This window comes from Methylobacterium sp. J-078 (genome assembly GCF_022829285.1).
Classification (GTDB): Bacteria; Pseudomonadota; Alphaproteobacteria; order Rhizobiales; family Beijerinckiaceae; genus Methylobacterium.
Window position 1 is genome coordinate 55884 of record NZ_JAKSYI010000121.1, and the last position, 57671, is coordinate 113554.

Consider the following 57671-nt stretch of genomic DNA (forward strand, 5'->3'; position numbering starts at 1 on the left):
GGTCGTCAAGGTGGTGCTCGACGAGGAGGCCGACCGCATCGAAGTCGTGGTGCCGGACGACCAGCTGTCGCTCGCCATCGGCCGTCGCGGCCAGAACGTGCGCCTCGCGAGCCAACTCACCGGTTGGGACATCGACATCCTGACCGAAGCCGAGGAATCGGAGCGCCGCCAGAAGGAATTCGCCGAGCGCACCGCCGTATTCATGGAAGCCCTCGACGTGGACGAGACCGTGGGCCAGCTCCTCGCGGCCGAAGGCTTCCGCAACGTCGAGGAGATCGCCTACGTCGAGCCCGGCGAACTCGCCAACATCCAGGGCCTCGACGAGGAAAGCGGCACCGAGATCCAGGCCCGCGCGCAGGACCATCTGGCCCGCGTCGAGTCGGAGTTCGATGCCAAGCGTCAGGAGCTCGGCGTTCAGGACGAACTGCGCGAGATCGACGGCATCACCACCCCGATGCTGGTGGCGCTGGGCGAGAACGACGTGAAGACGATCGAGGATCTGGCCGGCTGCGCCACCGACGACCTCGTTGGCTACACCGAGGGGCGTGGCCCCGAGGCCAAGCGCCACGCGGGCTACCTCGACGGCTTCGAGGTCTCCCGCGCCGAGGCCGAGGCGATGGTCATGGCCGCGCGCGTCCACGCGGGCTGGATCGAGGCGCCAGCCGAAGCGGACGCCGAGGCGGAGACCAGCGAGGACGAGGCGGCCACCGCCTGAGCGATCACGAATCGTTTCGCCCCGCGATCCTTCGATCGCGGGGTTGTGCATGTCCCACCTGAAAGTTTCCGCGCGGCATGACGCCCGAGACCGCAGACCTGGGCCAAGGCCCCCCGGAGCAAGACGCGGCCGAGCCGGACCAGAGCACCCTGCTCGATCCGGGCCTCGGGCGCGGGCGTTCCAATGCGCTGCGGACATGCCTCGTCACGCGCGTGGCCCAGGCGCCGGCCGGCCTGATCCGCTTCGTGCTCGGGCCCGACGGCGCGGTGGTGCCCGATCTGCGGGCACGCCTGCCGGGCCGCGGCGCCTGGCTCACGCCCACCCGCGCGGCGGTGAACGAGGCGATCAAGCGTCGCGCCTTCCAGCGCGCCTTCAAGACCAAGGACGCCGCCGCCCCGAGCGACCTCGCGGATCGGGTCGCCGAAGGCCTGCGGGCGGACCTGCGCCAATCGCTGTCGCTGGCCAACAAGGCCGGCTGCGTGGTGGCGGGGTTTGCCAAGGTCGAGTCGGCCATCGGCGACAAGGCCGGGGTCGCGGCGGTGATCGAGGCCTCCGACGGCAGCCCCGACGGGCGCCGGAAGATCGTCGCGGCATTGCACCGGCGGCATGGCAGTGCCATATCGTGCATTCCCGTCATCGATGACCTGTCCAACACCGAATTGGACATGGCCTTGGGCCGGGATCATGTGATACATGCGGCTCTCGTCGCAGGAGTCGGAAGTTCCGGCTGCCTTGCGCGTTGGCGTCGGCTCCGCTCCTTCGAGGGTTTGGCGACGACGGCCGAGGAGGCCGGTTTCGCCCGTGATGGGCAGGCCGCTTCCGATCTGCACGACGACTGAGATGACGGATTTACCCGGCGCACAGCAGTCTGCCGGTTCACGGGACGATGGAAACCCTCAGGGTTTGGACTGAATGAGCGATACGAACAATCCGGGCGACAAGACGCAGGCGAGACCCCCTTCGAAGCCGCTGTCCTTGAAGCGCCCGATCGAGCAGGGAACGGTGCGTCAGAGCTTCTCCCATGGCCGCTCCAAGCAGGTCGTGGTCGAGACGGTGAAGCGCCGTGTCATCGGTGCGGCACCGGCTGCGCCGGCGCGCGAGACGACGCCCGTGGCTCCCGCCACGCGCGTTGCGCCACCCCCGCCGCCCGCCGCCCCGCGTCAGGCCCAGCGCTCCGCCAACGGTGTCGTGCTGCGCACGCTGAGCGAGCAGGAGAGCAACGCCCGCGCAGCGGCTCTGGCCGACGCCAAGCGTCGCGAGGCCGAGGCCCAGAAGCGCGCCGAGGCGGAGGCCGCCGCGGAGCGCGAGCGCCTCGCCGCCGAGCAGCGCGAGCGTGAGGCCGCCGAGGCCCGGAAGCGCGAGGAGGAAGCCCGCCGCCGCAAGGAGGAGGAGGATCGCCTCGCCGCCGAGGCGGCACGCCGTGCCGCCGAGGTTGCCGCTCAGGAAGCCGCTCAATCCGCGAATGCGCCGGCTGCAGCGCCGACCGTGTCGAAGACCGCCCCGATGCCGGCGGCCCCGACCATTGTGCGCGCAGCGCCCCCCGCCCCCGCTGCCGCCGCTCCGGCTGCCGAACCCGCGGCACCGGCCGCCAGGCCGGCTGCGACTGCCCGTCCGGTGGCCCCCGCGCGTCCGGCAACCCCGGCGGCCCGTCCGCCTCTGACCGCCCGCCCGACGCCGGCCGAGCCGCGCAAGACGATCACGGCCGACGTGCGCAAGCCGCGCGACCTGAACTTCATGGCCCGCCCCGCCCCGGCGCCGGAGCCCGAGCCCACCGCACCGACGGCGGCCACGGCCGCACGTCCGGCCGGTGGCGCGGCGCCGGCCCGCACGGCCGGTCGGCCGCAGGCCGCCGAGGAGGAGAGCGAGCAGAAGCGAGTGATCCGCCGCCCCGGCATGCCGCTCAAGATCATCACGCCGCCCAAGACCCCGAAGCAGCCGGGCGGCGACCGCAATCGTGGCCGCCTCACCATCGCCACCGCCACCTCGGGCGAGGACGAGCGCACGCGCTCCGTCGCCTCCTTCCGTCGCCGGCAGCAGCGCATGAGCGGCAACCGGCAGGTTGAGCAGAAGGAGAAGCTCTCCCGCGAGGTGACGATCCCCGAGACGATCACGATCCAGGAACTCGCCAACCGCATGTCGGAGCGGGCCGTGGACGTGATCCGCCTGCTGATGAAGCAGGGCGAGATCCACAAGATCACCGATGTGATCGACTCGGATTCGGCCCAGCTCATCGCCGAGGAACTCGGCCACACCGTGCGCCGCGTCGCGGAATCGGACGTGGAAGAGGGCCTGTTCAACGACGAGCCGGACCTGGAGGAGGATCTCGATCCCCGTCCCCCCGTCGTCACGATCATGGGCCACGTCGACCACGGCAAGACCTCGCTCCTCGACGCGATCCGCAAGGCGAACGTGGTCTCCGGCGAGGCCGGCGGCATCACCCAGCACATCGGTGCCTACCAGGTGGCGACGCCGTCCGGCGAGATGGTGACCTTCATCGACACCCCCGGCCACGCGGCCTTCACCTCCATGCGTGCCCGTGGCGCCAAGGTGACGGACGTCGTCGTGCTCGTGGTGGCGGCCGATGACGGCGTCATGCCCCAGACGGTGGAGGCGATCTCCCACGCCAAAGCGGCCGGCGTGCCGCTCATCGTGGCGATCAACAAGATCGACAAGCCCGACGCGAACCCGCAGCGGGTCCGCACGGAGCTGCTCCAGCACGACATCCAGGTGGAGTCGATGGGCGGCGAGACCCTCGAGTTCGAGGTCTCGGCCAAGACTGGAGACGGTCTGCCGGACCTCCTCGAGGGCCTGCAGCTCCAGGCCGAGATCCTGAACCTGCGCGCCAACGAAGCGCGTGACGGCGAGGGCACGGTCATCGAGGCCAAGCTCGATCGCGGTCGCGGTCCCGTCGCCACCGTGCTCGTGCAGCGCGGCACCCTGTTCACCGGCGACATCGTTGTTGCTGGCGCCGAGTGGGGCCGCGTGCGCGCCCTCATCGACGACAAGGGCGAGAACGTCCCCTATGCGGGTCCGTCGGTCCCCGTCGAGGTGCTCGGCTTCAACGGTACGCCGGATGCGGGCGACCGCGTCGCCGTCGTCCCGAACGAGGCCCGTGCCCGCGAGGTCACGGAGTATCGTGCCCGCCAGAAACGTGAGCGCCTCGCTGCCCGCACGGGTGGTGCGAACCGCTCGCTGGTCGACATGATGCGCGACCTCAAGGAAGGCGCCGGCCGCAAGGAACTCGCGCTCGTCGTCAAGGGCGACGTGCAGGGTTCGGTCGAGGCCATCAACGGTGCTCTCGAGAAGCTTGGCAACGACGAGGTTTCGGCGCGCATCCTGCTCGCGGGCGTCGGTGGCATCACCGAGTCGGACATCACCCTGGCGGAGGCCTCCAAGGCCGTCGTCATCGGCTTCAACGTGCGGGCCCACAAGGAAGCGCGCGAATCGGCCGAGCGGAACGGTGTCGAGATCCGCTACTACAACATCATCTACGACCTCGTGGATGACATTAAGTCGACCCTGTCGGGCATGCTGTCGCCGACGCTCCGCGAGGAGCGCCTCGGCGAGGCTCAGATCCTGCAGATCTTCGACGTGTCGAAGGTCGGCAAGATCGCCGGTTGCCGCATCCTCGACGGTGTGGTTCAGCGCGGCGCCCATGTCCGCCTGATCCGCGACAGCGTGGTCATCCATGAGGGCAAGCTCGCCCAGCTGAAGCGCCTGAAGGACGACGCGAAGGAAGTCACCGCCGGTTACGAGTGCGGTATGTCCTTCGAGAACTTCCAGGACATGCGGGCCGGCGACACCATCGAGTGCTACCGGGTCGAGGAGATCCGCCGCACGCTCTGAGCGTTCGGCATCGACAGATGGAGGAACGGGGTCGCGACGCAGGTCGCGGCCCCGTTCCGCGTTTCGGCCCTGCCTTAACCGCGTCACCGAGTTTGTCTGGGGGAAGCGGCCTCCCCGCCTCGCTCCCTGATCCGCGCGCCCCCTATATGGACAGGGCGACGGCCGGCACGGCGGCCCGGTCGAGGGGGCATGATGCTGAATTCCTACGCCCTGCGACGGGCGCTGTCGGACAAGAAGTACAAGAAGATCATCGTGGAGCGGCTGACCGAGCCGCTGCACCTCAACCTCATTTCGGCGGGCGTCGCGCTGTTCGGCAGCTACCGGGCCAAGGTGGCCTTCGACCTGATGGTTCGGCAGCAATACGCGTTCCCCGTGCTGTTCGCCGCCGACGAGGCGAAGAAGCTCGGCCTCAAGCGAATCCAGGTCCTTGAATTCGGTGTCGCGACCGGCGCCGGGCTGTTGAACCTGTGCGATTGCGCCGCGCGCACCGAGGCCGAGACCGGGGTCGCCATCGAGGTGGTGGGGTTCGACACGGGCAGCGGCATGCCCCCGGCGGTCGATTACCGCGACATGCCCGAGTATTTCCAGGAGGGTGACTACCCGATGGATTTCGAGGCCCTGCGTCGCTCCCTGCCCGAGCGCTGCCGGCTCCTCATCGGCGACGTCGCCGAGACGATTCCCGCCTATCTGGCGAGCGTGACCGCCGATGCGCCGGTGGGCTTCATCTCGGTGGACGTGGATTACTACTCCTCGGCGGTGAACACCCTGAAGGTGCTGGACGGTCGCCCGGAGCAGTACCTGCCCCTCCTGCCGGTCTATCTCGACGATGTCGGAATGGACGGGGCCAACCCGTGGAACGGCGAGCTGCTGGCGGCGGCCGAGTTCAATGCGCGCCAGCCCATGCGCAAGATCGCGCCCTTCAACCTCCTGCGCTCGAAGCGGGTGTTCAAGAACGCCCAGTGGATCGACCGCATGTTCACGGCGCATATCCACGATCACCCGGCGCGGACGCCGGCAACCGCGAAACGTGCGCAACAGGCCTATATCCCGAACGAGTATTTGCGCTAAGAGGGGCGCCTTCGGCGTCCGTTTCGTTTCGACCCGCTCGGGCTTCGCCCGAGTGGCGGCGCGTCGACGTTCCGTTTCAGAAACGCTCTTTCGAGCGTCACCAGGCGGGCCGGTGTCGAAACCGCTTCGACGACAAGACGATCAGAATTTGATGGCCCAGAAACAGACCCCGACCGGACCCTCGCAGCGCCAGCAGCGCGTCGCCGAGCTGATCCGCCACGCGATCGCCGAGGTGCTCCAGCGCGGGGACATCCAGGACGCGGTGCTGAGTGCTCACGTCATCACGGTGCCGGAAGTGCGGATGTCGCCGGACCTCAAGCTCGCCACGGCCTACATCATGCCGCTCGGTGGCCTCAACGAGGCGCCGGTCATCGCCGCCCTGGAGCGCAACAAGAAGGCGCTCCGGCAGGAGGTCGCCCGCCGGGTGAATCTCAAGTTCGCGCCGGACCTGCGCTTCCTGCGCGACGAGACCTTCGACGAGGCGGACCGGATCGACGCCCTGCTGCGGACTGATAAGGTGCGGCGCGACCTCGAATCGCGGACGCCCGGCAACGAGCAGGATCCGGACCGGGCGGCCGATGCCCCGGACCCCGACGCGGCCTGACGCGAAACCACGACACCCAAACCCTGGTTCTCTGGCCCGAGGCGGCGGACGAACCCGATTCGAAACGTCCGGATGGGACGGATGACGGCGCAGCGCGTGCCGCCCGGCCCCCGCGATCATTGACCGAGGATTCCATGATCAACGAACCGATCGTCGAGCGCACCGAAGGCGCCATTCCGCCGAATGCGACTGACCGGCCCGCGGCCGCCGAGGGCCGCCGCCCGCCGCGCGGCGGCCCGCGCCCCGACCGGCCCAAGCGCCGCGACGTCAACGGCTGGGTGATCCTCGACAAGGGCGTGGGCATGACCTCGACCCATGCGGTCGCGGTGGTGAAGCGCGCCTTCAACGCCAAGAAGGCCGGCCATGCCGGCACCCTCGATCCGCTGGCCTCCGGCATCCTGCCGATCGCGCTGGGCGAGGCGACCAAGACCGTCCCCTTCGTCATGGACGGCCGCAAGGCCTATGTCTTCACCGTGACCTGGGGCATCGAGACGGACACCGACGACGCCGAGGGCCGCCCCGTGGCGACGAGCGAGGCGCGTCCGGACCGGGCGGCCGTCGAGGCCGCGCTGCCGACCTTCGTCGGCGCCATCGAGCAGGTGCCGCCACGCTACTCCGCGATCAAGATCGCGGGCGAGCGTGCCTACGATCTCGCCCGTGACGGCGAGGAGGTCGTGCTCGTTGCGCGCCCCGTGCAGATCGACCATCTCGCCGTGGTGGAGCACAGCCCCGAGCGCACGGTGATCGAGGCCGCCTGCGGCAAGGGCACCTATGTTCGGGCGCTTGCCCGCGACCTCGGCCGCCTGCTCGGCTGCTTCGGCCACGTCTCGGCCCTGCGGCGAACCCGGGTCGGGCCCTTCACGGAGGCCGATGCCTGCCACGTGGCCGCCCTGGAGGAAGCAGGGCCGGACGGCAATGGCGGCGCCCTGCATCCGGTGGAGACCGCCCTCGATGCGGTCGCCTCGGTGCCGGTCTCACGCGACATGGCCCTGCGCCTGATGCGCGGCCAGCCGGTGATCCTGCGCGGGCGCGACGCTCCCGTGGAGGGCAAGGCCTTCGCCACCTGCGGCGGCATCCTGGTGGCGGTCGGCGACGTGGAGCGGGGCGAACTCGTGCCCCACCGGGTGTTCCACCTCGGCGGCACGTCGAACCGCTCGGCCTGAGCGGGCTGGACGGAGCACGAAGAACGCCGGCCCGGTATGACGGGCCGGCGCTGGCAAGGGTCGCCTATTCGCGGATCGGCAATCCGGCCTCGATCACCCGCGCCCAGAGCGAGGCGCCGTACGGGGCGGCGGCGTCGTTGAAATCGTATTCCGGGTGGTGCAGGCCGGCGCTGTCGCCGTTCCCGAGGAAGATGTAGGCGCCGGGGCGGTGGGCGAGCATGTAGGAGAAATCCTCGGCCGCCATCATGGGGGCCACCGCCCGGTCGACCGCCGCCTCGCCGACGAGGCCCGCCGCAACGTCCGCGATGAAGTCCGTCTCGGCCGAGTGGTTCTCGGTGACGGGGTAGCCGCTGTTGAAGTCGATGGTGCCGGTCGCGCCGAAGCCGCGCGGGACGTGGGTGACGATTTCGACGATCCGCTCTTGAATCAGGGTCCGCATCGGCTTCGAGAGCGCCCGCATGGTGCCCCGCAAGGTCACGCATTGCGGCAGCACGTTGAAGGCCTCTCCCGCCTCCAGGGCGCAGACCGAGACCACCGCGCTCTCGAGGGGATCGACGTTGCGCGACACCACCGATTGCAGGGCTGTGATCACGTGGCTCGCCACAAGCACACTGTCGATGGCGTGGTGCGGCTGGGCCGCGTGCCCGCCCTTGCCCGCGATGGTGATGGTGAAGCGGTCGGTGGAGGCCATGATCGGGCCCGGCCGGATCGCGAAAGTCCCGAGGGCCTGACCCGGGATGTTGTGCATGCCGTAGACGGTCTCGACGCCGAAGCGCTCCATCATCCCGTCGCGGACCATGGCTTCGCCACCGCCACCGCCCTCCTCCGCGGGCTGGAAGATCAGCACGGCCGTGCCGTCGAAGTCGCGGGTCTCGGTGAGGTACTTTGCGGCGCCGAGCAGCATCGCGGTGTGCCCGTCGTGCCCGCAGGCGTGCATCTTCCCCGGCACGGTGGAGCGATAGGGCAGATCGCGCACCTCCTCGATTGGCAGGGCATCCATGTCGGCGCGCAGGCCGATGGCCCGGTTGGAGCCGTAGACGCGGCCTCGGATCACCCCGACCACGCCGGTGCGGCCGATGCCGGTGGCGACCGCGTCGCAGCCGAAGTCCCGCAGCTTGTCGGCCACGAATCCAGCCGTGCGGTGGACGTCGTATTGCAGCTCGGGATGCGCGTGGAGATCGTGGCGCCAAGCGGCGATCTCGTCCGCGAAGGCGGCGATCCGGTCGAGGACGGGCATGGGAAGCGACTTTCGAGAGGCGACGGCTCTCAGGGTGGGACGCGCCGGGGTTGCGACGGCGCACGCGCAGCAAACAAGAGGCCAGAGGCGCGGTCAACGCGCCCGATGCCGACGAAGCGCTGCTTCGTGGCGTCGAATCCGGTACGCCGGTGTCGCGGCGCGCTCGGAGACGCAGGATTTCGGGTCAGGAATCGGAATGGGGACCGGCGGCGAGATCGTCGAGGATCGGGCAATCGGGTCGGGCATCGCCGCCGCAATGGGCGGCGAGGTTTTCCAGGGTGCGAGCCATGCCCTCGAGCGCCTCGATGCGCCGGCGCAGGTCGGACACGTGTGACAGCGCCAGGGCGCGCACCTGCGCACTCGCCCGCGCGCGGTCGTGCCAGAGCGCGAGGAGCGCCCGGATGTCCTCCACGGAAAATCCGAGGTCGCGGGCACGCCGCACGAAGCGCAGGGCGTGCAGATCGGATTCCGCGTAGAGCCGGTAGCCGCTCGCCGTGCGGGCGGCCGGGGCGATGAGGCCGGTCTCCTCGTAGTAGCGGATCATCTTGGCCGAGACGCCGGTGCCGCGAGCGGCTTCGCCGATGGTGACGGCGTCCGCGCTCACGATGCCGCCCCGGCCGCTCGGCGCAACCGCAGGGCGTTGGCGAGCACGAAGACGCTCGACAGGGCCATTGCGCCGGCCGCCAGGACCGGCGAGAGCAGCGGCCCCCCGAAAGTGTGGAGCAGGCCTGCGGCGACGGGAATCAGCGCGACGTTGTAGGCGAAGGCCCAGAACAGGTTCTGGCGGATGTTGCGCATGACCGCGTGCGAGAGCGCGATGGCGGTGACGATGCCCGCCAGCGCCCCGGACATCAGCACCACGTCGGCGCTCTCCACCGCGATGTCGGTGCCGGTGCCGATGGCGAGGCCGACATCGGCCTCCGCGAGGGCGGGCGCGTCGTTGATGCCGTCGCCCACGAAGGCGACGGGACCGTGCCGCGCCCGCAGGGCCTGGACGGCCGCGACCTTGCCGCCGGGCAGGATCTCGGCCGCGACCTCCACGATGCCGAGGCGGCGTGCGACCCCCTCGGCGGCCCCGCGCGCGTCCCCGGTGATCATCGCCACGATGAGGCCGCGCGCCCGCAGGGCCGCCACGGCCTCGGGCGCGCCGGTCTTGATCGGATCGGCCACCGCCAGAAGGGCGGCGAGGCGCCCGTCGATCGCGACGTAGAGAGGGGTGCGGCCCTCGGCCTCCAGCCGTCCGGCCGCGTCACGCAGGGCGTCCGCCGGGATGCCGAGTCGATCGAGAAAGCGCCGGGCCCCGACGACGACGCGATGCCCGTCGACCGTGCCGGTGATGCCGAAGCCCGGCTCCGCCGCAAACTCGTCGACGGTCCCGAGCGCCAGTCTCCGCGCCTCTGCCGCTGCCACGATACTCCGGGCGATCGGGTGTTCGGAGCGCGATTCGAGGCTGGCGGCGAGGCGAAGGGTCGCGTCGGCGTCGTGGCCGGGTGCCGGGATCAGGTCGGTGAGGGTCGGCCGCCCCTCCGTGAGCGTCCCCGTCTTGTCGAGGGCGACGACCCGGACGTCGCGCAGGCGCTGCAGAGCGGCGCCGTTGCGAAAGAGCACGCCCAACTGCGCCGCCCGGCCGGTGCCGACCATGATGGAGGTCGGCGTCGCCAGCCCCATGGCGCAGGGGCAGGCGATGATGAGCACCGCGATGGCGTTGACCAGAGCGAGGCCGAGGCTCGGGCTCGGGCCGAGGGCGAGCCAACTCAGGAAGGTCAGGAGGGCGGCCCCGATCACGGCGGGCACGAACCAGCCCGTCACCCGGTCGACCAGGGCCTGAATCGGAAGCTTCGCGCCCTGCGCGGCCTCGACCATGCGGACGATGCGCGCCAGCACGGTCTCGGACCCGATGGTGGTCACCCGCAGGTCGAAACTGCCGTGGGTGTTCAGGGTCCCGCCCACAACGGCATCGTCCACCGCCTTGGCCACCGGCATCGGCTCGCCCGTGACCATGCTCTCGTCCACGTAGCTCGCGCCCGCCACCAGGATCCCGTCGGCGGCGATCCGCTCGCCGGGCCGGACCCGGACCACGTCGCCCACCGCGAGGCGACCCTGCAGCACCTCGACTTCGACGCCGTCGCGGATCACGCGCGCGGTGGCGGGGGCGAGGCCGACGAGGCGGGCGATGGCGTCGCTTGTGCGGCCCTTGGCTCCGGCCTCCAGGGTGCGCCCGAGCAGAATCAGGGTGACGATGAGGACAGCGGCTTCGAAGTAGAGGTGCGCCGTGCCAGCGGGCAGCACGGCCGGCGCCAGCACCGAAACCAGGGAGTACAGGTAGGCGGCACCGGCACCGAGCGCCACCAGAGCATTCATGTCCGGATGCCCGCGCAGCAGGTTCGGCAAACCCTGGTGGAAGAAGCGCGCACCGGGCCAAGCGAGCACCAATGTGGCGAGAGCGGCCTGAAGAAGCCCGACGCCCGTGCCCCCGAGGGCGCCATGCACCGCATGGGCGAAGGCCGGCACGAGGTGACCGCCCATGTCGAGGACGACGACCGGGGCGGAGAGAGCGGCGGCACGCATCAGGTCACGGCGCAGGCGCGCGGCCTCCTCCGCCTGCCGGTCGGCACGCGCGTCGCCCGGGAGTTCGGCGGCGGCAAGCGGCTCGTAGCCGGCCCGGCTCACGGCGGCCTCGAGGTCCGCCCGAGAAACCAGTCCCTCCGGATAACGGATCTCGGCGCGTCCCGTGGCGAGGTTGACCGACGCGTTCGTGACACCGGACACGGCTGCGAGGGCGCGCTCGACCCGGCCGACGCAGGAGGCGCAGGACAGGCCCCCCACCGCGATCACCTCCACGGCCTCCGGCACGGTGTAGCCCGCGCGCGCGATGGCCTCGACGGCCGCGGCACCCGGTCCGGTCAGGCGCAGGTCGGCCCGGCCTGTCGCAAGGTTGACGGAAACCTCCGAAGCGCCGGGCAGGCCCTGGAGGACACGCTCCACACGGCCGACGCAGGACGCGCAGGAGAGACCCTGGACCGGAAGGCTGAGCCGGCGGCCTGAGATGGGCGTTTCGGAATCGAGGGTCGAGCGCTTGTCCATGTGCCCCATGTGGGGCTTCCCATCGTGGGAAGGTCAAGGGGCAGGCGCATCGATGGCCCGAGCGAGGCGGTTCCTGCGCCATACCTCGGGGCGCCGCCTCCCGGGGTGGGGGACCGCAACGGGTTCACCGCCGATGGTTCACCCGTGCATTCGCCTCGACACCCGGCGCCAATTTCAACCCATCGGCGGCGATCCGGCACCCGAGCGTATGGCTGACCCAGCGCAGCCCGGTTGCCGCCCCGGCGCGCGGGGCCGCGCCATGAGGGCTGCTAGCGGCGGCCCCAGATGCCGGCGCGCTCGGAGCGCGCCTGCTCCTCGGCGGCCAGGAGATCGGCGGGCGCGTCCTCGGCGGCGCGCCCGCCGCCCGCCGTGAGGATCAGGGAGGCGAGGTCGTCGCCGTCGATCTGGCACCGGAGCTGCTCGGCCTTCGCCTCCGCTCCGGCGGGGGGCGCGCAGGCGACCTCGCGGCGGCGCAGGTAGCGGGCGAGCTGGCGGGCGAGGGCCCCGCCCTCCCCGTCGACGCCCAGAAGCCGGACCGTGCGGCCCCGGAACGCCAGGGTTCCGGTGTCGATCACCTCGGGCACGCCGCGCACGCTCGCGGCGGGGGCGGGATTGGTTGCGACCTCCCGGGCCGGCGCGGGTTCGGCTCGCGCGGCGGAGGGACGCTTGCGGCCTTTGGCGAGTTGCACGGTCGCACGCTGCACGAAATCGCGAAAAATGCTGGCCGGGATGTCGCCGCCCCCGACGCGGTTCATGGAGGAGTTGTCGTCGTTGCCGACCCAGACGCCGACGATGAGGTCCGGCGTCATGCCGATGAACCAGGCGTCGCGGTAATCCTGGGTCGTCCCGGTCTTGCCGCCCACCGGCAGACCGGCGACCCGCGCGCCCTTGCCGGTGCCGCCATCGACCACGGCCTGGAGGGAATCGAGCATCATGGCCCGGCTCTCGGTGGGAATCGCGGTGCCGGCCTTCGCCTCGGCGCGCAGGTACAACGGCTGGGGCTGGGCGCCCCGAATGGTGTGGACGCTGTGCGTGTCCACCGGCGCGGCACCGGCGAGCACCCCCGCATAGGCGCGGGTCATCTCCAGCAGGGTCACTTCCGCCGAGCCCAGCGCCAGGCTCGGCACGTTGGGCAATTCGGAGGTCACGCCCATCCGGTGCGCGGTGGCGATGACGGCCGGGATGCCGACCTCGTCGGCGAGTTGCGCCGCCACCGTGTTGATGGATTGCGCGAAGGCGCTGCGCAGGGGCACCGCGCCCTTGAAGCGGCCGGTCGAATTCTGCGGCTCCCAATCGCCGATCTGGATCGGCCGGTCGACCAGCACCGTATCGGGATTGAAGCCGTTCTCGTAAGCCGTGAGGTAGACGAAGAGCTTGAAGAGCGAGCCGGCCTGGCGCTTGGCCTGGGTGGCGCGGTTGAACTGGCTGTCCTCGTAGTCGCGCCCGCCCACCATGGCGAGGATCGCGCCTTCCTTGTTGAGCACCACCAGGGCGCCCTGGCTCGCCTTCTTCTTCGCGCCCTCGGCATCGAGGCGGCGGGCGACCACGCCTTCGGCGAGGCTCTGCAGGTCGAGGTTGAGGGTGGTGCGCACCGTGACGTCGCCGGGCGCGTCCGCGAGCTTCTTGGCCTCCGCCGAGACCATGTCGAGGAAGTAGTTCGTGCCCGGCGGCGTCTCGGGCGGGGTACGCAGCGTGATCGTCTGCGCGCGGGCCTGGTCGGCCTCGGCGGCGGTGATGGCGCCGGTCTCGACCATGGTCTGGAGCACCACGTCGGCGCGCTCCTTGGCGCCGCCGAAGTTGCGCGTCGGCGCCAATTGCGAGGGCGCGCGCACGAGGCCGGCCAGCATCGCGGCCTCGGGCAGGGTCAGTGCCTTGGCGCCCTTGCCGAAGTAGCGCCGAGCCGCCGCATCGATGCCGTAGGCTCCGGCGCCGAAATAGGCGGTGTTGAGGTAGCCCAGCAGAATCTCGTCCTTCGACATCGTCGCCTCGACGCGCAGGGCCAGGAACGCTTCCTGGATCTTGCGGCGCAGGGTCTTCTCCTGGGTCAGGGAGGTGAGGCGGACATATTGCTGCGTGATCGTCGAGCCGCCCTCGCGCACGCCGCCGCCGACGGCGTTGCGATACATGGCACGCAGGAGCCCGCGCGGGTCGACGCCCCAGTGCGAGCGGAAGCGCCGGTCCTCGATCGCGATGACGGCTTGCGCGAGGTGCGCCGGCATCTCGGCCGCCGTGAGCTTCTGACCCTGAAACGCACCACGCGTGGCGAAGACCCGGCCGTCATCGGCCTCGACGGTGAGCGCGCGCTGGCCCGCCTCCGGCACCACGCCGCCGAGGGGCGGCAGGGTGGCGAAACTGTAGAGAACGAGCGCGGCGAGGAAGGCGAGCGGCAGCAGCACGAGCGCGAGGGACGCGGCGAGCCAGGGCCGGCGGCGCAGGCGCCCGGCGAGGGAGGCCGCGGGCGGGAGATCGGAAGCGGGTATCGCCCGGGGCGCGGCACCGGGCTTGTTCGGCCTCGAGCGAACCCGGCCGGCGAGCCCCCTCCAGGCGGGTCCGGCGGCTCGCGCCGCATCGGCGGCCCGGCGACCGGCCCCGCGCGCGGCGCGGCCCGCCAGGACTCCGAGCTGGCGGCCCAACACCTTGGCCGCCGCCGCAGCCTCGCGGGCGGCGGCACGCGTCTCGTCGGTCTCGCGGCTCGACGGATCGGGCCTGACGGGTTCGGGCTTGGCGGATTCAGGCTTGGCTGGCTCCGGCCTCGCGTGGCTCGGGCGGTCCGGATCGAGGGGGTTCATCGGGAGCCATGGTGACGGGAGCGGGCGCCGCAGGGGACCGCGCCGCGCAATGGTTCGCCGGTTCTAGACCATCTCTCGGCGCCAAAGCTACGCCGTTCCGGTCCGCCCCGAGGGCCGTGGCCGGCCTCCGGCGCCACGAACGCGACGGGGCCGACCAGCACGGCAACGGATTCGCGGAAGGCCACCGGACCCCCGCTGCGGGCCAGAACGGCGCTCATCGCTTCGAGGCGTCGGAGGGCGCAGGTTGGTTTGCTGGGCGAGGAGGAAGATCCGGCGGAGATGGGCCTGGGACGGGCTCGGAAGACACGCCGCCCCGTGCGCCCGCCGCATGGGACATCCGCCGGTTGTCGGGCGGGCGGGAACAATGGGGGCCGTCTCCCCTTGTTGAATCCGAGGCGGGCAATTCGAGTTTCGCGGGATGAACCTGCGCAGCTCTTCGTGCAGGCGGATCACCGGGCGATGCTTGAGGAAAAGCGGGACGTGGGTCGGCAGACCGCGCGCGATGACACGCGCCCTTCCGAGCCCGGCGCGGCGGGGATGCAGCCGGCGGCGCGCAAGCCGGACGACACTGATCAGCCGCACCGGCCCGAAGCGGCGGATGAGGACGAAAATCAGGACGCGGGTGGCGCGGACGAGGCCGCCGCCGAGGCAAAGAAACCGAACATCCTGCGTCGGCACCCGGTCTGGGCCCTGGGAATCACGCTGGCCGTGGTGGCGATCGCCGCGGGCGCCTATTTCTACTGGCTGACGGCGCTTCACCCCTACGAATCGACCGACGACGCCTTCGTGGATGCGCGCCAGTTTCCCATCGCGCCGAAGGTCGCCGGCTACATCGTCGCTGTCCCTGTGACGGACAACGAGCACGTGGAGGCCGGCGCCGTCCTGTTCCAGATCGACCGGCGCGATTACGAGGTGGCCCTGGCCCAGGCGAAGGCGCAGGTCGCCTCCGCCGAGGCTTCGATCCGCAACTACGACGCCCAGATCGAGGGCCAGAAGGCGCAGATCGAGGCCGCGCAATCCGAGGTGAAGCAGGCGGAGGCCTCGCTGAAATTCGCCCGCGAGGACGCGGCGCGCTACCGGGACCTCGCCGAGAAGGGCGCCGGCACCATCCAGCGCTCGCAATCCTCGACCTCGACCCTCGACCAGCAGCAGGCGGGCTACGATCGGTCCCGGGCGAACCTCGCCGCCGCGCGGACGCAGGTGAATGCCCTGACGGCCCAGAAGGCGGGCGCGGAGGCCAATCTCGCCATGGGGATCGCCCAGGTCGCGCAGGCCGAACTCAACCTCGGCTACACCACCGTGACGGCGGCGCAACCCGGCCGCCTCGTCCAGCTCTCGGGCGCCAAGGGCCAGTTCGCCCAGGCCGGACAGACGCTCTCGACCTTCGTGCCCGACGACATCTGGGTGATCGCGAACTACAAGGAGACGCAGATCACCGATATGCGCCCGGGCCAGCATGCCGACATCCGGATCGACGCCTATCCGGAGCGCAAGATCGCCGGGCACGTGGATTCCGTACAGCCCGGCTCCGGGACGGCCTTCAGCCTGCTGCCGGCCCAGAACGCCACCGGCAATTACGTGAAGGTGGTCCAGCGCATCCCGGTGAAGATCGTCGTCGACCAATGGCCGACCGATGTCGCCATCGGCCCCGGCATGTCGATCGTGCCCCGGGTTCACGTCCGATGAAGGGAAGTGCGCGATGAGCGCCGGAACGGCGCAGGCGGGCGGCGATTCCGGCGCCTCCGCCAAGGCGCCGGGCGGCCACAACCCCTGGGCCATCGCCCTGGTGGTCTCGCTGGCGACCTTCATGGAGGTGCTCGACACCACGATCGCCAACGTGGCCCTGCGCTACATCTCCGGCGGCCTCGCGGTGGGGCCCGACGAGGCCGCCTGGGTGGTGACGAGCTACCTTGTCGCCAACGCCATCGTGCTCACCGCATCGAGCTTCCTCGCCAAGCGGTTCGGCCGCAAGGCGTTCTTCATGTGGAGCATCGGGCTCTTCACCGTCGCATCGGTGCTGTGCGGCTTCGCCTGGAACCTCGAATCGCTGCTGCTCTTCCGCGTGCTCCAGGGCCTCGGCGGCGGCGGCATGGCGCCGCTGGCCCAGTCGATCCTGGCCGATTCGTTTCCCCCGGCGAAGCGGGGCCAGGCCTTCGCCCTCTACGGCCTTGCCGTGGTGGTGGCCCCCGTGGTCGGGCCGACGCTGGGCGGCTGGCTCTCCGACAACGTCTCCTGGCACTGGTGCTTCCTGATCAACGGCCCGATCGGCCTGATCGCCCTCGGTCTGATGCACGTGCTGCTGGAGGACCCGCCGGGGGCGGTCGCGGAGCGTCGGCGCCTGCGGCGCGCGGGCGTGCGCTTCGACCTGATCGGCTTCCTCCTCGTCGCCACCTTCCTCGGCGCGCTCGAGGTCGTCCTCGACGAGGGGCAGCGCAAGGACTGGTTCGGCTCGAACTTCATCGTCGTGTTCGCGGTGATCTGCGCCGTCGCCTTCGTGGCGATGATCCCCTGGGAGCTGACGCGGAAGAACCCGGTGGTGGATCTGCGCCTTCTCGGAAGCCGCCAGTTCGGCGCCTGCTTCCTCGTGATGATGGCCACCGGCGCGATCTTGATCGCGACGACCCAGTTCGTGCCGCAACTGGTACAGGAATATTTCGGTTACACCGCCACGCTCGCCGGCCTCGTCCTCGCGCCGGGCGGCCTCGTCACGGTCTTCATGATGCTGGTGATCGGCCGCGTCTCAGGGAAGGTGCAGCCGAAATATCTCATCGCTCTGGGGGCCGCGATCGTCTCGGCGGCGATGTACGACCTGACGCGGCTCTACGGCGACACCAGTTTCTGGTTTTTTGCCTGGTCGCGCATCTACATCGGCATCGGCCTGCCGATGATCTTCATCTCGATCACCGCCGCCTCGTACGAGGGAATCGACAAGTCCCAGACCGACCAGGCCTCGGCCCTGATCAACGTGGCCCGAAACGTCGGCGGCTCGATGGGCGTGTGCCTCGCCCAGAACGTGCTCGCCTACCGGCAGCAGTTCCACCAGAGCCGGCTCGGGGAGAGCATCTCCAGCGCCAACCCGAACTACCAGGAGACCCTGCGGGCGGCGACGCAGTATTTCCAGACCCATGGGGCGTCCGGCGTCGACGCACGGAGTCAGGCCATCGCCTGGATCGGCCAGCAACTCCAGACCCAGGTGGCGTACTGGGGCTACATCGACGTGTTCTGGTCGCTCTGCCTCGTCTCGGGGGCGGCGGTGCCGCTCGCGATGATCCTCAGCAAGGTCAAGCTCGGCGGCGGGGCGCCGGCCGGGCACTGAACCGAGCCGGGCCCGGACTCACTCGGCCGGCGCGGTCGCCTCGGTGACCTGGACGCGCCCGGCCTGGACCGGGACGGGGGCCGCGTCGGCCTCGATCTCCGTGAGGGTCACCTCGGATTTCAGCTCCGGGGCCGCCAGGGCGGCGACGCCCTCGTAGCGGTCGAGGCGGCGGTCGATCATGCCGCCGATCTTTTCGCGGACCTCGGCGACGGTGAGGCTGCGGCGGCCCTTGCCGGCCTTCTCGGTGAACAGGCTGCGGTTCGCTTTCGCCGCGGCCTTGAAGACCTGCTTGGCGACCTGGCCCGGTTTCTCGGCGGTGAGCGCGAGGAAGCGTCCGGCGCTGGCGGTGCCGAGGAAATGCGCGAAGTAGAGCTCGGCGGTGGAGAGGTCGCGGCCGATGCGCTGCTCGATCCGGCCCTTGTCGCGGTTGATGAGTTCGCCCGCCATCAAGGCGGCGACGTAGGGGTCCTGGCGCAGGCGCAGCACACGCGTGCGGGTGGCCTCGTCGGAAATCGTGATGGCGCTGCCGCGCCCCTTCACGGCCGCAGCCTCCTCGGCGAGGCCGTGGCGGGCGCCGTAGCTGCGGATGAGTTCGAGCCAGGTGCCCGAGAGGAACTGGAACAGCCCCTCGGCGGACGACGTCCCGGCCTTCACGGTGGTCGAGAAACTCGATTCCTTGTCGGCAAGCGCCATCATGTAGACCGGGTCGACCCCGGTCTCGGCGGCCGCGCGCAGAATCGTGTCCACGATCTCGCGCGGGACAGCCATGTCGCCGAAGCGCAGGCGTTCGGTGCCGGACGCGTCCCGGCTGGGGGCGAGATTGGCCAGGTCGCTCTCGATCAAGTCGAGGGTCGCGGGTTCCTGCTCGACGACGGGAACCCCACGCCAGTCGGCTGCGTTCGAGGTGTCAGCGTTTTCGAACTGTCCGCGCTGCAGACCCTGCGCCGTGAGGGCACGTTCATCGATCCGATCGTGAGCGGCGGCCGCGGGTGCGAGCGCGTTCTGCGGAAGGGCCGTGCCGAGGAGCAAGCCCGCGAGGAGCGTCGCGAGGGTCCGGCGGCCCAGGGCGGCGAGGTTCCGGCGCATCTTGCGCTCAGTCCGCGGCAGCCACGCCACGGTGTCGTCTGCGTGGAAGGTCTCGTTGGGCACGAGACGGCTCACGTCGTCGGCGCAGAGCGCCGGCTCCGGGAAAACCCCCATCATTGGTCCTTGTTCGTACCGCTGCCTTCAGGGGCGCGGCTTCGTTGTCGTTCAGCGAGGGGACGTCTCGCCGGTCGCTGTGACCACAATGGGACAGCTCCGTGATTCAACGATGGCACGCTTAACGCCCGGTTAAGGCATTGTATTTACGGAATTTTAATCCTCCGTTCGGACGCCGTTCAGCCTAACCGCGTCAAAAAGGCGTCCTGGCCAGGGTTGGAACGCAGCCCCGGTAGCCCAGTTAGTGAGGGCTGAACGGTACGGCCCCCGGGTTGGGAAAGGCTTCCGTTCAATCCGAAGAAGGAAGCCGTTTTCCAATGAGCATGCAGACCGGTCGCCGCGTCGGCGTTGCGTTCGTTGGCATGGGTGGCGCTGTCGCCACCACCGCCATCGCAGGCATCGAGATGATCAAATCCGGATCGAACCGCCTCGATGGCCTGCCCCTCGCGGGCGTTCCCGTCGCCGGGATGGCCGATTACAAGGACCTCGTTTTCGGCGGATGGGATCTCAACGACGATGACCTCGCTTCGGCCGCCACCGGCCACGGCGTCCTTACCGCGCAGGACATCGAGAACGGCGCCCAGGTCCTGAAGGGCATCAAGCCCTGGCCGGCCGTGGGCAGCGCCAAGTTCTGCAAGAACATCGAGGGCGCCAACCGCATCGTCGCCAAGGACCACCGCGAGGCGGTCTCCGTGATTGCCAACGACCTCCGCCGCTTCAAGGCCGAGAGCAACCTCGACGAGGTCGTGGTGATCAACCTCGCCTCCACCGAACGCTGGCCGAACCTCTCCGACCCGACCCTGAACTCGACGGCCGCCTTCGAGAAGGGTCTCGACAGCAGCGACGAGTCGATCAGCCCGGCGATGCTCTACGCCTACGCGGCGATCAAGAGCGGCGTGCCCTACGCCAACTTCACCCCCAGCGTCGCCGCCGACGTGCCGGCCCTGCTCGAACTCGCCAAGGAGATGAACGTCCCCGTGGCCGGCAAGGACGGCAAGACCGGCCAGACCATGATGAAGACGGTCCTGGCCCCGGCGCTCAAGGCCCGCGCCCTGCACGTGGACGGCTGGTTCTCCACCAACATCCTCGGCAACCGCGACGGTCTGGCGCTCAACGACAAGGACTCGCTCCAGTCGAAGCTCAACACCAAGGGCACGGTGCTCGACTCGATCCTCGGCTACCCGGTCGAGGACCACCTCGTGCATATCCACTATTACCGCCCCCGCGGTGACGACAAGGAAGCCTGGGACAACATCGACGTCAGCGGCTTCATGGGCCAGCGCATGCAGATCAAGGTCAACTTCCTCTGCAAGGACTCGATCCTGGCCGCGCCCCTCGTCATCGAGATCGCCCGCGTCCTCGAGCTTGCCAAGCAGCGCGGCGACGGAGGTGTCCAGGAGCAGCTCTCGAGCTTCTTCAAGGCCCCGATGGTGAAGAACGGCCACGGCCCCGAGCACGATTTCGGCAAGCAGCAGACCATGCTGCTCGAGTGGCTCGGCGCGCACTGATGTCGACGCAGACGGAGGGCGCCGGTCCCGCGGCCCCGCTGGCGCTTCGCGCCCTCCTCGTCGAGGTCAACGACCTCAAGCGCGTGCATTCCGCAAGGCGCACCGGCTCCATCGCCGAGCGCCTGTTCGCGCAAGGCTGGGGCGCCCTCATGGGGGGCGCCGCGCCGGAGGCCGTCGCCATCGACATCACCGCCAAGGCGCTCGCCGCCGCCCGCCTCTGCGACCTCGACGCCGCCTTCCTCGGCGCCGCCGGGCTCGACGAGCGGGCGACGGCCGACATCCTGGTCTCCGGCTTCGACGCCGTCACCGACAGCGTCGAAGCCGGCCTGCGGGACAGCCTCCGGGCGGCCCTGCGCGCGCCGGCGAGCTTCGCGCAGGGTCCCCTGCCGGGCTTCGTCGCCGCCCTGGCGCACCAGCCGAGGGCCGGCGTGACCTGTCCCGGCAAGCCCCGAATCCTGCTGGAGCCGCCTGAGAACCATGCCGAGCACTGCCTGATGGTGGCGGTCTACGGCGTCGTTCTGAGCCCGTTCTACCGGGCCGACCCGACCCTGGTCTTCCTCGCCGCCATGGCGCACCACTTTCACAACGCCGCGATGCCGGATGCCGGATTCACCGGCGAGATGCTGCTCGGTGACCATCTCCTGCCGATCATGGCCCGCACCACGCAATGGGCCCTCGACGAACTCGATCCGGCCCTGCGCGAGACGGTCGAGCGGGCGCGCGCCGTTCTCCCCGACGATGCCACGGCGGAGGGCCGCGCCTTCCACGCCGCGGACTGCATCGACCGGGTGCTGCAGATCGCCCAGCATCTGCGGGCCGCGAGCCTGACCATGGGCACCGTCCTCGACGAGATGGAGCTCGTCCATGCGGGTCCTGTGAAAGGCTTCCACGACCGCGTTCTGAAGGACATGCAGATCCCGTGATGTCTCCTCGCGACCGAGCGGACACCCCGTCATGATCCCCTTCGATCTTCGCTCGCCGGAGACCGGCGGCTTCCTGAAGGCTGACACCGCGCACTCGCTGCGCGACGGGAAGAGCGGCGCTCGTTGGCCCGTGATCGACGGCATTCCCTACCTCCGGACCAACCGCGACGACCTCGTCGCGCGGACCCTGGAACTGCTCGATGCCGGCGAGGCCGCTCTCGCGCTGGAGGGACTGCTCGCGGATCAGGACGATTGGTGGACCGGCCCCCCCGCTGATCCCCTCGACCTGCACGAACTCGTGCGCGAGCGGGACCGGCGCACCTTGCGCGACGCGGTGCGGCTCCTCGGCTGGGGCCGGGTCGGCGACTACTTCCTCCATCGCTGGACCGACCCGACCTTCCTCGCCGGTCTCACCCTCCTCGAGGCACACTGGAACGATCCCGTCTGCGTGTTCGAGTTCGCCTGCGGGATCGGTCACTACCTGCGCGAGTTCCAGACGCGCGGTATCAAGGTCGCGGGCGCCGACGTGGTCTTCGCCAAGCTCTGGGTGGCGCGGCACTGGGTGGTCGGTAAGCAGGCCCAACTCGTCTGCTTCGATGCGAATTCACCCGATTGGCCGATCCCGGGCGCGCCGGTCGATCTCGTCGTCTGCAACGACGCCTTCTACTTCCTCGACCGCAAGGCCGAGGTCCTCGAATGCCTGCGCCAGAACGCCGGTGACGACGGCTGGCTTGCCGTCAGCCACATCCACAACAGCGACCGCCCGGGCTTCTCGGCCGGACGCGCCGTCTCGGCGGCAGAGCTCGACGAACTCTTGCCCGACGGCCTCGTCTACGACGACGACGACCTGACACGGGCCATGGTGGAGCGGCGCGCGCCGTCCCCCCGCAAGCCCCAGGACCTGACGGGCTGTGAGGCCTTCTCGGTGGTGGCGGGCCCCGGCATGCGCCCGGCCCCCCGGCCGGTCATCGATGGCATCACCGTGCCGCGCCCCGGCCGGACCCTCCGCCTCAACCCTCTCTACGTCGCCGAAGGGGCGGATCGCTACGCCATCCGCTGGCCGTCCGAGCGCTACGAGGCCGAGTACGCGGCCCGGGCCACCTATCCGATCACCTTCACCGGGCCGGACAGCCTCGACTGGCGGGGCGACCTCGACGCGCCGGAGGCCGACCGGGTCCGCGACCGGACCTATGTCGATCTGCCGGAGCGCTGGTGATGGCGTCGTCGGAGATGAGCCCCGTCGCCTGGGGCATCGTCGGCTACGGCTGGGTCGCCCGCGACTACATGGCGCCGGGCATCCGCGCGGCTGGGCACCGGCTCGTCGCCGTCGCCGATCCGGGCGAGGCCTCGCGCATGGCGGCCGAATCCGAAGGTGCACGCGCCTACGCCCGGCTCGAAGACCTCGTGAAGGACCCCGAGGTGGAGGCGGTCTACGTCGCCACGCCGAACCACCTCCACCGGGAGGCGGTCGAGGCCCTGGCCGGCTCCGGCAAGGCCATCCTGTGCGAGAAGCCGATGGCGGCCTCCCTCGACGATGCCGAGGCGATGGTCGCGGTCCTGCGCGGCAGTGAGACCTTCTACGGCACCGCCTTCGACCAGCGCCACCACCCGGCCCACCGGGCCATGCGGGACGCGATCCGCGCGGGCCAGCTCGGCACCGTCACGGCGATCCGCATCGTCTATGCCTGCTGGCTGCCGCGCGCCTGGACCTCGTTCAGTGGCCAGGACAACTGGCGCATCGACCCGGCCAAGGCCGGCGGCGGCGCCCTGATGGATCTCGCCCCCCACGGCCTCGACCTCGTCGACTTCCTCCTCGACGAATCGATCCACGACCTCGCCGCCCTGACCCAGGCCCGCGCACAGGACTACGCCGTCGACGACGGCGCCCTCCTGATTGGGCGCACGCCATCCGGCGTTCTCGCCAATCTGCATGTCGCCTACAATTGCCCGGACGCCCTGCCCCGCCGCCGCCTCGAAGTGACCGGCACCAAGGGCCTGCTCACCGCCATCGACACGATGGGTCAGGTGGCGGGCGGCACCCTGTCGTTCACAGACGGGTCAACCGGCGTGTCCGAAAGTCTACCCTTCGACGCGGAGGCCTCGCCCTTCCTCGAACAGGTGAAGGCCTTTGGCTCGGCCCTGCGCCGGCCCGAGGAGCGCGAGGCCTACAGCGCCACCCGCGACCTCCACACCATGCGCTTGCTGGCCCGCGCCTACGCCGCGTTGCCCTGAGGAACGGAACACCACGACCGTGAACGAGCAGGACCAGGACGACCGCGCCCGCCACAGCCGGATCAAGGCGCCGCGCGCCTACAGCTACGGCGCCCCCCGCCGGATCGAGGGCTTGCCGGCCGCTCTGCCCGAGCCGGTGCGCGCCTATCTCGACATCCTGCCGGAGGGGCGCATCGTCGGCTTCCCCCTGGCGCCGCTGGACCGCACCGGCATCCCGGTCTGGTTCGTGTCGCTGTTCCTCGACGATCCGTTCTTCGTCGGCGCCATGCCGAGCGGGATCGGCTACGGCGCCACCGACGACGAGGCGATCATCGGCGCGGTGGCGGAGATCGCCGAGAACCTGATGCCGTCGCTGGCCGTCATGCCGCGCAAGAAGGAGCGCGCCAGCTACGACGACCTCGTGCGGGTCTACGGCGCCGGCGCGGTGGCCGACCCCCTCACCCTGTGCCTGCCGGCCGGCAGCCCGGTGGGACGCGCCACTACCCTCGAATGGACGCCCACGATCCGCGCCCGCACCGGTGAGACGGTGCTGATGCCGCTGGACATCGCCGCCACCGACTATTTCGAGCTGTCGGAAGGCTACAAGCCCTTCACCAACCTCATCACCAACGGCCTCGGCGCTGGGCCGGACGTGGACTTCGCGCTGGGCCACGGCCTGCTCGAACTCCTGCAGCGCGACGGCAACGGCCTGCTGTTCCGCGCCCTCGACCAGGGCGTGATGCTCGACCTCTCGGAGGGTCTCGGCCCCGAGACGCGCGGCATGCTCGACCGGCTGGACGCCCTCGGGATCAAGGCCCTGCCGAAATTCGCCACGGACCAGTTCGGCCTGACCAACCTCTACGTCGTCGGCTACGACCGCAATCTCGCCGACACGCCCGTGCCGATCGCGCTCTCGGCCTGCGGCGAGGCCTGCGATCCGGACCGTGAGCGGGCCCTGCGCAAGGCGCTCCTCGAGTTCCAGGCCGCCCGCGTGCGCAAGGCCTTCGGCCACGGGCCGCTCGCCTTCGCCGAGCGTGTCACGCCGCCCGGCTACGTCAAGGCGTTCATCGACAAGGCGCTGCCGAGCCTCGATCTGGAAGAGAGCCGCGCCCTCAAGGCGATGCTCGAATGGATCGTCCATCCGCCGGAGGGCATCGCCGACACGCTTCGCGACACCGTCTATTCCGAGCGCTCGACCAAGCGCTTCCAGGACTTGTCGACGACGGAAGCGCCGGACGGGCACGCGCGAGGTCGCATCGCCCGCGAGCGCCTGGAGGACGCCGGGTTCGACGTGCTCTACGTTGATTGCTCGCCGCCGGGCGGCGCGGTCGGCGTGGTCAAGGCGATCGTGCCGGGGCTCGAGGTCGAGACCATGAGCTATCACCGCATCGGTGAGCGAAACACGCAGAAGCTCATCGAGCGCGACCACCCGCTGATCCGCTTCGGCGAGGCCACTGACACCCTGAAGCCCGTGCGCCTGACACCCGAGGCAATCGAGCGCTTCGGGGGCCAGCCCCTGTTCGACACCGCGCTCGCCGACCACATCGTCGGCTCGCACTACCCGCTCTATCGCGAGCCGGAATCGCACCACGCGCCGTTCCGTCTGGCGCAGCAGGGACGCGCCGCATGAGCCTGCGCTTCGCCTACAACACCAACGGCACCGCCCATCACCGCCTGGACGACGCGATCGACCTGATCGCAGAGGCCGGCTACCAGGGCGTCGCGCTGACCCTCGACATCCACCACCTCGATCCCTTCGCCGAGACCTGGCTGCAGGAGGCGCAGCGGGTGTCGAGCCGCCTGCAGCGCCTCGGCCTCGGCTCGGTCATCGAGACCGGCGCGCGCTTCCTCCTCGACCCGAAGGCCAAGCACGAGCCGACCCTGGTGAGCGGTGATGCCGCTGGCCGAGCCCGCCGCATCGGCTTCCTCAAGCGGGCGATCGACATTGCGGCGATCCTGCATTCCGAGGCGGTTTCGTTCTGGGCCGGCGTGCCGAAACCCGGCATCGACGTCGAGGACGCCAAGGGCTGGCTGCATGAGGGCCTGCGCGAGGTCGTCGCCTACGCCGCCGAGCAGAAGGTGGTCGCCTGCCTGGAGCCCGAGCCCGGCATGCTGATCGAGACGCTGGACGACTACGCCGCCCTCCACATTCCCGGCTTGCGGCTCGCCCTCGACACCGGCCATTGCCTCGTCACCGGCGAGCGCGATCCGGCCGCGGCGGTCGGCGAGTTCGCGGATCGAATCGGCACCGTGGCCCTGGAGGACATGGCGCGGGGCACCCACGTGCACCTGCCCTTCGGCGAGGGCGACATGGACGTGCCCGCGGTCCTCGATGCCCTCGACGGGATCGGCTTCGAGAAACTCATCTGCGTCGAACTCTCCCGCGAGAGCCACCGCGCCGACCTGATGGTCCCGGCCTCGCTGCGATACCTGCGCGACTGCCGCAACCCGAACCCGGGAGCCTCCGCGTGAGGATCTGCTTCGTCTCGCGCCGCTACTTCCCGGCCATCTCCGGTATGAGCGTCTACGCACAGAACCTGCTGCGCGAACTGGTCGAGGCCGGCCACGACGTCACGATGATCTCGCAGTACCGGGGCGACGCCTTCGGCACCCGGGTCTACGGCGGCGGCCCGCCGCCCGCCGTGCCCGGCGTCACCGTCATCGGCCTGGAACAGGTCGGCGAGCAGGAGAACGGCGATTTCGAGCGCGACATCGACACGATGGTGGCGACGATCCAGGCCGAGCACGCGAAGAAGCCGTTCGACATCCTGCACGCCCAGTACGGCTATCCCACCGGCTGGGCGACCCTCCTGGCCTCGCGGGCCATCGGCGTGCCGAACGTGGTCTCGATCCAGGGCGGCGACGGCCACTGGGTCGGCTCCTGCTGCGAGACGCACCGGGTCGCCATGTGCGAGGTGCTGGCCCATGCCAACGCCCTGCTGATCGGCGGCGCCTCCTTCGTCGAGGAGGTCTGCGACCGGCTCGGCTCGGACCCTACGCGCTTCACCATCGTGCCCGGCGCCGTCGACACCGCACGCTTCACGCCCGGCCCCGGAGACCATCCTGGCCCGGTGCGGCTGTTCTATCACGGCCGCGTCGACCGCCGAAAAGGCGTACTCGACTTCATCGACGCCCTCGCGCTGCTGCGCACCCGCGCGATTCCGTTCGCGGCGACGATCTCCGGGATCGGGCCGGACGTGGATTCATCGAAGGCCCGCGCCGCCGAACTGAATTTCTCGGACGACGAGGTTCGCTTCACGGGATACGCCGATTACGACACCGTCCCCGACCTCTACCGGGCGGCGGACGTCTTCGTATCCCCGACCTACGCGGAAGGGTTCTCCAACACGATCCTGGAGGCGATGGCGGCCGGCCTCGCGGTGGTCTCGACCCACGCGGTCGGCGTCTCCGACTGCCTGCGCGACGGCGAGAACGGCCTCCTGGTGCAGCCGGGCGACGTGCCGGCCCTGGCCGACGCCCTCGCCCGGGTGATCGAGGATGCGCCCCTGCAGCGTCGCCTCGCCGAAGACGGCCTGGCGGAATGCCGGCGGGTCTATTCCTGGCGCGCGGTCGGCCGACAGATCATGGACGTCTACGCCGACGTGGCCCCTGCCCGGCCCGCCACCGACTTCCCGACGGTGCTGCCGCACGATCCGTCCTGCCGCTTCCGCGCCGAACCGCACCTGCTGTGAGCCGATGCCCACCGCGCTCGCCCTGTCGCCCCATCTCGACGATGCCGCCTTCTCCTGCGGCGGTCTCCTCCACGCCCTCGGACGGGCGGGTTGGGAGGTGGCGACCGTGACGGTGTTCACCGGATCGGTGGCGAACCCGACCGGCTTCGCCCTCGCCTGCCAGACCGACAAGGGGCTCGGGCCGGAAGTCGACTACATGGATCTGCGCCGGGCCGAGGATGCGGCGGCGATCCGCGCCCTGGGGCTGGCGGCGCCGCGCCACTGGCCCTTCCGCGAGGCGCCCCATCGCGGCTACGCCTCGGCCCCTGAGCTGTTCGAGGACGTCCGGGAGGAGGACGAAATCGTGCCCGACCTGATCCGTGCGATCCGGGCGGTCCTCTCCGAGACGGCCCCCGACCTGATCCTCGCCCCCCAGGCCATCGGCGGCCATGTCGATCACGTTCAGGTGGTGCGCGCCCTCGATGCGGCCGAGCCAACCGCGCCGATCCTGTGGTGGCGCGACTTTCCCTACACCGTGCGCGACCAGAGCCCGAAGGAGCCCCTACGCGCGCGCTTCGCCGCGCTGCCGGAGGCGGAGGTCCGGTTCGGCGCCGAGGGCCAGGAGGCGAAGGCCGAGGCCTGCGCCGCCTACGCGACGCAGCTCGGCTTCCAGTTCGGCGGCCGCGAGGGCCTCGCCCGGCGCCTGGAGCAGGAGGGCGGCCGCGAGCGCTTCCGCCGGCAAGGCGCGCTTCCCGAGAGCCTCGGGCGTCTCGTCGCCGATGCCGGCTGAGGCGCCGCCCGCCGAACCGAAGAGCCTGCGCGACCCGAGCGCCCTGGCCGCGCGAAAGGCCCTGCTGGACAGCCCACACATCGCCCCCATCCGTGCCCTCGCCCGGCAGATCGCCGTGGCGCACGGGGCCGAGGTGCCCGACCCCGACCCCCTCGACGGCGGCGTCGAGACCCGGCTGTTGCTCCTCCTGGAGACGCCGGGGCCGAGCATTCGCGGCACGGGCCTCGTCTCGCGCGACAACCCCACGGGGACCGCCGCCAACCTGTTCCGCTTCCTCGCCGAGGCGGGCATCGCCCGTCGCGACAGCCTGATCTGGAACACGATCCCGTGGGTGATCCACGCGCCCGGTGCGCTGAACCGTGCCCCGCGCCGGTCCGAGGTAACGCAGGCTTTGCCCTGCCTCGCACCACTCCTCGCCTGCTTGCCACAGTTGCGTGTCATCGTGCTCTCCGGGCGGGTCGCCGGTCTGGCGCGGAGTGAGTTGGAAACCCTGAGGCCGGACCTAACCGTGATCCCGATTCCGCACCCGAGCCCGACTTATGTCTGCACCGCGCCGAGCGTCGCGGAGTGCATCCGGGCGGGCCTCGCCCAGGCGCAGGCCTGCATCGCCGGTGGGCATCGAGCCTCCCTCGCTGGCAATTGCCGCCCGATGCCCCTAAATGCGGGCGACGGGCCGTGGTCCGGCACAAGCTCGGGTTGACCCATGCCGCCGTCGCGGCCGTGCGCGGGGAGCCCAGCGGAGGCGGACGCCGACACGATGAACTTTGCGGGACAGCAGAAGCAGATCGAGACGGCCGAGGCGCTCGCGCCCGAGGCATCCCCGATCGACGCGGCGGAGGCCGAGGCGGCACCGAAATCCGGCCTGCGCGGCCGCTACGCCTGGCTCGGCACCATCGCGAGCCTCGCCATCCTGGCCGGCTCGCTGTTCGTCCTGTGGAAGCTCGTCGAGACCGTCACCTGGGCGGAGATGCACGCCGCCTTCACCGGTGCCTCGGCCGAACAGCTCACCTTCGCCTTCCTGTTCGTGGGGCTGAGCTACCTCTTCCTCACTTGCTACGACGCCCTCGCGCTCCGACAACTCAAGCTGAAGGTGCCCTACCGAACGACGGCTCTGGCCTCGTTCACGAGTTACGCGGTCAGCTTCACGCTCGGCTTCCCGCTCCTTACCGCCGGGACGATCCGCTACTGGATCTACTCCGGCAAGGGACTGGGGCCGGCGAAGATCGCGGCCCTCACGGTGATCGCCGGATTCACCTTCTGGCTCGGGATGGGCGTCGTCCTCGGGCTCAGCCTCGTCGTCGAGGCGGGCCAGCTCGCGGCCCTCACCTTCACCAGCATCGCGTTGAACCAGGGCGTCGGCTTCGGCGCGCTCCTCGCCGTGGTGGCGTACCTGCTCTGGGTCTCCCTGAAGCGCCGCCACGTGCGGGTAAAGAGCTGGCGCCTCGAGCTTCCCGGCGCCTCGGTGTCCCTGAGCCAGATGGTGGTGGGCATCGGCGACGTCTGCGCGGCGGCCGCCACGCTCTACGTGCTTCTGCCGGCGGGCACCTCCATCGGCTTCACGACCTTCGTGGCGATCTACGTCCTGGCCGCCATGCTGGGCATCGCGTCGAACGCACCGGGCGGCATCGGGGTGTTCGAGGCCACGATCCTGCTCGCTCTCTCGAGTCTGCCCCGTGATCAGGTGCTCGGATCGCTGCTGCTGTTCCGGGTCTGCTACTATCTCGTACCCTTTGTCATCGCCCTGGCCATGTTGACGGTCTACGAGATCGTCAAGCGCAGCCGAGGCGCGAAGGCCTGAGGCGCGCGGCTGAGCCAGGAGGGTCCGCATGGGACGGGGCGCGCGCCGATCATCCTGGACCGCCGCCGCCATCGTGGCCTCGGGCCTCGGGGTGTTCGCAGCCGGACGGGGCACCCTCGACGGGCCGATGATCGGTGCCTCCGTGGTGGTCTTCTGCCTCGGGGGCGTCATCGGCGGTCTCGGGCGTTCCCGCATCGTGCGCGCACCGGAAAACCCCGGAGCGAGCCGGCACTCGATCGCCGAAGCGCTCCTGGCCAACATTCCCGACCCCGTCATCCTGGTCGACCGCCGCGCGGTGGTCATCGAGGTCAACCCCGCCGCCCGAGCCCTGCTGCCGGCCCTGAAGCTGCGCCACCCGCTCTCCTTCGCCCTGCGCACGCCCGACGTCCTCGACGGGATCGAGGAGGTTCTGCGCACCGGCGCGTCGCTCAAGACGCTCTATTCCACGCGTGTCCCCACCGAGCGGGCCTTCGAGGTGCAGATCGGCGCCCTGCCGATGCCGGACGGAGTCGTGGGCGGTCAGCCCAACGTCGTGCTGTTCCTGCGCGACCTCACCTCGGCACGGCGCCTGGAGGCGATGCGGGTCGATTTCGTCGCCAATGCCAGCCACGAACTGCGCACGCCGCTGGCCTCGCTCCTCGGCTTCATCGAGACGCTGCAGGGCCCCGCCCGCAACGATCCGCCGGCGCGGGAGCGCTTCCTCGGGATCATGAAGGCCCAGGCGCAGCGGATGGCGCGTCTCGTCGACGACCTCCTGTCACTGTCGCGGATCGAGTTGCGCGAGCACGTCGCGCCGACCCGTCCCGTCGACCTGACCCGGATCGCGCGCCAGATGGTGGACACGCAGGGGCCGCTGGCCCGCGACCGCGGCGTGGTCCTCAGCGTCGCGGCGGACGGCGCCTTCCCCATCCTCGGCGAGCGCGACGAGTTGCTGCGGGTGGTCGAGAACCTGATCGAGAACGCCGTGAAGTACGGCGGCAGCGGGGGCCGCGTCGAGGTCGCCCTCCGGCGACAGACCGATACGGCCAGCGGGCGCACCAGCGTCGAACTCGCCGTGCGGGACCATGGTCCGGGCATCGCCGCCGAGCACATTCCCCGCCTGACCGAACGCTTCTACCGGGTCGACGTCGCCTCGAGCCGCGACCAGGGCGGGACCGGCCTCGGCCTCGCCATCGTCAAGCATATCGTCAACCGGCACCGGGGCCGCCTGATCATCGAGAGCGCCCCCGACGCGGGCACCACCGTGCGGGCGATCTTCCCGGAATTCGAAGCCGCCGGATCACCGGACATCCTGGCCGAGCCGGCCTGAAGCCGGATCGCTACCGGAACGGCGGTTCGTCGAAGCTGCGCAGTTTGCGCGAATGCAGGCCGTGGCGCTCGGCCCGCAAGTTGTCGAGGGCGGCGAGCCCGATCAGCAGATGCTCCGCAACCGCGCGCTCGTAGAACGCGTTGGCCGCACCCGGCAGCTTGATCTCGCCGTGCAGCGGCTTGTCGGAGACGCAGAGCAGGGTGCCGTAGGGAACCCGAAGGCGGTAACCCTGGGCCGCGATGGTGCCGCTCTCCATGTCGACGCCGATGGCGCGGGAGAGGTTGATGCGCCGACGCTCCTGGCTGAAGCGGAGCTCCCAATTGCGATCGTCGTAGGTGACGACGGTTCCGGTCCGGAGGCGGCGCTTCAGGGCCTCGCTCTTCTCGCCGGTGATGCTGGCCGCCGCCGCCTGGAGGGCGAGCTGGACCTCGGCGAGCGCCGGCACGGGCACGTCGGGCGGCACGAGCTCGTCGAGGATGCGGTCGCGACGCAGGTAGCCGTGCGCGAGGACGTAGTCGCCGATGGTCTGCGACTGGCGCAGGCCGCCGCAATGGCCGACCATGAGCCAGCAATGCGGGCGCAGGACCGCGAGATGGTCGGTGATCGTCTTCGCGTTGGAAGGACCGACGCCGATATTGACCAGGGTGGTGCCCTGCTGGCTGCCGTCGGAGCCGCGCGCCACAAGGTGGTAGGCCGGCATCTGGTACTTGTGCCAGGGCGAGGCCGCGATGAGCGCCGCCGGATCGACGGAGGCGGCCTCCGCCCGCGAGACCGAGATGCCGCCGGGCAGGATCATCCGTTCGAAGCCTTCGTCGCCGCGTGCGAGGCGCTCCAGGCCGTGTCGGATGAAGCCGTCGACGTAGCGATGGTAGTTCGTCAGCAGGATCCAGGGCTGCACGTCGCGCCAGTCGCTGCCCGTGTAATGCACGAGGCGCCGCAGCGAATAGTCGGTCCGGATCGCGTCGAACAGTGCCAGCGGGCGGGGCACATCGGGCAGCTCCTGCCAGAGCCCGTCCGCGATCTCGTCGCCCACCACGGAGAGCAGCGGCACGGGGAAGTAGGTGGCGAGGTCGCGGGGCGTGACCCCGCTGCGGCCGAGATCCGCGCCGGGCTCGATCACGTAGGGATAGGGGATCTCCTGGGCGCTGAGGCCGACCTCGAGGGTGGCGCCGTAGTCGCGGACCAGGGGGCGCAACTGTTCGAGGAGGTAGCCGCGGAACTGCGCCGGCTGGGTCACGGTGGTGGCGTAGCTGCCCGGCGCCTGGAACTTGGCCGTCGCCCGCGCGACACGCGGGATCGGCCCCGTCGGCTGGTAGGTGACCCGCAACTCCGGATAGCGGAACTGCAGCCGCTCCGTGGAATCGGGGGGCGCCCCGCCATCGAGGTAGCGGGCCAGGGCCGATTGCAGGGCCTCGATCGCGCCCGCGTGCAGCGCGGCGAGGCGGTCCACGGCCGTCTCGGGGTCGGAGACGGATTCCATCGGTCGCAGCTCGTCGCGGATCACGGTACCTCCCGGCCAAACCTCGGTCACGGGGTCTTACACCGCCCAGCGGCCGGACGCGAACGCACGTTCCCGCTCCCGATGCAGGTATGCGACGATGGACCGGAAGGTTGTATGTCACGCGGTTTTTGGCGAATTCGCCTCGTTAACTTATGCTATGCAACCTGGACATCACCTTTCCCGGTAGTCCGGTCCCCGTGACCGGGCGGAGGGGAGTAACGGGGACAGGCATGTCGGGGGAACGGTGCGTTGATGTTGACACTCGTCGGTTGCTTCAGGGCCGACAATGATCGATGGCTCGCCCTACCGGCAGCGCTGATCTGCGCCCTGGCGGCGGGCGCGACGATCGCCCTCCTCTCCCATGCGCAGAAGACGTCCGGTGCCTGGCGCGGGGGCTGGCTCGTCATCGCGGCCTTCGCGGGCGGGACCGGCATCTGGGCCACGCATTTCCTGGCGATGCTGGCCTGCGATCAGGAATACCCCGTCGGCTACGCTACCGCACCGACGGCGCTTTCCCTGGTCTTCGCGGTCCTGCTGAGCGGCCTCGGTCTCGCGACGGCGATCGCGCGACCCGGACGCATCGCTCCCCTCCTCGGCGGCGGCATCCTCGGCCTGGGCATCGCGGCGATGCACTATACCGGGATGGCGGCCTACCAGTTCCAAGGCCACACGGCGTGGCACGCGGGCCCGGTCGTGCTCTCCGTCGTGTTCAGCACGGTCATGGCCGGAGCCGCCCTCCGGGTGGGCCTCGCCGGCAACCGCGTCCGCCACCGCATTCTCGGGCCGGCCTTGCTGGTCGTCGCCATCTGCGGGCACCACGTCCTGGGCCTCACGGCCCTGACGCTGGAGTCCGATCCCCGCGTGGTCGTTCCGGCCGAGGCCGTGCCGCCGACCTGGCTCGCCGTCCCCGTGGTCCTGGCGAGCCTGACGATCCTGCTGATGGCCTGCACCGCCATGGTGATCGACATCCGCGATCGCCAGCGGGCGGTCTATCGGGAACGCCTCCGAAGCCTCGCCAACGCTGCCGTGGAGGGTCTGGTGATCTGCCACGGCGGGAGGATCGTCAGTGCCAACGAGAGCTTCGCGCGTCTGACCGGAACCGACGCGCGAAGCCTCGCCGGGGTGGAGGTGTCGCGCTTCCTGCCCGATTTCGCCACGGGCGACGTGCTGGCCGGTGCTCATGAGGACGGGGTCGAGGGCCTCTTGCGGCGTTCGGACGGGACCGAACTGCCCGTCGAGTTGATCGCGCGACCGGTGGCCTACGGCCGCGCGCCGCACCTCGCGATCGCGGTGCGTGACCTGACGGCCCGACGGCGCGCGGAGCGCCAGATCCGGTACCTGGCCGGCCACGACGCCCTGACGGGCCTGTTCAATCGGCAGAACTTCCACGCCTGCCTGGATCACGAGATCCGGCGGGCGACCGCGTCGGGCACGCGATTGGCCCTCCTGGCCATCAACCTCGACGGTTTCAAGCAAGTCAACGACCTGTTCGGCCACGCCAACGGGGACGCGACCCTCGCGCGGGTGGCGAGGGTGATCGGCGACCAGCTCGGGACGGACCAGATCGCTGCCCGGATCGGGGGCGACGAGTTCGCGGTCCTGACCCCATGCGCCCACGGCGTCGCGGCCGGTCGCCTCGCAGAGGAGATCCGCGCGGCCCTCTACGCCGCCGATGGCCTCGCCGGGGGCGAACCCCTGCCGGAGATCTCCATCGGCATCGCGCTGTTTCCGGACGATGCGACCGACCGAAACGATCTCCTGAACGCAGCCGACACCGCGCTGCAACTCGCCAAGACCGTGGGGCGTGGCAGCTACCGGTTCTTCGAAGCGGCGATGGGCAAGGAGGTCCGCGAGCGGCGCGTGCTGGAGAAGGCCCTGCGCCGGGCCCTCGCGCAGGGCGAACTACGCCTCGTCTACCAGCCGCAGATCGCGATCCGAACCGGGGCGGTCACCGGCTTCGAAGTGCTGATGCGTTGGCAGCATCCCGAGCACGGCTTCGTCTCGCCGGCCCTGTTCATCCCCATCGCGGAGGAGAGCGGGCTGATCCAAGAGATCGGCGCCTGGGCCCTGACCGAAGCCTGCCGCGAGGCGGCGGGATGGGACGTTCCCCTCACCGTGGCGGTCAATGTCTCCGGTGTCCAGATTCACGACCCCGCCTTCGCGCCGAGCGTCCGGGCGATCCTGTCCGAGACCGGCCTCGACCCGGCCCGCCTGGAACTCGAGATCACCGAGACGGCCCTGATCCGCGATCCGGACCGTGCCTCCACCAATCTGCGCGAACTGAAGGCGCTGGGCCTGCGCATCGCCATGGACGATTTCGGGACCGGGTACTCCTCCCTCTCCAACCTGCGCCTGTTTCCCTTCGACCAGATCAAGATCGACGGCTCCTTCGTCGCGGCGGTGGATTCCAACCCCCAGGCGGCAGCCATCGTGCGCTCGGTGCTCGGCCTCGGCGCCGGCCTCGGCCTGCCGGTCATCGCCGAGGGCGTCGAGACCGCCGCGGAACTTGCCTTCCTGACTGCCGAGAACTGCCACGCCGCGCAGGGCTACTTCATCGGCCGGCCCGGCCCCATCGCCGCCTTCGCCTGCCATACCCACCGCTCACCCGCAACGGCCCATGCGGGGGTCGGTTAAAGCCCGCCTTGCTCCCGGCACCGGCTTGTTCGAAACGGAGCCGCGCACGCGGGTCCGGCGCGCCAAGAAGGGAAGTTCGGGATGAGCGACGCGACGGGACACCGGCCGGGCGAGGCGGCGATCGCCCTGCCCGAGACCTACGATGCCGGGCTCTACTTCATCGGCCGCATCCGCACGCCCTGGGCGACGCGCGGCGAATGCCCGAAGAACGGTCTCAAGACCGATGCGGTCTGCACCGTGATCATTGATGCGCCGTTCTCCGACGCGCTCCAGAACGTCGAGGGCGCGAGCCACCTCATCGTGCTCTACTGGATGGACGAGGCCGCCCGCGACCTCGCGCTCCAGCGCCCCCGCCATGCGGAGGGCAGCCGGGGCACGTTCTCCCTGCGTTCGCCGGTGCGCCCGAACCCCATCGCCCTGTCGGTGGTCGAGCTTCTGGAACGGGACGGATCGAGCCTGCGGGTGCGCGGCCTCGATTGCCGCGACGGAACCCCGCTCCTCGACATCAAGCCCTACTTCGCGACGACGGATTCGCGTCCCGGTGCCACGGTGGAGCGCGCCGGAACGGCACCGCGCTGACGCGATCCCCCCGGCGCGACCTCGGCAATCAGCCGGCGGGTGCCGGCTCCTCGGCGCCGTGAACCTGCCCGTCCGCGCCGTGGACCTTGCGCGGCGTGCCCTTCGGCGGCGCCTTGATCCGGTACCAGCCGACATAGAGCGCCGGCAGGAAGAACAGCGTCAGGAAGGTGGCGGCAAGGATGCCGCCGATCATGGCGTAGGCCATCGGCCCCCAGAACACCTCGCGGGCGATGGGGATCAGGCCGAGGCTCGCCGCGGCCGCCGTGAGCAGGATCGGTCGCATGCGGTGGCAGGTGGCGTCCACCACCGCGTCCCAGGGGGGAAGCCCGTCGCGCTCGTACTCGTCGATCTGGGTCACCAGGATCACCGAGTTGCGCACGATGATGCCGATCAGCGCCAGCACGCCCAAGATCGCCACGAAGCCCATCGGCTTGTTGAAGGTGAGAAGCGCGATGGCGACGCCAATCAACCCCAGCGGCGCGACGCTCGCCACCAGGAAGAGCTTCTGGAAGCTCTGGAGCTGAATCATCAGGAACATCGCCATGGTGAGCAGCATCACCGGCGCCACCGCCGCGATCGGCCCCTGGCCCTTGGCGCTCTCCTCCACGGCCCCGCCCACCGCCAGGACGTAGCCGTCCGGCAAGCTCTTGTTGAACGCGGTGATCTTCTCGTCGAGCTGGCTCACCACCGTGGCGGGCTGGGTGTCGTCGGAGATCGAGGCCCGCACCGTGATGGTCGGCAGGCGGTCGCGGCGCCAGACGATGGGCTGCTCCAGCTCGTAGCCGATGGTGGCAAACGCCAGCAGCGGAACGACGCTGCCGTTGGCCAGCGGCACCTGCAGGCTCTGGAGCGTGTCGAGGGAATTGCGCTCCACGGCCTGCGCGCGGGCGACCACGTTGACGAGGTAGATCGAATCCCGGACCTGGGTGATCGCCCGGCCGCCCACGATGCCGTTGAGCAGGCCCGCGATGTCCTCCGAGGTCACGCCGAGCTGGCGCGCCTTGTCCTGGATGATGTCGACCTTGAGCACCTTGCCGGGCTCGTTCCAGTCGAAGGTCGGCACGTCGAGATGCGGGTTGCCGCCGACGATGTTGCCGAGGGTGAGCGCGTAGGCCCGCAGGGTCTGCAGGTCGGGGCCGCTGAGGCGGTACTGGACCGGGCGTCCGACCGGCGGTCCGAGGTCGAGGGAGTGGATCAGGAAGTCGGTGCCGACGAATTTCTCGCGCGCGAGCTTGTCGAGCTTCAGCTTCATGCGCTCGCGTGCCTCGATCGACTTCGTCTCGATGACGATCTGGCCGAAGAAGGCGTTGCCGAGCTGCTGGTCCAGCGGCAGGTAGAAGCGCACCGCGCCCTGGCCCACATAGGACGACCAGCGCACGATCTCGGGGTCGCCCACCAGGGTCGCCTCGAAGCGGTCCATCTGGCCCTTCGTCTCCGCGATGCTGGCGTTCTGCGGCAGCGTCATGTCGACGAGGAGCTCGGGCCGGTCGGAGGCCGGGAAGAACTGCTGCTGCACGAAGCCCATGCCGACGATCGAGGCGCCGAGCATGCCGAGGCAGACGATCACGGTGGTCCATCGCCAGCGCATGGCGCCCAGCAGCAGCCCCGTGAAGATCCGCATCGACCGGCTCGGGGTGCCGTGATCCTTGTGCTTCATCTGCTTCGGCAGGAGCTTCACGCCGATGAGGGGCGCGAACAGCACCGCCACCACCCAGGAGACGAGGAGGGAGGCGGCGATGACGACGAAGAGCGAGTAGGTGTACTCGCCCGCCGACGAGCCATTGAAGCCGATGGGCAGGAAGCCCGCCACGGTCACGAGCGTGCCGGTCAGCATCGGGAAGGCGGTGGAGGTGTAGGCGAAGGTCGCAGCCTTCTTCAGGCTGTCGCCGACTTCCAGGCGCGCGACCATCATCTCGACCGTGATCATCGCGTCGTCGACGAGGAGGCCGAGGGCGATGATGAGGGCACCCAGCGAGATGCGCTGGAGCGTGACGCCCATGACCTGCATGACTACGAAGACGATGGCGAGGACGAGCGGGATCGACAGCGAGACCACAAGGCCGGCGCGCCAGCCCAGCGAGATGAAGCTCACCGCCAGCACGATCACCACGGCCTCGACGAGTGCCTTGGTGAAGCCGCCCACCGCCTCCTCGACGATTTTCGGCTGGTCCGAGACGAGGTGGATGCCGACGCCCACCGGCAGCTCGCCCTCGAGCTTGCGCATGCGTTCCTTCAGGTCGTGGCCGAAGGTGAGCAGGTTGCCCGAGGGCTGCATCGCGATGGCCAGACCGATGGCCGGCTGTCCGTTGAAGCGGAACAGATCGGTCGGCGGGTCCGTGAAGCCGCGGGAGATCTCGGCGACGTCGGAAAGGCGGAAGAAGCGGTCGTTCACCCGCAGGTTCACGGCGCGCAGGCTCTCCTCGTTGATGAACTGGCCGCCGACCCGGACGGAGACCCGCTCCGGCCCGGCCTGGATCACGCCGGAGGGCGCGATGGCGTTCTGCGATTGCAGGGTCTTGATCACCGAGTTGGTGTCGAGGCCGAGGCCGGCGAGCTTGCGGGTGGAGAAGTCGAGATAGATCACCTCGTCCTGCGCGCCGAGAAGCTGCATCTTGCCCGCAGACGGCACCTTCTTCACCTCGGCGCGGACCCGCTCGACGTAGTCGCGCAGCTGGCGCGGGGTCACGCCGTCGGCCGTGAAGGCGTAGACGTTGCCGAAGACGTCACCGAACTCGTCGTTGAAGAACGGCCCCTGGATCCCTTGCGGGAAGGTGTTCTGGATGTCGCCGATGCGCTTGCGGACCTGGTAGAAGATCGCCGGGATGGTCTTGGGCGGCGTCGTCTCGCGCAGCTGCACGAATACCGTGGCCTGGCCCGGCGTGGTGTAGCTGCGGCTGAAATCGACGGCATCGATCTGCTGCACCTCCTTCTCGATCCGCTCGGTGACCTGATCGAGGGTGTCGCCGATGGTGGCGCCGGGCCAGCGCGCCTGCACGATCATGGTCTTGATCGCGAAGGGCGGGTCCTCCTCGCGCCCGAGGCGCTCGTAGGCCAGGAAACCGGCCACCACCGAGATCAGCATCAGGAACCAGACGAAGGAGCGGTGCTCCAACGCCCATTCGGAGAGATTGAAGTTCTTCACGGGATTGCTCTCGCCTCACCGGGGTGGCGGCTGATGATGGACGGCGTTAGGCTCGGGCGCGTCAGGGCGCCTGATCGGGCAGGCGTACGGCCTGCCCGTCCTTGAGCGAATGGACGCCGGCCAGGACCACGCGGTCGCCGGCATCCAGGCCCGCGCCGATGCTGACGTGGTTCGCGTCCCGGCGCGTGACGGTGACGGGCCGCTTGAGCACGCTCTTCCCGTCGGGCGCGACGACCCAGACGGCGTCGCGGCCATCCTCGGTCAGCACCACGGTGGCGGGCAGGTCCACATGGGGCGGCTCGGCCCGCGCCAGGGTGACCGTGAGGGTCGAGCCGAGGCGGAAGGCCTCCGAGGGCTTGACCAGGGTCATGCGGATGCGCCGGGTGCGCGTGGTCTGGTCGGCGAAGGGTGCGATCTCGCGCACCCGCGCCGTCGCCGTCACGTCCGGGGCGCTCTGAAGCGAGACGGTGAACTGGGCCTGCGTCGGCATCGTGCCGACGAGTTCCTCGGGAATGTCGACCACGGCCTCGCGCTCCTCGGGCCGGGCCAGGGTCGCCACCGCCTGGCCCGCGCTGAGCACCTGTCCGACCTCGGCGCTGCGCACCGTGACGACGCCGTCGAAATCCGCGTGCAGCTCCGTGTAGCCCATCTGGTCCTGGGCCCGCTGCAGGTTCGCCTCGGCCTGGGAAACGCGGGCCTGGGCGGTGTCGCGGCTCGCCACGGCGGTGTCGAGCTGGGCCTGCGTGACGTTGCCGCCGGCGAGCAGGCGGCGGCGGCGCGATTCCGTGGCGCTCGCGTTCTCGGCCTGCGCCTTGGCATCGGCGAGTTCCGCCTCGGCCCTGGTCAGGGCGAAGCGGGTCACCACCGGATCCAGGGCGGCGATGCGCTGCCCCTTGTGGACGATGTCGCCCATGGTCACGTCGCGGGCGATCATGCGCCCCGCGATCTGGAAACCGATCTCGGACTGGTAGCGCGGCGCCACGACACCCGCGAAGGGGCCGAAGACCTGGGCCGAGACCGGCTTCACGACCCGGTAGAGCACCGGCCGCACAGGTGGCGGCGCAGCCGTCTCCTCCGCCGCCTGACAGGCGCCGAGCGGGAGGACGAGCGCGAGGGTGAGCAGGGCCGGACGGATCATCGCGTGGCCTCCAGGGTCTCGGCGACCGCGACGGCCTGCCCCGGCCGAAGGAGCTGGATGCCCGCGATGACGACCTCCTCGCCGGGCTCGACGCCGCCCTTCAACGCGATGGTGTTGGGCCCGTAACGCTCGATCGTGACGGTGCGGGGCGAGACGGTGCCGCTGGCGGGATCGCGCACCCAGACCGCCGGGGCGTTCTCCCAGCGATAGAGCGCCGACCAGGGCAGCACGATCGCTTGGCGCGGCCGGAACTTGCCGGTGCCGATGACGACGGCGCCGAGGCTCATGGCCTCGGGCGTCTCGTCGAGCCCGACCTTGACCCGCACGGTGCCGGAGGCGGCATCCACGCTGGGGGAGATTTCCCGCACCCGGCCGACCGCCTGGACCCGCGGATCGGCCTGGAGCGTGACCGCGACGGTCTTGCTCTCGGGCGGCGCCGCGAGCACCGCCTCGAAGATGTTGAAGACGGCGTCGCGCGGCCCGTCCTGTGCCATCACCAGCACGGTCTGGCCGGTCTGCACGACCTGCCCGACTTCGAAGGTACGGCTCAGCACGATGCCGTCCACGCCCGCCTTCAGGTCCGTGTAGGAAAACTGCTCCTCGGCACTGCCCAGGGCCGCCTTGGCCGAGTCCACCGAGGCCTGTGTCGTGCGCAGCTGCTGCTCGGCGTCGTCGTAGCTCGGGCGGGTGGTGTAGCCGCTGGCCATGAGCTGCTCCTGGCGCTTGAAGTTCAGCTTGGCCTGGGTCAGCAGCGCCTCGGCCGAGGTGAGCGCGGCCTGCGCGTTGTTGAGGTTGGCGCGCTGCTCCTGCGGGTCGAGCTTGGCCAGCACCCGATCGGCGGTGACGTGATCGCCCACCTCCACGAGGCGCTTGGCGATCTTGCCGTTGGTGCGGAAGGCGACGTTCACCTGCGACTGAGCCTGGATGTCGCCGGTGAAAATGAGGTCGGAGGCGATGGTGGTGGCGCGCGCGACTACCGTGCGCACCACCGCGACGGCGGGGTTCGCGGGCTTGGCCGCCGCCTTGGCATCGCCCTCGGCGCTCGACGCGGGCGACATCGCGGCGGCACAGGCCGCGAGCACCAGGGCCATGCCCCCGCGCTTACGCGGCCACACGGTCAGCCAACCCACCATCGCGTCCTCAGAACTCGAAAGGCCCCACCCTCCAAAGTCACATATCGGCTATCCTACCGACCGTCCAGACGGTTTCTTTTTTTCGCGGACCATCTTCCCGGCTCGACCGTTCCCCGGTATCCCCTTGATGAGATCGACTTTCTCGCCGGTCGCGGCGCTGATCGTCCCCCCCTCGAAGCCGCCGGCGGACCGGCCGGATCGTCGATGATGAAGGCGCGTACCCGCCGCGAAGACCGACCCCTGGTGGTCCTGGACGCCGCAGAACGCCTGATTCGGCGCATGGGCACGCGCACCCTCACCATCGACGCGGTGGCGGCAGAGGCTTCGTTGAGCAAGGGCGGCGTCCTGCACCACTTCGCGTCGAAGGACGCTCTGATCTCGGCGCTGGCCGAGCGCAAGCTGCGTGAGATCCGCGAGAGCGTGGCGACCCACGAAGCCGAGCAGGGCGCGAACGCGGCCGCCCTCCCCCTGGCGCTGATCGCCCATGCGCGTCAGGTCTATGCCGACGAGGACGGGTTTCCCCGCGCCCTCCTGCTGGCCTCCGCCGAGAACCCCGAGGCCTTCGCCGGCTTCAACGCCTTCCTGAAGCAGCGCCTCGCCCAGATGGAGGACGTGGCCTGCTGCCCCGGCGCCGGCGCGATGCTGACCTTCGCCACCCTCGGCCTCCTGCTGACCCGGACCTTGGGCTTCCACTGCCTGGAAGGGGCGGAGCTGGAAAAGCTCTTCGACGCGATGGAACACGCCGCCAAGGGTCTGCCGAAGTCCGGGAGCCCGACGCCCTGATCGCGTCTCAGGCGCGGTTGCGGAAGGGATGCAGGAGCTGGCCCGCGAAATCCTTCGGGAAAGTCGGGTCTTCGATCCCGAACCGCTCGGGCCGCTCGCCCTTCGGCATGTAGTAGGTCCCGAACATCAGGTCGAGAATCGGGAAGGTCGCCGAGAAATTCTTCGAGCCGCCCTGGTCGATGCCGGTGTGATGCCAGCGATGGTAGATCGGGCTGACGATGACGGTCTTCAGAATCCCGAAATCCCAGTTCAGGTCGCTGTGGATCAGGGCGGAATGCCAGACCTGGAAGGGTGCCACGAAGGCGATGACCTCGAGGGGCATGCCGAGCAGGATCAGCACCACGTCCGGAAGCACGATGTGGATGAGGTCGTCCATCGGATGGAAGCGACGCGCCGACACCCAGTGCAACTCTTCGGTGGAGTGATGCACCGCATGGTAGTGCCACAGGGTCATGGTGTGGAACGCCCGGTGGGTCGCGTACATCATGATGTCGATGAGGACGATGTAGACGACCACGCTCAACCAGAACGGCATGCCGGCGAGCAGGGACACCCCCAGCGACGGAGGCGTGCCTGGGGCGTCGTCACCCAGGATCATCGAGAACCAGAGCGTGCCGGTGATGAGGAACAGCAGGCTGAGGTAGCGGGTGAACAGCGGCGTAGCGAACCACCAGCAGATGTCGGTGATCATCTCGGAGGTGCGCCACCACGGCTTGCCGGAAGCTCCGGGAAACAGCGCGCACAGGATCGTCAGGACGACCGCCAGGGCCAGCGTCGTCGGAAGGCCTGCGATGATCGCATCACTGAATTGGGTCACGACGGCCAAGGCCCAATCGGTCATGCGTCAGCCCTCGCGTACAACTCTGCTTCCGTAGAACTGTCAGATCCGCCTTAAGGGCCGGTTATGCGCATCGGCGAAAGTCCGGGCGATCCTCACGCCGAACAGGGCGTGCGGAGATTCAGCGTCCGGCGGCACGCGCTGCACCACGCGCGTCCTCGATCTGCGCGACCGCCGCGCGCACGCGCATGTCGATGAGCGTGCGCCCGCGCTCGGCCGAGGCGCGGCTCGGATCGCCGCCTGCGCCCGTGGCCTCGGCGCGCAATCCGATGCCGGCGAGGCGGTCGAGGTCGACCCCCTCGGGCCAGATCGCCATGAGTTCGGAGGTGTCCTGGATCCCGGCGTGGCGCCCGATGGTCTCCATCGTCTCGCCCGCAGCCCGGAGCCAGTCGAGCTGGGCAGCATCGTCGTAATACGCGCTCACGTCGACGACACGGACCCCCTGCGGTGCCCATTCCCGGGACAGGCGCTCTGCGACCTCGCGCTGCGGCCCTGTGCTCGCCCCGTGGTCGGCCAGGAAGCCGATCGTCCGGAAGCCCGCGCCCTTCAGGCTGCGGGCGATCCCCTCCAGGGTGCCGGCGAAGACGGCGTCCGGGACGCCGATCGTACCGGGATAACGCAGGTGGCCCTCGGGCGGGTCGTAGGCGCCCTGCGGCACATAGGAGATCACGGGGGCGACCAAGGTGCGGCCCAGCCCCTCGGCGATCCGGCGCGCGGCCCAGCCGACGATGCGGTCGTGCTTGCCCGTCACCATGTGGATGCCGTTCTGCTCGATGCCGCCGCTCGGCACGAGCACGGTGGTCGCGCCCCGCGCGACGGCGCCGCGCACCTCCACCCACGTCATCCGCGCGATCTCGACCTCGCCCGAGAGCGGGGCCGTCAAGGGCCGGCCGACGAACGCGAGACCGGCGACGAGGGCCGCGAGGCACAGGGTGCCCCACTTGGCCGCGACGAGTAAGCGGGACGGAGGCGGCATGACGGGCTCGAAACGACGAGGGACGGCGGAACGGTAGCCTTCGGGCGTTAACGGAGCGGTGTCCCCGCCGCCTCGGCCATCGCGGTAAAGAGCAGGGCATGGCGGCCGGCCAGGGCGTCGATGTCGGTGGAATAGCCGCCGCCGATGACGCCGACGAGGGGCACCCCGCGCCGCCGGGCCTCGCCCACGACGTAGCGGTCCCGCGCCAGCAGGCCCGCATCGGTAAGGTCGAGGCGACCGAGGCGGTCGTCGCGGTGGGGGTCGACACCGGCATTGTAGAACACGATGTCGGGGGCCAGCGCGTCGAGGAGCGGTCCGACATGGGCCTCCAGCACCGCGAGGTAACCGGTGTCGTCGAGGCCATCGGGCAGGCCGACGTCGCGGTCGCCCGCGATCTTGCGCGTCGGGTAGTTCTTTTCCGCATGGATCGAGAGGGTGAACAGGTCGGGTGTGCCGCTCAGGCAATCGGCGGTGCCGTCGCCCTGATGGACGTCGCAATCGATCACGAGGGCGCGGGCGATGATGCCGTCGGCGTGAAGCTGGCGCGCCGCCACCGCCACGTCGTTGAAGATGCAGAAGCCCGCCCCGGTCTCGCGCCGGGCGTGGTGGCTGCCCCCGGCCGTGCTGCCCGCGATGCCGTGCGCCAGTGCCAGCCGCGCCGCCAGCAGGGTCCCGCCCACGGAGGCGCAGGAGCGGGCCACCACCGATTCGCCTACCGGCAGGCCGATATTGCGCTCGATCTCGCGGGAGACGTCGTGGGCCAGCACCGCCTCCACGTAGGCGCGGTCATGGGCGAGCGCGAGGAGCGCGGCCCCGGCGGGCTCCGGGCGGGCGAAGCCGTCCGGCACGAGGCCCTGGTCCACGAGGAGTTCGGCGAGGCGGCCGTACTTCCGCATGGGGAAGCGGTGCCCCTCCGGCAGGGTCGCCTCGTAGGCCGGATGGAAGACGATGGGCAGGCTCATCCGAGATCCGCCGCCAGCCGCCCGGCCAGGGCCGCGCCGCTGTCGTAGGCGGCTTCGACGCGCGGCCCCAGGCAGGCATCACCCGCATAGCCGACGCGCGCGGCCGGATCGTAGAGACAGGGCGCGCCGCAGGTTCCGGTCACCAGGGCGTAGCGCCAGCGATGGGCGCGCAGATGGATCGGCGCGATGGCCGTGCCGAGGAGCGCACCGAGGGCCGCGAGCAGGGCGGCCTGCACCGCCTCGGGGGTCTCCTCCAGGTGAGCCGCCGACCAGTCCGGCGAGGCATGGAGGGTGAGGTGGGGCGCGCCCCCCGAGCGGCCGGGCTTCGTGCTCTCCCGGAACACGGCCGCGATCGGACCGTCGCCGGGCCGGAGCACGTCGCCCGCGAAGGGAAGCTCCTGCGGGACAGCGAGCATCAGCGACCAGCACGGTGCATAGGCGGCTTGGGCGAGCCCGGCGAGGCCCGGCACCGCCGAGCCGAGGAGCCGCTCGGCCTGGGGGGCCGGGGCCGTGAGCACCAGCGCGTCGAACACCCGGACCTCGGATGCTTCGGCGAGTGCGAGGCGCCAGCCGGCAGCGTCGCGTGTCAAGCCCGTCACCGTGCGCCCGACATGAACTTCGAGGCCGGCGAGGAGATCGCGCACCGGGGCCGTCATGTCGGGCACCGCCGCGTCCGCGCCGGGCGCGTCCCAGGGCGCCACGATCCCGCGCGCGCGCCAATCGTCGAGGCGATCGCGGAAGGCCGGCCCATGGGCGCGCAGGAGCTGTGCCCCGTGGTCGAAGCGAAGCCCGGTCTCGCGGTCGCGGCGGGTCGCCATGCGGCCCCCGACCTGGCGTCCCTTGTCGAACACGCTCACGGCGAACCCGGCCTCGGCGAGGTGGCGCGCGGCGCTCGCCCCCGCCATTCCGGCCCCCACGATCACCACCTGCGCCGGTCTGGCCAAACCCTGTCTCCCACACGACACCGCAGGCTTGTCATACGCCTGAAGCATCCGGGCTGTTAGGGGCGCTGATGCGCCAAGCGCCGCGACCCCGTGTCCGGCGGACCGGTGCGCGAAGGGCGCCGCAACGCCCGCCAGGGGAGAGGTCGCGGATGTGGGAGGGGCCGATGTGGAACGCGGCGATGCGTGACCTGGGCGCAACCGGCACGCTCGTGGCCCTCGCCCTCTGCGGCGCCCTCACGCTGATCAACCTCGCGGGCATCGCGGTGGCGGCCCGCCGGATCGGGCGCGGCCGGGGCACCGGCCTGGTTCCGGCGGGCGCACCCGTCTCCCTGGTCAGGCCCGTCTGCGGCGTCGAGGCGTTCAGCGAGGAATTGCTGACGCGGGGCTTCCAGCTCGCCTATCCCGATTACGAGATCCTGTTCTGCGTGGCGGACGCGGACGACCCGATCGTGCCCCTGCTGCGCCGCCTGATGGCCGCGCATTCCGGAATCCCCGCCCGCCTGATCGTCGGCGACGAGCGCATCAGCGACAACCCGAAGCTGAACAACTGCGTGCGCGGCTGGGAGGCGGCCCGGCACGACTGGGTGGTGCTCGCCGATTCCAACGTCGCGATGCCGCCGGACTATCTTCAGCAGCTTCAAGCGGCCTGGCGCCCGGATACCGGCCTCGTCTGCTCGACGCCGATCGGCGCCCGGCCGGACGGCCTGTTCGCCGCGGTGGAATGCGCCTTTCTCAATACCCTTCAGGCGCGCTGGCAATACACCGGCGAGGCCCTGGGCCTCGGCTTCGCACAGGGCAAGAGCATGCTCTGGCACAAGCCGTTCCTCGAGGCACGCGGCGGCATCCGGGCCCTGGCCGCGGAGATCGCCGAGGATGCGGCGGCCACCAAGCTGGTGCGCGCAGCGGGCGCCCGGGTACACCTCGTCGCTGCGCCCTTCGACCAGCCCCTCGGCCGCCGCACCCTGTCGGAGGTCTGGTCGCGCCAATTGCGCTGGGCGCGCCTGCGCCGGGTCACGTTTCCGCTCTTCTTCGCCCCCGAGATCGGTTGCGGCCCGCTCCTGCCCTTCGGCATCGCACTCGCGGCGGCGCCTTCCCTCACCCTCGCGGCGATCCTCGCCGGCCTCACCACCCTCTGGTACGCGGCCGAGATGGGGCTGGCCCACCGGGCCAAATGGTATCGCCGGCCGCAGCTGCTCCTCGCCTTCCTCGTCCGTGACACGCTGATCCCGGCCCTCTGGACCTGCGCCTGGATGCGGGGCGCGATTCTCTGGCGGGGCAACGCGATGGACATCCGGCCCAAGGCCGGCGGCTTCGATCCGGCCCCGCCCCGGTCCTGGCGTCGCCCGCGCGCCAGTGCCGCCTGACGGCTGCGCTCTTGGCTTCCCCCAAGGGCCGGTGACAACCGGCGGAGGGGATGGCGCGATGCAGGCAAGGACGGACGCCACAGGGGCCTCGACGCCGTCCACGCTTGGGGTATCGCGGTCGGCCTCGTGATCTCGGGCACGTATTTCGGCTGAAGCTCCGGCTGGGCTCGGCTATGAGGCGCGCATGAGAATCGCGATCCTCGAGGCGGGCGCACCGCCGGAGCGGCTCAGGGGCCGCTATCCCGGCTACGGACGGATGACGGCCGACCTCCTCGGCGCGGGACATGTCGGGACGATCTACTCCATCACCCGCGGCGACTGGCCGACCGGCCCGGAGCGCTACGACGCCGTCTTCGTCACCGGGTCACCCGCAGGCGCCTACGACCCTCACCCCTGGATCGTGGACCTGCTCGAATTCCTGCGCCGCCTGGACCGGGCCAAGCCCCTGGTCGGCATCTGCTTCGGCCATCAGGTCATGGCGCAAGCCTATGGCGGGCGCGTCGAGAAATCCGCGAAGGGCTGGGGACTCGGGCTGCACGCCTACGACATCCACGAGCGGGCGACCTGGATGGACGGCGCGGCCACGGTATCGGTCCCGGCGATCCATCAGGATCAGGTGGTGGCGTTGCCGCCCGGGGCCCGGACGCTCGCCGGCAGCGCCTTCACCCCGCACGGCATCCTGGCCTATGCCGACCGGCGCGCGATCTCGTTCCAGTTCCATCCGGAATTCGAAGCGGACTACGCCCGTGCGCTGGTCGCCGGCCACCGGCCGGGGGACCTCGATCCGAAGCAACGCACTGACGCCCTCGCGTCCCTGGAGCGGCCGGGTGACGGCGCCCGCGTCAAGCGATGGATCGCGCGGTTTCTCGAAGCGGAATGAGGAGCGGGACGGTGGCGAAGCCGCGCCGTCGCTGGTGCCCGCGGAGGGACTCGAACCCCCACGCCTTTCGGCTTCCGATTTTGAGTCGGACGCGTCTACCATTCCACCACGCGGGCACGCGCCGCATGTCCTGCCGCGCGGGCCTGCGGCTGTCAACCGATTGCCGGAACGGATGCACCCTGTCCGGCTTCGGGCCAAGCCACGCGGTTTTGTCGGCAGATGCGGCCCCGGGGTGCTCGCCAGCCCGGGCGCGGTGTGGTCAAAGGCGCCGTTTCGCCGTTCTCCAGCCATCCCGGACCCGTTCATGATCCGTCGCCTCTACGAGTGGATCCTCGCGCTGGCGGGTAAGCCGTCGGCGCCCTACGCCCTCGGGGCCGTGGCCTTCGCGGAGAGTTCGTTCTTTCCCGTGCCGCCGGACGTGATGCTGGTGCCGATGGCGGTGAGCCGGCCGGACCGGGTCTGGTTCTACGCCCTCGTCACCACCCTCGCCTCGGTGGCGGGCGGCGTGCTCGGCTACGCCATCGGGGCGCTGCTGTTCGATTCGATCGGTCAGTGGGTTTTTCGGGTCTACGGTCTCACCGACAAGGCGGCGACCTTCCAGGCCTCCTATGCGCAGTACGGGCACTGGGTGATCCTGCTCAAAGGCCTGACGCCGATCCCGTTCAAGCTCGTGACCATCACGTCCGGCTTCGCGCATTACGACCTGTTCTGGTTCGTGGTGCTGTCGCTGCTGACCCGCGGCGCGCGTTTCTTCCTGCTCGCGGGACTTCTCGGCCGCTACGGCGTTCAGATCCGTGGGGTGCTCGACCGGCACCTCAACGTCGTGGCGGCGATCTCCGTCGCGGTGATCATCCTGGGCTTCGTTCTGTTCAAGGTGCTTCTGTAGAGATGGACTACGCCTCGCTCCTCCGCCTGCGCCGGGCCGCCCTCCTCGTCCTCGTCGGCTCCGTGCTGACAATCGCGGGCGCGTTCTACTTCCAGTGGGGGCTCGGCTACGTGCCGTGCAAGCTCTGCCTGCAGGAGCGGATTCCCTACTACGCGGCGATCCCGCTGGCGCTCCTCGGCCTGTTCGTTCCGGCCTGGGCCGCGCGCCTCGTCCTCGGCCTCGCGGCCATCGGCCTGCTCTACGGGGCCGGGCTCAGCGTCTACCATGCGGGCGCCGAGTGGGCGTTCTGGGCGGGCCCGACGGATTGTGGCGGCGGCACGGGCGCCAACCCGAAGGAGATCGGCGACTTTCTGAACACCTTGCAGACCACGCGGGTGGCGGATTGCTCCACCGCCGCCTGGCGCCTGTTCGGAATTTCCTTGGCAGGCTGGAACGCGCTCATCGCCTTCGTGCTCGCCTCGGTGTCCGGCACGGCGGCACTCAGGCGCTGAGGACAAGGCTCAGTGCCGGTCCTCCAGGGCCGGCGGCAGCGGCGCGACCTCGATGCCCTCGTCGATCAGCGCGCGCGCCTCGTCGAGGCTGGCTTCCCCGTAGATCGCGCGGGTCTCGGTCTCGCCGTAATGGATGCGCCGAGCCTCCTCGGGAAAGCGCGACCCGACATCGTCTGCATTCTGGGTCACCTGCGCGCGCAGGGCCCGCAGCATGGCGCGCAGGCGCTGCTCGGGCTCGCTGGACGCGAGTTCCGGCATCGACGCCATCGACGGCACCGGCAGACCGGGCTCGGCGGGCGCTTCAACACCCGCTGCGCGCGGCCCCCGGTCGGTGCGGGCGACGGAGGGCGCCATCATGCTCTTGCCGACGCGGGCCGATCCGCAGACCGGGCAGCTCACCAGTCCGCGCGCGGCCTGCGCATCGTAGGAGTCACTCGACGGAAACCAGCTCTCGAAGCCGTGCCCGGCCTCGCAGGCGAGGGTGTAGCGGATCATGGGACCGGAGTTTGGGAGACGAGGGTCAGGCGGGGCGTCCGACGCGTTCGACGGTGAAGGGGCGCGCGTGCTGGAGGGCCGGGATGCGGGCGCGAGCGTCGGTGACGCGGGACAGGTCGATTTCCGCCAGGATCACGCCGGGCTCGGACCCGCCGGCATCGGCCAGCACCTTGCCCCAGGGATCGACGATGAGCGAGTGGCCATAGGTGTCGCGCCCGTCTTCGTGATGCCCGCCCTGGGCGGCCGAGATCATGAAGGAGCCCGTCTCGATGGCGCGGGCGCGGTGGAGCACGTGCCAGTGGGCCTCGCCGGTCTGCTGCGTGAAGCAGGCGGGCGCTGTGAGGATCGCCGCCCCCGCCTCGGCCAGGGCCCGGTAGAGGGCGGGAAAGCGGATGTCGTAGCAGATGGCGAGGCCGATCGGCGCCCAGGGCGTGTCGGCGACCACCGCGCAGGCACCGCCCGTATAAGTGGCGGATTCCCGCCAGCGCTCGCCGTTGGGCAGATCGACGTCGTAGAGGTGCAGCTTGTCGTAGGATGCTGTGATCGCGCCCTCGGCATCGATCAGGAAGGCGCGGTTGGCGATCTTGTCGCCGTTGCGCACGGCGAGCGAACCGATCTGGATCACGATCCCGCGCATGCGCGCGACCTCGCGCAGGGCCGCCAGGGTCGGGTCTTCGTCCTGCCCGGTGACCTTCTCGAACAGGCTGGTCCGGCTGCGCTCCACCAGGGAGGTCATCTCGGGCGTCTGCACGTAATGCGCGCCCGCATCGGCGGCCTCGCGCACCAGGGACACGGCGGCATCGCGGTTGGCGAGCGGATCGCGCCCGGAGCGCATCTGCACACAGGCGGCGGTGAACCGGGGCTCGGCGCTCACGCGGCCACCATCGGATCGAGCTTGCCGGCACCGTTCAGGGCGTAGAGGTCGTCGCAGCCGCCCACATGGGTATCGCCCACGAAGATCTGCGGCACGCTGGTGCGCCCACCCGCCCGCTGCACCATCGTGGTGCGCGAGCCGGAGGCCTTCTCGACGTCGATCTCGGTGAAGGCGATGCCCTTGTCACGCAGCAGGCTCTTGGCCGCCGAGCAGTACGGGCACCACGCGGTTGTGTAGATCGTGACCGGCTTCATCGTCGTAACGCCCCATCCCAATCCCACCAGCATATAGGCGAGCGCGCCGGCTCTTCCTACTGCCCGTCGGGGGCGAGTGGGCGCGAGGGGCTCAGGCCGCCAGAAGCTTCTCGACCTCGTTGACGAGATCGCGCAGGTGGAACGGCTTGGACAGGACCTTGGCGTCCTTCGGGGCCTTCGAATCCGGGTTCAGCGCCACGGCGGCGAAGCCCGTGATGAACATCACCTTGATGTCCGGGTCGAGCTCCGTGGCGCGGCGCGCCAGCTCGATTCCGTCCATCTCGGGCATCACGATGTCGGTGAGGAGCAGTTCGAAGGGCTCTTCGCGCAGGCGGTTGTAGGCCGAGAGGCCGTTGTCGAACGACAGCACGTCGTAGCCGGCGTTCTGCAACGCCTTGGCCAGGAAGCGGCGCATGTCGTTGTCGTCTTCCGCCAGGAGGATCTTCATCGCGCGGCGTCCCGTACCTTTTGATTCGTCGTGTTCTTTCCACAAAGCACCGGCTTGGTAAACAGAACGTTGCCACGTGGTCCGGGCCGGGTGTCCAACGGCACGGGCAGTGGCGTCGCGCCGCGTCCGTCCTGCTGGACAGGCCAGCCGGCAAACCGCACAGTGAGCGCATGCGTTGTCCCGTCCGCACCGAGGCGCCCGCGCCGCGATGACAGAGTCGTCTCAAGCCCCCGAGGCGTCCGGAGCGGCAGCCTTCGATCCGCCCTTCACGGTGGACGAGCCGACGGCGCACACCCTCCCCTTCGTGTTCAACACGCCCCATTCGGGCGCGGTCTATCCGCCGGCCTTCCTGGCCGCCTCGCGGCTGGCCGGCCTCGCGCTTCGGCGCTCGGAGGACGCGCATGTGGACCGGTTGTTCGCACCGGTGGTCGATCTCGGCGCCCCCCTGATGCGGGCGCATTTTCCGCGCGCCTTCCTCGACGTGAACCGGGAGCCCTACGAGCTCGACCCGCGCATGTTCGACGGGCGCCTGCCGGCCTTCGCCAACACCCGCTCCATGCGGGTGGCCGGCGGTCTCGGCACCATCCCGCGCCTCGTGGCCGACGGGCAGGAGATCTATCGTGGGCGCCTGCCCGTGGAGGTCGCGGTGGAGCGGATCGAGTCCCTCTACAAGCCCTATCACCGCACCCTGCGCGGCTTGATCCAGCGCACGGCACGCCAGTTCGGGCACGCCATCCTGATCGATTGCCACTCGATGCCCTCGTCGAGCCTCGGACGCGACGAGGCGGCGCGGGCCGACGTCGTCCTGGGCGACCGCTTCGGCACCGCCTGCGCGCCGATCCTCATCGACGCCTTCGAGCACCACCTGCGGGCACGGGGCTACCGCGTGCTGCGCAACAAGCCCTATGCGGGCGGCTTCATCACCGAGCATTACGGCGAGCCGAACGTCGAGCGCCACGCCCTCCAGATCGAGATCAACCGGGGCCTCTACATGAACGAGGCGACCCTCGCGATCACCCCGGGGTTTTCGGAATTGGTCTGGCATCTGCGCAGCGTCGTGACGGCCGTGGCCGCCGAAGTGCAGGGCCTCTCACCGGCCCGGATGGCTGCCGAATAGGGCCTTGATCCAAGAAACTTTTGCCGCGATCCCGAAAAGATTTCGCCGGTCCGCGCAGGAAAATGATGGTTTTGCCGGCCCCTTCCCGTGCAAGTCCGGTTAGGAGTAGCCCAGACCGAGCGCGTACCTATAATGCAGGCACGCTGCCGCCGCACGAGCCAGAGCCCATGACGTCTCGCATTCCCGACTTCGCGACCGTTCCGTACGCGGCCGATGCCGTTCCGGCTCCGGTGCCGCCCATCGGCGAACCCTGGATGACCCCCGAGGGCATTCCGGTGAAGGGCGTCTACGGTCCGCAGGACCGCGAAGGCATCGAGTTCCTCGACACCTATCCGGGCGTGGCGCCCTACCTGCGCGGCCCCTACCCGACGATGTACGTGACCCAGCCCTGGACCATCCGGCAATACGCCGGCTTCTCCACGGCAGAGGATTCGAACGCGTTCTACCGGCGCAACCTCGCCGCCGGCCAGAAAGGCCTGTCGGTGGCCTTCGATCTCGCCACCCACCGGGGCTACGATTCGGACCACCCGCGCGTCTCGGGCGATGTCGGCATGGCGGGCGTCGCGATCGATTCGATCTACGACATGCGCACGCTGTTCTCGGGCATACCGCTCGACGAGATGACCGTCTCGATGACGATGAACGGCGCGGTGCTGCCGATCCTCGCCCTCTACATCGTGGCAGCCGAGGAGCAGGGCGTTCCCCCGGAAAAGCTCGCCGGCACGATCCAGAACGACATCCTCAAGGAGTTCATGGTCCGCAACACCTACATCTACCCCCCGGCGGGTTCGATGCGGATCATCGGCGACATCTTCGCCTACACGTCGAAGAACATGCCGAAGTTCAACTCCATCTCGATCTCCGGCTACCACATGCAGGAAGCCGGGGCGACGAACGACCTCGAACTCGCCTACACGCTGGCCGACGGCGTCGAGTACATCAAGGCTGGGCTCGCCGCCGGCCTGACCATCGACCAGTTCGCCCCACGCCTGTCGTTCTTCTGGGCGATCTCGACGAACTTCTTCATGGAGATCGCCAAGATGCGGGCTGCGCGCCTGATCTGGGCCAAGCTCGTCAAGGAGTTCGAGCCGAAGAGCGACAAGTCGCTGCCGCTGCGCACCCACAGCCAGACCTCCGGCTGGTCGCTGACCGCGCAGGATGTGTTCAACAACGTCACCCGCACCTGCATCGAGGCGATGGCGGCGACGCAGGGCGGCACCCAGTCGCTGCACACCAACGCGCTGGACGAGGCCCTGGCGCTCCCCACCGACTTCTCGGCCCGGATCGCCCGCAACACGCAGCTCTTCCTGCAGCAGGAGAGCGGTACGACGCGCATCGTCGATCCGTGGGGCGGCTCCTACTACGTCGAGAAGCTCACCCAGGACATCGTCACCCGCGCCTGGGAGCACCTGCGCGAGGTCGATGAGCTCGGCGGCATGGCCAAGGCCATCGAGGCCGGCATCCCGAAGCTGCGCATCGAGGAGGCCGCCGCCCGCGCCCAGGCCCGGATCGATTCCGGTCGCCAGACCATCGTGGGCGTCAACAAGTACAAGCCCGATGACGACCGCGCCATCGAACTGATGCGCGTCGACAACGGCAACGTCCGCACCCTGCAGATCGACAAGCTCAAGCGCCTGCGCGCCGAGCGCAGCCAGGCCGATGTCGACGCGGCGCTGAGCGCGCTCACGGCCGCCGCACAGGGCCAGGGTAATCTCCTCGAACTCGCGGTGAGCGCGGCACGGGCCAAGGCCACGGTGGGCGAGATCTCGGATGCGCTGGAGAAGGCATGGGGCCGTCACCGGGCCGAGATCCGCTCGATCTCGGGTGTCTACAAGCGAGAGGTGGGTGGCATGTCGCCGGTGGTCGAAACCGTTCGCAAGCTCGTGGAGACCTTCGAGGAAAACGACGGGCGCCGCCCGCGCATCCTCGTCGCCAAGATGGGTCAGGACGGGCATGACCGCGGCCAGAAAGTCATTGCCTCCGCTTTTGCCGACCTCGGCTTCGACGTGGATATCGGCCCCCTCTTTGCGACCCCCGCCGAGGCCGCGCGACAGGCGGTGGAGAACGACGTCCACATCGTCGGCGTCTCGTCGTTGGCCGCCGGCCACCTGACCCTGGTACCCGAGCTGAAGGCGGCGCTCACCGAGCAGGGCCGGGGCGACGTCATGATCGTCATCGGCGGCGTGATCCCGCCCGGCGACTACGACGCCCTGTACGCCGCCGGCGCATCGGCGATCTTCCCGCCCGGCACCGTGATCGCGGAAGCCGCCGTGAAGCTGATCGAGGAACTGAACGGGCGCCTGGGCTACGCCGCCCGCCAAGCGGCGGAGTAAGCAGTCCGCGGGTCAGAAAACGTCTTTGAAAGCCGGGTTTCTGTCGTAGCAGGGCGCCGCGAACGATGGCGGTTCTACCCGTGACACGGTAGGACCCTCAGCAGATTTGAGGTGTGCGCACATCGGCGTGCATGATCATCTGAGAGGAGAGTGTCATGTCAGAGCGGTCCGGCCATCTGATCTATCCGGTGATCCTGTGCGGCGGATCGGGCACGCGGCTTTGGCCGGCCTCGCGCGAGAGCATGCCCAAGCAGTTCACCCCGCTGATCAATCCGGACAGCTCCACCTTCCAGGATACGGCCCGCCGACTGACGGATGACGGCGTTTTCGCCCGCGCCACGGTGCTCACCAGTAGCGATGCACGCTTCATCGTCGCCGAGCAGCTCGCTCAGGCCGGCATCGCGGCCGACATCATCCTGGAGCCCGAACGGCGCGACTCGGCCGCCGCGGTGGCGGTCGCCACCCTCCACGCGGCCGCCCAGGACCCGCAAGCCGTGGTGCTGATCATGGCCGCCGACCACGTCATCGGCGACACGCCGGCCTTCGTCGAGGCCGCCCAGTCGGCCGCCGCCGGCGCGCGGGCCGGGCAGATCATGACGCTCGGCGTCACCCCGACGGCACCGTCCACCGGCTACGGCTACATTCGCGTCGGTGAACCCCTCCACGACGGCTCTGGGAATCACCGGGTCGCACGCTTCGTGGAGAAGCCGGATCGGGCCGGGGCCGAGCGGCTCATCGCCGAAGGTGCGCTCTGGAACTCGGGCTACTTCCTGTTCCGCGCCGACGTGATGCTGGCCGAGCTCGAAGCCCACGCGCCGGAAATCCTGGAGGCCACCCAGGCCGCCCTCGCGGGCGCGGTCCGCGACCTCGACTTCGTGCGGCTCGATGCGGCCGCCTTCGGCCAGGCGCCCAAGACCTCAATCGACTACGCCGTGATGGAACGCACCGAGCGGGCCGGCGTCCGCCCGGTCTCCTTTCCCTGGTCCGATGTCGGAACCTGGGACGCGGTCTGGGAAGTGCTCCCGCACGATGCGGACGGCAATGCGCTGCGCGGCCGGGTCGAGACCGTGGATACCCGCGGCAGCCTGATCCACAGCGAGGGCGAGCACCTGACGACGGTAGTGGGCCTCGACGACGTGGTGGTGGTGGCGACCGCCGACGCGGTCCTGGTGACGTCGAAGGCGCGGGCCGCACAGGTCAAGGACCTTGTCACGAATCTGCGCGCGAAGGCGTACCCGGAGGCCGACGCCCATCGCCGGATGTACCGGCCCTGGGGCTGGTACCAGCGCATCGACATCGGCGAGCGCTTCCAGGTGAAGCGCATCATGGTGACGCCGGGCGGGCGGCTCTCGCTCCAGAAGCACTATCACCGTGCCGAACACTGGGTGGTGGTCAAGGGCACGGCGGAGGTCACGCTCAACGACGCGGTCGTGCTCGTCCACGAGAATGAGGCGGTCTACCTGCCCATCGGCTCGATGCACCGCCTGACCAACCCGGGCAAGATCCCCCTGGAGCTCATCGAGGTTCAGGTCGGTTCCTACACGGGCGAGGACGACATCATCCGCGTCGAGGATATCTACGGGCGGTAGGACCGCGACGATCCGGCCCGCCCGATGACGTCGGGCGGGCCGGGACGACCCCGTGGCAATGGTCTCCGGCGCGAACGGCCCTGCGGGCGCGCTCTCAGATCCGCTCCAGAAACTCCGTGACCGGCGCGGCCAGGACGGCGGCGAGATGCGCGCAGCGGTGCGCGGTGAAGGCACAGGCCGAGCGGGCATTCGCCACCACGCGGGAAACGCGCCAACGGGCGCCACGCCCCACGGCGAGACCGCGCAGACGGTTGCTGATCGCGAGGCTGCTGCGGTCGAATTCGATCTTCACGGTGTCGGCGTAGAAGGCGGAGACCTTGTCGGCGTCCATACCCGGCGTCGCGAACCAGGCCGGCACGTACTCGCGACAGAGGCGCTCCACGTCGATCAAGGCCTTGTGCATGCCGGTTCCGGAGACAGGGCACGAGGTGCAATAGGCGTCCCCGATCAGCACCACGCCGGCGCGCTCGTGCCCCTGCGTCTGGCGGAGGTCGATCGGACGGATATCGAGGTTGCCCTCGATCTCGATGGGTCCGCAGATCCGCTCGAGGTTCGGGAGCGTCCGCCGCAGGGTCTCGGCGGGATCGCTGCGAAGCGACTGGATCCAGGGCTCGTCATGGTCGCGGTAAACGAACAGGTTGGCGCGCATGCGCGACCCGATCGGGAACAGCGAGATATAGGACACGCGGTCGTTCCAGCGCTCGCCGTAATAGACGATCGACTCGAACGGGAACGCCGCCGGGGGCGCCTTCAGGTAGAACCCGATGCAGATCGAGTGGTCACGCTGGGCATCCACGATGTCGATCCCGACCCGTCGATGGATGGCGGCGCCCGGCCCCGTCGCGACGATGAGGAGGCGTCCCTCCACCACGGAGCCGTCGCTCAAGGTGACGCGCTGGATGTCCGCTCCGCTGGCGATATCGGCGACGCGCCCGAACCGGAGTTCGACCTGCTTCGGCAGCATCGCCCGTAGGGCGGTGATCAGGTCCTTGTAGGCGAACGCGTATTCGCGCCGGGTGCGGCGCGTCATCACGCGTCCGAACCGGGCGATCCAGACACTGGAGATCGGCGTGGCCGT

At 70.1% G+C, this 57671-nt stretch carries 47 protein-coding genes and 1 tRNA gene (2 of these 48 cut by a window edge); 29 read left to right on the forward strand and 19 right to left on the reverse strand.

Annotation, left to right across the window (positions count from 1 at the left end; genetic code table 11):
- The 6 genes from nusA to truB all read left to right on the forward strand — a co-directional run.
- Positions 1 to 715 carry the 3' end of a transcription termination factor NusA gene (nusA, locus tag MKK58_RS22310; protein ID WP_243914938.1) on the forward strand. It extends 890 nt beyond the left edge of the window, so 715 of the gene's 1605 nt are visible here — the last part of the coding sequence; its start codon lies beyond the left edge, outside the window; the stop codon is at positions 713 to 715.
- Between the two features lie 77 nt (positions 716 to 792).
- Complete coding sequence (locus tag MKK58_RS22315) at positions 793 to 1554, forward strand: RNA-binding protein (RefSeq protein ID WP_243914941.1); 762 nt, start codon at positions 793 to 795, stop codon at positions 1552 to 1554.
- A 73-nt stretch (positions 1555 to 1627) separates the two neighbouring features.
- Positions 1628 to 4561 carry a translation initiation factor IF-2 gene (gene infB / locus MKK58_RS22320; RefSeq protein WP_243914946.1) on the forward strand — a complete coding sequence of 978 codons (2934 nt, stop codon included), beginning with the start codon at positions 1628 to 1630 and terminating at the stop codon, positions 4559 to 4561.
- Positions 4562 to 4750: 189 nt separating this feature from the next.
- A complete protein-coding gene (locus tag MKK58_RS22325; RefSeq protein WP_243914947.1) occupies positions 4751 to 5629 on the forward strand; it encodes a hypothetical protein in 879 nt (292 codons plus the stop codon).
- 151 nt (positions 5630 to 5780) lie between these two features.
- A complete protein-coding gene (gene rbfA / locus MKK58_RS22330) occupies positions 5781 to 6233 on the forward strand; it encodes a 30S ribosome-binding factor RbfA (RefSeq protein ID WP_243914948.1) in 453 nt (150 codons plus the stop codon).
- Positions 6234 to 6367: 134 nt separating this feature from the next.
- Positions 6368 to 7396, forward strand: coding sequence for a tRNA pseudouridine(55) synthase TruB (truB, locus tag MKK58_RS22335; protein ID WP_243914950.1), 1029 nt, complete (start codon positions 6368 to 6370; stop codon positions 7394 to 7396).
- A gap of 64 nt (positions 7397 to 7460) precedes the next feature.
- Here the strand turns inward: truB and MKK58_RS22340 are convergent, their stop codons facing one another.
- The 4 genes from MKK58_RS22340 to MKK58_RS22355 form a co-directional block, all read right to left on the reverse strand.
- Positions 7461 to 8633: a M20 aminoacylase family protein gene (locus MKK58_RS22340; protein ID WP_243914953.1), complete on the reverse strand. Its 1173-nt coding sequence runs from the start codon at positions 8631 to 8633 to the stop codon at positions 7461 to 7463.
- A gap of 184 nt (positions 8634 to 8817) precedes the next feature.
- Entirely contained in the window at positions 8818 to 9237 is a 420-nt protein-coding gene (cueR, locus tag MKK58_RS22345) for a Cu(I)-responsive transcriptional regulator (protein ID WP_243914957.1), read from the reverse strand.
- Positions 9234 to 11726 (reverse strand): heavy metal translocating P-type ATPase, encoded by a 2493-nt coding sequence (locus MKK58_RS22350; protein WP_243914959.1) that lies wholly within the window; start codon positions 11724 to 11726, stop codon positions 9234 to 9236. The genes cueR and MKK58_RS22350 overlap by 4 nt, the downstream gene beginning before the upstream one ends.
- A 260-nt stretch (positions 11727 to 11986) precedes the next feature.
- Entirely contained in the window at positions 11987 to 14506 is a 2520-nt protein-coding gene (locus MKK58_RS22355) for a PBP1A family penicillin-binding protein (protein ID WP_243914961.1), read from the reverse strand.
- A 459-nt stretch (positions 14507 to 14965) separates the two neighbouring features.
- Between MKK58_RS22355 and MKK58_RS22360 the strand changes: the two genes are divergently transcribed.
- Complete coding sequence (locus tag MKK58_RS22360) at positions 14966 to 16192, forward strand: biotin/lipoyl-binding protein (RefSeq protein WP_409565291.1); 1227 nt, start codon at positions 14966 to 14968, stop codon at positions 16190 to 16192.
- Positions 16193 to 16205: 13 nt separating this feature from the next.
- Entirely contained in the window at positions 16206 to 17822 is a 1617-nt protein-coding gene (locus MKK58_RS22365; RefSeq protein ID WP_243914965.1) for a DHA2 family efflux MFS transporter permease subunit, read from the forward strand.
- Between the two features lie 18 nt (positions 17823 to 17840).
- Here the strand turns inward: MKK58_RS22365 and MKK58_RS22370 are convergent, their stop codons facing one another.
- On the reverse strand, positions 17841 to 19022 hold the full coding sequence (locus MKK58_RS22370; protein ID WP_409565294.1) for a lytic transglycosylase domain-containing protein: 1182 nt from the start codon (positions 19020 to 19022) through the stop codon (positions 17841 to 17843).
- Positions 19023 to 19339: 317 nt separating this feature from the next.
- Here MKK58_RS22370 and MKK58_RS22375 point away from each other — a divergent pair, with 317 nt between their 5' ends.
- Genes MKK58_RS22375 through MKK58_RS22425 form a run of 11 tightly spaced genes read left to right on the forward strand, consistent with a single transcriptional unit; the run spans position 19340 to position 31232 of the window.
- Positions 19340 to 20530 carry an inositol-3-phosphate synthase gene (locus MKK58_RS22375; RefSeq protein WP_243914969.1) on the forward strand — a complete coding sequence of 397 codons (1191 nt, stop codon included), beginning with the start codon at positions 19340 to 19342 and terminating at the stop codon, positions 20528 to 20530.
- A complete protein-coding gene (locus MKK58_RS22380) occupies positions 20530 to 21453 on the forward strand; it encodes an HD domain-containing protein (protein WP_243914971.1) in 924 nt (307 codons plus the stop codon). The genes MKK58_RS22375 and MKK58_RS22380 overlap by 1 nt, the downstream gene beginning before the upstream one ends.
- Positions 21454 to 21484: 31 nt before the next feature.
- Positions 21485 to 22669 carry a class I SAM-dependent methyltransferase gene (locus MKK58_RS22385; protein ID WP_243914973.1) on the forward strand — a complete coding sequence of 395 codons (1185 nt, stop codon included), beginning with the start codon at positions 21485 to 21487 and terminating at the stop codon, positions 22667 to 22669.
- Between the two features lie 14 nt (positions 22670 to 22683).
- Positions 22684 to 23685 carry a Gfo/Idh/MocA family protein gene (locus MKK58_RS22390; RefSeq protein ID WP_243915028.1) on the forward strand — a complete coding sequence of 334 codons (1002 nt, stop codon included), beginning with the start codon at positions 22684 to 22686 and terminating at the stop codon, positions 23683 to 23685.
- Between the two features lie 19 nt (positions 23686 to 23704).
- The gene (locus MKK58_RS22395; RefSeq protein WP_243914975.1) at positions 23705 to 25294 is read left to right on the forward strand and encodes a YcaO-like family protein; all 1590 of its coding nucleotides are present in this window, start codon (positions 23705 to 23707) and stop codon (positions 25292 to 25294) included.
- The gene (locus MKK58_RS22400; protein ID WP_243914977.1) at positions 25291 to 26136 is read left to right on the forward strand and encodes a sugar phosphate isomerase/epimerase family protein; all 846 of its coding nucleotides are present in this window, start codon (positions 25291 to 25293) and stop codon (positions 26134 to 26136) included. Before MKK58_RS22395 ends, MKK58_RS22400 begins: the two co-directional genes overlap by 4 nt.
- Entirely contained in the window at positions 26133 to 27356 is a 1224-nt protein-coding gene (locus MKK58_RS22405; RefSeq protein ID WP_243914979.1) for a glycosyltransferase family 4 protein, read from the forward strand. The genes MKK58_RS22400 and MKK58_RS22405 overlap by 4 nt, the downstream gene beginning before the upstream one ends.
- A gap of 4 nt (positions 27357 to 27360) precedes the next feature.
- Positions 27361 to 28125, forward strand: coding sequence for a PIG-L deacetylase family protein (locus tag MKK58_RS22410; RefSeq protein ID WP_243914981.1), 765 nt, complete (start codon positions 27361 to 27363; stop codon positions 28123 to 28125).
- On the forward strand, positions 28115 to 28825 hold the full coding sequence (locus MKK58_RS22415; RefSeq protein WP_243914983.1) for a uracil-DNA glycosylase: 711 nt from the start codon (positions 28115 to 28117) through the stop codon (positions 28823 to 28825). Before MKK58_RS22410 ends, MKK58_RS22415 begins: the two co-directional genes overlap by 11 nt.
- Before the next feature lie 57 nt (positions 28826 to 28882).
- Positions 28883 to 29923 (forward strand): lysylphosphatidylglycerol synthase domain-containing protein, encoded by a 1041-nt coding sequence (locus tag MKK58_RS22420; protein ID WP_243914986.1) that lies wholly within the window; start codon positions 28883 to 28885, stop codon positions 29921 to 29923.
- 28 nt (positions 29924 to 29951) lie between these two features.
- On the forward strand, positions 29952 to 31232 hold the full coding sequence (locus MKK58_RS22425; protein ID WP_243914989.1) for an ATP-binding protein: 1281 nt from the start codon (positions 29952 to 29954) through the stop codon (positions 31230 to 31232).
- 10 nt (positions 31233 to 31242) lie between these two features.
- Here the strand turns inward: MKK58_RS22425 and MKK58_RS22430 are convergent, their stop codons facing one another.
- On the reverse strand, positions 31243 to 32736 hold the full coding sequence (locus tag MKK58_RS22430; RefSeq protein ID WP_409565292.1) for an AMP nucleosidase: 1494 nt from the start codon (positions 32734 to 32736) through the stop codon (positions 31243 to 31245).
- 249 nt (positions 32737 to 32985) lie between these two features.
- On the opposite strand from MKK58_RS22430, the gene MKK58_RS22435 reads away from it, so the two are divergent.
- Both MKK58_RS22435 and tsaA read left to right on the forward strand, forming a co-directional pair.
- Positions 32986 to 35367: an EAL domain-containing protein gene (locus MKK58_RS22435; RefSeq protein WP_243914992.1), complete on the forward strand. Its 2382-nt coding sequence runs from the start codon at positions 32986 to 32988 to the stop codon at positions 35365 to 35367.
- 81 nt (positions 35368 to 35448) lie between these two features.
- Positions 35449 to 35946, forward strand: a complete 498-nt coding sequence (gene tsaA / locus MKK58_RS22440; protein WP_243914993.1) for a tRNA (N6-threonylcarbamoyladenosine(37)-N6)-methyltransferase TrmO — start codon at positions 35449 to 35451, stop codon at positions 35944 to 35946.
- 28 nt (positions 35947 to 35974) lie between these two features.
- Here tsaA and MKK58_RS22445 read toward each other — a convergent pair whose 3' ends face one another.
- The 3 genes from MKK58_RS22445 to MKK58_RS22455 form a co-directional block, all read right to left on the reverse strand.
- Entirely contained in the window at positions 35975 to 39028 is a 3054-nt protein-coding gene (locus MKK58_RS22445; protein ID WP_409565295.1) for an efflux RND transporter permease subunit, read from the reverse strand.
- Positions 39029 to 39149: 121 nt separating this feature from the next.
- Positions 39150 to 40226 (reverse strand): efflux RND transporter periplasmic adaptor subunit, encoded by a 1077-nt coding sequence (locus MKK58_RS22450; RefSeq protein ID WP_243914995.1) that lies wholly within the window; start codon positions 40224 to 40226, stop codon positions 39150 to 39152.
- Positions 40223 to 41359, reverse strand: coding sequence for an efflux RND transporter periplasmic adaptor subunit (locus MKK58_RS22455; RefSeq protein WP_409565293.1), 1137 nt, complete (start codon positions 41357 to 41359; stop codon positions 40223 to 40225). The genes MKK58_RS22450 and MKK58_RS22455 overlap by 4 nt, the downstream gene beginning before the upstream one ends.
- Positions 41360 to 41563: 204 nt before the next feature.
- On the opposite strand from MKK58_RS22455, the gene MKK58_RS22460 reads away from it, so the two are divergent.
- Positions 41564 to 42142, forward strand: a complete 579-nt coding sequence (locus tag MKK58_RS22460) for a TetR/AcrR family transcriptional regulator (protein WP_243914996.1) — start codon at positions 41564 to 41566, stop codon at positions 42140 to 42142.
- A 7-nt stretch (positions 42143 to 42149) separates the two neighbouring features.
- Here the strand turns inward: MKK58_RS22460 and MKK58_RS22465 are convergent, their stop codons facing one another.
- The 4 genes from MKK58_RS22465 to MKK58_RS22480 form a co-directional block, all read right to left on the reverse strand.
- Positions 42150 to 42983: a sterol desaturase family protein gene (locus MKK58_RS22465; protein WP_243914997.1), complete on the reverse strand. Its 834-nt coding sequence runs from the start codon at positions 42981 to 42983 to the stop codon at positions 42150 to 42152.
- 118 nt (positions 42984 to 43101) lie between these two features.
- Positions 43102 to 43956 (reverse strand): creatininase family protein, encoded by an 855-nt coding sequence (locus MKK58_RS22470; RefSeq protein WP_243914998.1) that lies wholly within the window; start codon positions 43954 to 43956, stop codon positions 43102 to 43104.
- A 47-nt stretch (positions 43957 to 44003) separates the two neighbouring features.
- Complete coding sequence (locus MKK58_RS22475; protein WP_243915000.1) at positions 44004 to 44918, reverse strand: histone deacetylase; 915 nt, start codon at positions 44916 to 44918, stop codon at positions 44004 to 44006.
- Positions 44915 to 45862: an NAD(P)/FAD-dependent oxidoreductase gene (locus tag MKK58_RS22480; RefSeq protein ID WP_243915002.1), complete on the reverse strand. Its 948-nt coding sequence runs from the start codon at positions 45860 to 45862 to the stop codon at positions 44915 to 44917. The genes MKK58_RS22475 and MKK58_RS22480 overlap by 4 nt, the downstream gene beginning before the upstream one ends.
- 179 nt (positions 45863 to 46041) lie before the next feature.
- Between MKK58_RS22480 and MKK58_RS22485 the strand changes: the two genes are divergently transcribed.
- Both MKK58_RS22485 and MKK58_RS22490 read left to right on the forward strand, forming a co-directional pair.
- Positions 46042 to 47226, forward strand: coding sequence for a ceramide glucosyltransferase (locus tag MKK58_RS22485; RefSeq protein ID WP_243915004.1), 1185 nt, complete (start codon positions 46042 to 46044; stop codon positions 47224 to 47226).
- A gap of 184 nt (positions 47227 to 47410) precedes the next feature.
- Positions 47411 to 48106: a glutamine amidotransferase-related protein gene (locus MKK58_RS22490; RefSeq protein WP_243915006.1), complete on the forward strand. Its 696-nt coding sequence runs from the start codon at positions 47411 to 47413 to the stop codon at positions 48104 to 48106.
- A 32-nt stretch (positions 48107 to 48138) separates the two neighbouring features.
- Here the strand turns inward: MKK58_RS22490 and MKK58_RS22495 are convergent.
- Positions 48139 to 48222 (reverse strand) — tRNA-Leu (locus MKK58_RS22495).
- Between the two features lie 188 nt (positions 48223 to 48410).
- Here MKK58_RS22495 and MKK58_RS22500 point away from each other — a divergent pair.
- Both MKK58_RS22500 and MKK58_RS22505 read left to right on the forward strand, forming a co-directional pair.
- Positions 48411 to 48992, forward strand: coding sequence for a YqaA family protein (locus MKK58_RS22500; protein ID WP_238280774.1), 582 nt, complete (start codon positions 48411 to 48413; stop codon positions 48990 to 48992).
- A gap of 2 nt (positions 48993 to 48994) precedes the next feature.
- Positions 48995 to 49483 (forward strand): disulfide bond formation protein B, encoded by a 489-nt coding sequence (locus MKK58_RS22505; protein WP_243915008.1) that lies wholly within the window; start codon positions 48995 to 48997, stop codon positions 49481 to 49483.
- A 9-nt stretch (positions 49484 to 49492) separates the two neighbouring features.
- On the opposite strand, the gene MKK58_RS22510 is transcribed toward MKK58_RS22505, so the two are convergent.
- The 4 genes from MKK58_RS22510 to cpdR all read right to left on the reverse strand — a co-directional run bounded on the left by MKK58_RS22510 (position 49493) and on the right by cpdR (position 51554).
- Positions 49493 to 49978 (reverse strand): DUF1178 family protein, encoded by a 486-nt coding sequence (locus tag MKK58_RS22510; protein WP_243915009.1) that lies wholly within the window; start codon positions 49976 to 49978, stop codon positions 49493 to 49495.
- Positions 49979 to 50003: 25 nt separating this feature from the next.
- Positions 50004 to 50852 (reverse strand): carbon-nitrogen hydrolase family protein, encoded by an 849-nt coding sequence (locus MKK58_RS22515; RefSeq protein WP_313899298.1) that lies wholly within the window; start codon positions 50850 to 50852, stop codon positions 50004 to 50006.
- A complete protein-coding gene (gene grxC, locus MKK58_RS22520) occupies positions 50849 to 51106 on the reverse strand; it encodes a glutaredoxin 3 (protein ID WP_243915011.1) in 258 nt (85 codons plus the stop codon). Before grxC ends, MKK58_RS22515 begins: the two co-directional genes overlap by 4 nt.
- A gap of 91 nt (positions 51107 to 51197) precedes the next feature.
- Positions 51198 to 51554, reverse strand: a complete 357-nt coding sequence (cpdR, locus tag MKK58_RS22525; protein WP_003603128.1) for a cell cycle two-component system response regulator CpdR — start codon at positions 51552 to 51554, stop codon at positions 51198 to 51200.
- Positions 51555 to 51762: 208 nt separating this feature from the next.
- Between cpdR and MKK58_RS22530 the strand changes: the two genes are divergently transcribed.
- The 3 genes from MKK58_RS22530 to MKK58_RS22540 all read left to right on the forward strand — a co-directional run bounded on the left by MKK58_RS22530 (position 51763) and on the right by MKK58_RS22540 (position 56593).
- Positions 51763 to 52671 carry an N-formylglutamate amidohydrolase gene (locus tag MKK58_RS22530; RefSeq protein ID WP_243915013.1) on the forward strand — a complete coding sequence of 303 codons (909 nt, stop codon included), beginning with the start codon at positions 51763 to 51765 and terminating at the stop codon, positions 52669 to 52671.
- Between the two features lie 167 nt (positions 52672 to 52838).
- On the forward strand, positions 52839 to 55004 hold the full coding sequence (scpA, locus tag MKK58_RS22535; protein ID WP_243915015.1) for a methylmalonyl-CoA mutase: 2166 nt from the start codon (positions 52839 to 52841) through the stop codon (positions 55002 to 55004).
- Between the two features lie 155 nt (positions 55005 to 55159).
- Positions 55160 to 56593 carry a mannose-1-phosphate guanylyltransferase/mannose-6-phosphate isomerase gene (locus MKK58_RS22540; RefSeq protein WP_243915016.1) on the forward strand — a complete coding sequence of 478 codons (1434 nt, stop codon included), beginning with the start codon at positions 55160 to 55162 and terminating at the stop codon, positions 56591 to 56593.
- 94 nt (positions 56594 to 56687) lie between these two features.
- Here the strand turns inward: MKK58_RS22540 and MKK58_RS22545 are convergent, their stop codons facing one another.
- Positions 56688 to 57671, reverse strand: partial view of an FAD-dependent oxidoreductase gene (locus MKK58_RS22545; protein ID WP_243915018.1) — the 3' portion only. Its footprint extends 249 nt past the window's final position; the window shows 984 of its 1233 coding nt (coding positions 250-1233); the start codon falls outside the window, past its right edge — the gene reads right to left on this strand; the stop codon is at positions 56688 to 56690.

Bases quoted from the DNA above. Each gene is read 5' to 3' on its own strand.
- MKK58_RS22315 (WP_243914941.1), top strand. From the start codon at position 793: ATGACGCCCGAGACCGCAGACCTGGGCCAAGGCCCCCCGGAGCAAGAC.
- infB (WP_243914946.1), top strand. From the start codon at position 1,628: ATGAGCGATACGAACAATCCGGGCGACAAGACGCAGGCGAGACCCCCT.
- MKK58_RS22325 (WP_243914947.1), top strand. From the start codon at position 4,751: ATGATGCTGAATTCCTACGCCCTGCGACGGGCGCTGTCGGACAAGAAG.
- rbfA (WP_243914948.1), top strand. From the start codon at position 5,781: ATGGCCCAGAAACAGACCCCGACCGGACCCTCGCAGCGCCAGCAGCGC.
- truB (WP_243914950.1), top strand. From the start codon at position 6,368: ATGATCAACGAACCGATCGTCGAGCGCACCGAAGGCGCCATTCCGCCG.
- MKK58_RS22340 (WP_243914953.1), bottom strand. From the start codon at position 8,633: ATGCCCGTCCTCGACCGGATCGCCGCCTTCGCGGACGAGATCGCCGCT.
- MKK58_RS22350 (WP_243914959.1), bottom strand. From the start codon at position 11,726: ATGGGGCACATGGACAAGCGCTCGACCCTCGATTCCGAAACGCCCATC.
- MKK58_RS22355 (WP_243914961.1), bottom strand. From the start codon at position 14,506: ATGAACCCCCTCGATCCGGACCGCCCGAGCCACGCGAGGCCGGAGCCA.
- MKK58_RS22360 (WP_409565291.1), top strand. From the start codon at position 14,966: ATGCTTGAGGAAAAGCGGGACGTGGGTCGGCAGACCGCGCGCGATGAC.
- MKK58_RS22365 (WP_243914965.1), top strand. From the start codon at position 16,206: ATGAGCGCCGGAACGGCGCAGGCGGGCGGCGATTCCGGCGCCTCCGCC.
- MKK58_RS22370 (WP_409565294.1), bottom strand. From the start codon at position 19,022: ATGGGGGTTTTCCCGGAGCCGGCGCTCTGCGCCGACGACGTGAGCCGT.
- MKK58_RS22375 (WP_243914969.1), top strand. From the start codon at position 19,340: ATGAGCATGCAGACCGGTCGCCGCGTCGGCGTTGCGTTCGTTGGCATG.
- MKK58_RS22380 (WP_243914971.1), top strand. From the start codon at position 20,530: ATGTCGACGCAGACGGAGGGCGCCGGTCCCGCGGCCCCGCTGGCGCTT.
- MKK58_RS22385 (WP_243914973.1), top strand. From the start codon at position 21,485: ATGATCCCCTTCGATCTTCGCTCGCCGGAGACCGGCGGCTTCCTGAAG.
- MKK58_RS22390 (WP_243915028.1), top strand. From the start codon at position 22,684: ATGAGCCCCGTCGCCTGGGGCATCGTCGGCTACGGCTGGGTCGCCCGC.
- MKK58_RS22400 (WP_243914977.1), top strand. From the start codon at position 25,291: ATGAGCCTGCGCTTCGCCTACAACACCAACGGCACCGCCCATCACCGC.
- MKK58_RS22410 (WP_243914981.1), top strand. From the start codon at position 27,361: ATGCCCACCGCGCTCGCCCTGTCGCCCCATCTCGACGATGCCGCCTTC.
- MKK58_RS22415 (WP_243914983.1), top strand. From the start codon at position 28,115: ATGCCGGCTGAGGCGCCGCCCGCCGAACCGAAGAGCCTGCGCGACCCG.
- MKK58_RS22420 (WP_243914986.1), top strand. From the start codon at position 28,883: ATGAACTTTGCGGGACAGCAGAAGCAGATCGAGACGGCCGAGGCGCTC.
- MKK58_RS22425 (WP_243914989.1), top strand. From the start codon at position 29,952: ATGGGACGGGGCGCGCGCCGATCATCCTGGACCGCCGCCGCCATCGTG.
- MKK58_RS22435 (WP_243914992.1), top strand. From the start codon at position 32,986: ATGTTGACACTCGTCGGTTGCTTCAGGGCCGACAATGATCGATGGCTC.
- tsaA (WP_243914993.1), top strand. From the start codon at position 35,449: ATGAGCGACGCGACGGGACACCGGCCGGGCGAGGCGGCGATCGCCCTG.
- MKK58_RS22445 (WP_409565295.1), bottom strand. From the start codon at position 39,028: ATGCTGATCTCGGTGGTGGCCGGTTTCCTGGCCTACGAGCGCCTCGGG.
- MKK58_RS22450 (WP_243914995.1), bottom strand. From the start codon at position 40,226: ATGATCCGTCCGGCCCTGCTCACCCTCGCGCTCGTCCTCCCGCTCGGC.
- MKK58_RS22455 (WP_409565293.1), bottom strand. From the start codon at position 41,359: ATGGTGGGTTGGCTGACCGTGTGGCCGCGTAAGCGCGGGGGCATGGCC.
- MKK58_RS22460 (WP_243914996.1), top strand. From the start codon at position 41,564: ATGATGAAGGCGCGTACCCGCCGCGAAGACCGACCCCTGGTGGTCCTG.
- MKK58_RS22465 (WP_243914997.1), bottom strand. From the start codon at position 42,983: ATGACCGATTGGGCCTTGGCCGTCGTGACCCAATTCAGTGATGCGATC.
- MKK58_RS22470 (WP_243914998.1), bottom strand. From the start codon at position 43,956: ATGCCGCCTCCGTCCCGCTTACTCGTCGCGGCCAAGTGGGGCACCCTG.
- MKK58_RS22475 (WP_243915000.1), bottom strand. From the start codon at position 44,918: ATGAGCCTGCCCATCGTCTTCCATCCGGCCTACGAGGCGACCCTGCCG.
- MKK58_RS22485 (WP_243915004.1), top strand. From the start codon at position 46,042: ATGCGTGACCTGGGCGCAACCGGCACGCTCGTGGCCCTCGCCCTCTGC.
- MKK58_RS22490 (WP_243915006.1), top strand. From the start codon at position 47,411: ATGAGAATCGCGATCCTCGAGGCGGGCGCACCGCCGGAGCGGCTCAGG.
- MKK58_RS22500 (WP_238280774.1), top strand. From the start codon at position 48,411: ATGATCCGTCGCCTCTACGAGTGGATCCTCGCGCTGGCGGGTAAGCCG.
- MKK58_RS22505 (WP_243915008.1), top strand. From the start codon at position 48,995: ATGGACTACGCCTCGCTCCTCCGCCTGCGCCGGGCCGCCCTCCTCGTC.
- MKK58_RS22510 (WP_243915009.1), bottom strand. From the start codon at position 49,978: ATGATCCGCTACACCCTCGCCTGCGAGGCCGGGCACGGCTTCGAGAGC.
- grxC (WP_243915011.1), bottom strand. From the start codon at position 51,106: ATGAAGCCGGTCACGATCTACACAACCGCGTGGTGCCCGTACTGCTCG.
- cpdR (WP_003603128.1), bottom strand. From the start codon at position 51,554: ATGAAGATCCTCCTGGCGGAAGACGACAACGACATGCGCCGCTTCCTG.
- MKK58_RS22530 (WP_243915013.1), top strand. From the start codon at position 51,763: ATGACAGAGTCGTCTCAAGCCCCCGAGGCGTCCGGAGCGGCAGCCTTC.
- scpA (WP_243915015.1), top strand. From the start codon at position 52,839: ATGACGTCTCGCATTCCCGACTTCGCGACCGTTCCGTACGCGGCCGAT.
- MKK58_RS22540 (WP_243915016.1), top strand. From the start codon at position 55,160: ATGTCAGAGCGGTCCGGCCATCTGATCTATCCGGTGATCCTGTGCGGC.